The organism is Pseudomonas sp. NPDC088429 (assembly GCF_044753305.1).
Lineage (GTDB): Bacteria > Pseudomonadota > Gammaproteobacteria > Pseudomonadales > Pseudomonadaceae > Aquipseudomonas > Aquipseudomonas rustica.
In genome coordinates this window covers 1-57671 of record NZ_JBIVMX010000018.1, presented here as the reverse complement: position 1 = coordinate 57671, position 57671 = coordinate 1, and the positions used below count along the sequence as shown (strand labels likewise).

General features: G+C 59.7%; 49 protein-coding genes. 26 read left to right on the top strand and 23 right to left on the bottom strand.

Annotation, left to right across the window (positions count from 1 at the left end):
• Positions 1-106: 106 nt before the first annotated feature.
• The gene (locus ACIP66_RS12230; protein ID WP_400648344.1) at positions 107-13105 is read right to left on the bottom strand and encodes a non-ribosomal peptide synthetase; all 12999 of its coding nucleotides are present in this window, start codon (positions 13103-13105) and stop codon (positions 107-109) included.
• 371 nt (positions 13106-13476) lie between these two features.
• Between ACIP66_RS12230 and ACIP66_RS12225 the strand changes: the two genes are divergently transcribed.
• On the top strand, positions 13477-14031 hold the full coding sequence (locus ACIP66_RS12225) for an RNA polymerase factor sigma-70 (RefSeq protein ID WP_053122228.1): 555 nt from the start codon (positions 13477-13479) through the stop codon (positions 14029-14031).
• 110 nt (positions 14032-14141) lie between these two features.
• On the opposite strand, the gene ACIP66_RS12220 is transcribed toward ACIP66_RS12225, so the two are convergent.
• From ACIP66_RS12220 to ACIP66_RS12210, 3 genes are all read right to left on the bottom strand, one after another.
• Positions 14142-15155 (bottom strand): GNAT family N-acetyltransferase, encoded by a 1014-nt coding sequence (locus tag ACIP66_RS12220; protein WP_400648341.1) that lies wholly within the window; start codon positions 15153-15155, stop codon positions 14142-14144.
• A gap of 87 nt (positions 15156-15242) precedes the next feature.
• Positions 15243-16040: a substrate-binding periplasmic protein gene (locus ACIP66_RS12215; protein WP_400648338.1), complete on the bottom strand. Its 798-nt coding sequence runs from the start codon at positions 16038-16040 to the stop codon at positions 15243-15245.
• 91 nt (positions 16041-16131) lie between these two features.
• Positions 16132-16755 (bottom strand): TetR/AcrR family transcriptional regulator, encoded by a 624-nt coding sequence (locus tag ACIP66_RS12210; protein WP_053122234.1) that lies wholly within the window; start codon positions 16753-16755, stop codon positions 16132-16134.
• A 185-nt stretch (positions 16756-16940) separates the two neighbouring features.
• On the opposite strand from ACIP66_RS12210, the gene ACIP66_RS12205 reads away from it, so the two are divergent.
• From ACIP66_RS12205 to ACIP66_RS12170, 8 genes are all read left to right on the top strand, one after another.
• Positions 16941-18725, top strand: a complete 1785-nt coding sequence (locus ACIP66_RS12205; protein ID WP_400648336.1) for an acyclic terpene utilization AtuA family protein — start codon at positions 16941-16943, stop codon at positions 18723-18725.
• Between the two features lie 12 nt (positions 18726-18737).
• The gene (locus ACIP66_RS12200) at positions 18738-19607 is read left to right on the top strand and encodes an SDR family oxidoreductase (RefSeq protein WP_400648334.1); all 870 of its coding nucleotides are present in this window, start codon (positions 18738-18740) and stop codon (positions 19605-19607) included.
• A gap of 3 nt (positions 19608-19610) precedes the next feature.
• Positions 19611-21227 carry a geranyl-CoA carboxylase subunit beta gene (gene atuC / locus ACIP66_RS12195; RefSeq protein WP_400648331.1) on the top strand — a complete coding sequence of 539 codons (1617 nt, stop codon included), beginning with the start codon at positions 19611-19613 and terminating at the stop codon, positions 21225-21227.
• A gap of 31 nt (positions 21228-21258) precedes the next feature.
• Positions 21259-22416 (top strand): acyl-CoA dehydrogenase family protein, encoded by a 1158-nt coding sequence (atuD, locus tag ACIP66_RS12190; protein WP_212543687.1) that lies wholly within the window; start codon positions 21259-21261, stop codon positions 22414-22416.
• Entirely contained in the window at positions 22413-23210 is a 798-nt protein-coding gene (locus tag ACIP66_RS12185; protein ID WP_400648328.1) for an enoyl-CoA hydratase/isomerase family protein, read from the top strand. The genes atuD and ACIP66_RS12185 overlap by 4 nt, the downstream gene beginning before the upstream one ends.
• A gap of 109 nt (positions 23211-23319) precedes the next feature.
• Positions 23320-25281 carry an acetyl/propionyl/methylcrotonyl-CoA carboxylase subunit alpha gene (locus ACIP66_RS12180; protein ID WP_400648326.1) on the top strand — a complete coding sequence of 654 codons (1962 nt, stop codon included), beginning with the start codon at positions 23320-23322 and terminating at the stop codon, positions 25279-25281.
• A gap of 70 nt (positions 25282-25351) precedes the next feature.
• The gene (locus ACIP66_RS12175; protein WP_159815673.1) at positions 25352-25894 is read left to right on the top strand and encodes an exonuclease domain-containing protein; all 543 of its coding nucleotides are present in this window, start codon (positions 25352-25354) and stop codon (positions 25892-25894) included.
• Positions 25895-25999: 105 nt separating this feature from the next.
• A complete protein-coding gene (locus tag ACIP66_RS12170) occupies positions 26000-26284 on the top strand; it encodes a pyrimidine/purine nucleoside phosphorylase (RefSeq protein ID WP_400648323.1) in 285 nt (94 codons plus the stop codon).
• A gap of 73 nt (positions 26285-26357) precedes the next feature.
• Here ACIP66_RS12170 and ACIP66_RS12165 read toward each other — a convergent pair whose 3' ends face one another.
• Positions 26358-27164, bottom strand: a complete 807-nt coding sequence (locus ACIP66_RS12165) for an MOSC domain-containing protein (RefSeq protein ID WP_400648321.1) — start codon at positions 27162-27164, stop codon at positions 26358-26360.
• 166 nt (positions 27165-27330) lie between these two features.
• Positions 27331-28266, bottom strand: a complete 936-nt coding sequence (locus tag ACIP66_RS12160) for a chemotaxis protein CheV (protein ID WP_007908676.1) — start codon at positions 28264-28266, stop codon at positions 27331-27333.
• A 456-nt stretch (positions 28267-28722) separates the two neighbouring features.
• On the opposite strand from ACIP66_RS12160, the gene ACIP66_RS12155 reads away from it, so the two are divergent.
• The 3 genes from ACIP66_RS12155 to ACIP66_RS12145 all read left to right on the top strand — a co-directional run bounded on the left by ACIP66_RS12155 (position 28723) and on the right by ACIP66_RS12145 (position 31218).
• The gene (locus ACIP66_RS12155; protein ID WP_400648318.1) at positions 28723-29193 is read left to right on the top strand and encodes a hypothetical protein; all 471 of its coding nucleotides are present in this window, start codon (positions 28723-28725) and stop codon (positions 29191-29193) included.
• A 475-nt stretch (positions 29194-29668) separates the two neighbouring features.
• Complete coding sequence (locus ACIP66_RS12150; protein WP_053122255.1) at positions 29669-30562, top strand: sensor histidine kinase; 894 nt, start codon at positions 29669-29671, stop codon at positions 30560-30562.
• Positions 30559-31218 (top strand): response regulator transcription factor, encoded by a 660-nt coding sequence (locus ACIP66_RS12145; protein WP_053122257.1) that lies wholly within the window; start codon positions 30559-30561, stop codon positions 31216-31218. The genes ACIP66_RS12150 and ACIP66_RS12145 overlap by 4 nt, the downstream gene beginning before the upstream one ends.
• Here the strand turns inward: ACIP66_RS12145 and yegS are convergent.
• Positions 31202-32119, bottom strand: a complete 918-nt coding sequence (yegS, locus tag ACIP66_RS12140; RefSeq protein WP_053122259.1) for a lipid kinase YegS — start codon at positions 32117-32119, stop codon at positions 31202-31204. The genes ACIP66_RS12145 and yegS overlap by 17 nt on opposite strands.
• A 316-nt stretch (positions 32120-32435) precedes the next feature.
• On the opposite strand from yegS, the gene ACIP66_RS12135 reads away from it, so the two are divergent.
• Positions 32436-32744 carry a hypothetical protein gene (locus ACIP66_RS12135; RefSeq protein WP_400648314.1) on the top strand — a complete coding sequence of 103 codons (309 nt, stop codon included), beginning with the start codon at positions 32436-32438 and terminating at the stop codon, positions 32742-32744.
• Positions 32745-32804: 60 nt separating this feature from the next.
• On the opposite strand, the gene glp is transcribed toward ACIP66_RS12135, so the two are convergent.
• Both glp and moaB read right to left on the bottom strand, forming a co-directional pair.
• Positions 32805-34031 (bottom strand): gephyrin-like molybdotransferase Glp, encoded by a 1227-nt coding sequence (gene glp / locus ACIP66_RS12130; protein WP_212543694.1) that lies wholly within the window; start codon positions 34029-34031, stop codon positions 32805-32807.
• Complete coding sequence (gene moaB, locus ACIP66_RS12125) at positions 34015-34554, bottom strand: molybdenum cofactor biosynthesis protein B (protein ID WP_053122265.1); 540 nt, start codon at positions 34552-34554, stop codon at positions 34015-34017. Before moaB ends, glp begins: the two co-directional genes overlap by 17 nt.
• A gap of 81 nt (positions 34555-34635) precedes the next feature.
• On the opposite strand from moaB, the gene mobA reads away from it, so the two are divergent.
• On the top strand, positions 34636-35238 hold the full coding sequence (mobA, locus tag ACIP66_RS12120; protein WP_053122267.1) for a molybdenum cofactor guanylyltransferase MobA: 603 nt from the start codon (positions 34636-34638) through the stop codon (positions 35236-35238).
• A gap of 78 nt (positions 35239-35316) precedes the next feature.
• A complete protein-coding gene (locus ACIP66_RS12115) occupies positions 35317-35538 on the top strand; it encodes a YgdI/YgdR family lipoprotein (protein WP_053122269.1) in 222 nt (73 codons plus the stop codon).
• Between the two features lie 90 nt (positions 35539-35628).
• Here the strand turns inward: ACIP66_RS12115 and ACIP66_RS12110 are convergent, their stop codons facing one another.
• The gene (locus tag ACIP66_RS12110) at positions 35629-36285 is read right to left on the bottom strand and encodes a thiopurine S-methyltransferase (RefSeq protein ID WP_400648310.1); all 657 of its coding nucleotides are present in this window, start codon (positions 36283-36285) and stop codon (positions 35629-35631) included.
• 102 nt (positions 36286-36387) lie between these two features.
• On the opposite strand from ACIP66_RS12110, the gene ACIP66_RS12105 reads away from it, so the two are divergent.
• Positions 36388-37155, top strand: coding sequence for a DODA-type extradiol aromatic ring-opening family dioxygenase (locus tag ACIP66_RS12105; protein ID WP_400648307.1), 768 nt, complete (start codon positions 36388-36390; stop codon positions 37153-37155).
• 159 nt (positions 37156-37314) lie between these two features.
• Here ACIP66_RS12105 and ACIP66_RS12100 read toward each other — a convergent pair whose 3' ends face one another.
• Positions 37315-38988: a DEAD/DEAH box helicase gene (locus tag ACIP66_RS12100; RefSeq protein ID WP_053122275.1), complete on the bottom strand. Its 1674-nt coding sequence runs from the start codon at positions 38986-38988 to the stop codon at positions 37315-37317.
• A 423-nt stretch (positions 38989-39411) separates the two neighbouring features.
• Here ACIP66_RS12100 and ACIP66_RS12095 point away from each other — a divergent pair, with 423 nt between their 5' ends.
• Positions 39412-40203, top strand: a complete 792-nt coding sequence (locus tag ACIP66_RS12095; protein WP_400648304.1) for a crotonase/enoyl-CoA hydratase family protein — start codon at positions 39412-39414, stop codon at positions 40201-40203.
• Positions 40204-40305: 102 nt separating this feature from the next.
• Here ACIP66_RS12095 and ACIP66_RS12090 read toward each other — a convergent pair whose 3' ends face one another.
• Entirely contained in the window at positions 40306-41061 is a 756-nt protein-coding gene (locus ACIP66_RS12090; protein WP_053122388.1) for a spermidine synthase, read from the bottom strand.
• Positions 41062-41211: 150 nt separating this feature from the next.
• Between ACIP66_RS12090 and ACIP66_RS12085 the strand changes: the two genes are divergently transcribed.
• The gene (locus ACIP66_RS12085; RefSeq protein WP_007964815.1) at positions 41212-42558 is read left to right on the top strand and encodes a class II 3-deoxy-7-phosphoheptulonate synthase; all 1347 of its coding nucleotides are present in this window, start codon (positions 41212-41214) and stop codon (positions 42556-42558) included.
• 100 nt (positions 42559-42658) lie between these two features.
• Here ACIP66_RS12085 and ACIP66_RS12080 read toward each other — a convergent pair whose 3' ends face one another.
• Together ACIP66_RS12080 and ACIP66_RS12075 are read right to left on the bottom strand one after the other, a co-directional pair.
• The gene (locus tag ACIP66_RS12080) at positions 42659-43888 is read right to left on the bottom strand and encodes a winged helix-turn-helix domain-containing protein (protein WP_400648301.1); all 1230 of its coding nucleotides are present in this window, start codon (positions 43886-43888) and stop codon (positions 42659-42661) included.
• Positions 43889-43952: 64 nt separating this feature from the next.
• A complete protein-coding gene (locus ACIP66_RS12075) occupies positions 43953-44168 on the bottom strand; it encodes a DUF1127 domain-containing protein (RefSeq protein WP_053122393.1) in 216 nt (71 codons plus the stop codon).
• A gap of 97 nt (positions 44169-44265) precedes the next feature.
• Here ACIP66_RS12075 and ACIP66_RS12070 point away from each other — a divergent pair, with 97 nt between their 5' ends.
• Positions 44266-45120 carry a LysR substrate-binding domain-containing protein gene (locus tag ACIP66_RS12070; protein ID WP_172680137.1) on the top strand — a complete coding sequence of 285 codons (855 nt, stop codon included), beginning with the start codon at positions 44266-44268 and terminating at the stop codon, positions 45118-45120.
• Here the strand turns inward: ACIP66_RS12070 and ACIP66_RS12065 are convergent.
• Complete coding sequence (locus ACIP66_RS12065; RefSeq protein ID WP_400648298.1) at positions 45110-45859, bottom strand: sulfite exporter TauE/SafE family protein; 750 nt, start codon at positions 45857-45859, stop codon at positions 45110-45112. The two genes, ACIP66_RS12070 and ACIP66_RS12065, sit on opposite strands and share 11 nt — an antisense overlap.
• Positions 45860-45970: 111 nt before the next feature.
• Between ACIP66_RS12065 and ACIP66_RS12060 the strand changes: the two genes are divergently transcribed.
• The 3 genes from ACIP66_RS12060 to ACIP66_RS12050 all read left to right on the top strand — a co-directional run bounded on the left by ACIP66_RS12060 (position 45971) and on the right by ACIP66_RS12050 (position 48119).
• Positions 45971-46927: a LysR family transcriptional regulator gene (locus ACIP66_RS12060; RefSeq protein ID WP_400648295.1), complete on the top strand. Its 957-nt coding sequence runs from the start codon at positions 45971-45973 to the stop codon at positions 46925-46927.
• 72 nt (positions 46928-46999) lie between these two features.
• On the top strand, positions 47000-47455 hold the full coding sequence (locus ACIP66_RS12055; RefSeq protein WP_400648292.1) for a MarR family winged helix-turn-helix transcriptional regulator: 456 nt from the start codon (positions 47000-47002) through the stop codon (positions 47453-47455).
• Positions 47456-47699: 244 nt separating this feature from the next.
• Complete coding sequence (locus ACIP66_RS12050; protein WP_400648289.1) at positions 47700-48119, top strand: organic hydroperoxide resistance protein; 420 nt, start codon at positions 47700-47702, stop codon at positions 48117-48119.
• 144 nt (positions 48120-48263) lie between these two features.
• Here the strand turns inward: ACIP66_RS12050 and ACIP66_RS12045 are convergent, their stop codons facing one another.
• Complete coding sequence (locus ACIP66_RS12045; RefSeq protein WP_007908599.1) at positions 48264-48833, bottom strand: elongation factor P; 570 nt, start codon at positions 48831-48833, stop codon at positions 48264-48266.
• Between the two features lie 48 nt (positions 48834-48881).
• Positions 48882-50024 (bottom strand): elongation factor P maturation arginine rhamnosyltransferase EarP, encoded by a 1143-nt coding sequence (gene earP / locus ACIP66_RS12040; RefSeq protein WP_400648286.1) that lies wholly within the window; start codon positions 50022-50024, stop codon positions 48882-48884.
• A gap of 124 nt (positions 50025-50148) precedes the next feature.
• Between earP and ACIP66_RS12035 the strand changes: the two genes are divergently transcribed.
• Both ACIP66_RS12035 and ACIP66_RS12030 read left to right on the top strand, forming a co-directional pair.
• Complete coding sequence (locus ACIP66_RS12035) at positions 50149-50559, top strand: hypothetical protein (RefSeq protein WP_400648283.1); 411 nt, start codon at positions 50149-50151, stop codon at positions 50557-50559.
• 2 nt (positions 50560-50561) lie between these two features.
• Positions 50562-51044 carry a GreA/GreB family elongation factor gene (locus ACIP66_RS12030; protein WP_053122286.1) on the top strand — a complete coding sequence of 161 codons (483 nt, stop codon included), beginning with the start codon at positions 50562-50564 and terminating at the stop codon, positions 51042-51044.
• Between the two features lie 9 nt (positions 51045-51053).
• Here ACIP66_RS12030 and cysB read toward each other — a convergent pair whose 3' ends face one another.
• The 5 genes from cysB to ACIP66_RS12005 form a co-directional block, all read right to left on the bottom strand.
• Complete coding sequence (gene cysB, locus ACIP66_RS12025; protein ID WP_007908591.1) at positions 51054-52028, bottom strand: HTH-type transcriptional regulator CysB; 975 nt, start codon at positions 52026-52028, stop codon at positions 51054-51056.
• Between the two features lie 112 nt (positions 52029-52140).
• Positions 52141-52644 carry a universal stress protein gene (locus ACIP66_RS12020; RefSeq protein ID WP_053122288.1) on the bottom strand — a complete coding sequence of 168 codons (504 nt, stop codon included), beginning with the start codon at positions 52642-52644 and terminating at the stop codon, positions 52141-52143.
• Between the two features lie 98 nt (positions 52645-52742).
• Entirely contained in the window at positions 52743-53648 is a 906-nt protein-coding gene (locus tag ACIP66_RS12015) for a 5'-nucleotidase (protein ID WP_053122291.1), read from the bottom strand.
• Positions 53649-53678: 30 nt separating this feature from the next.
• Positions 53679-54635 carry a putative 2-dehydropantoate 2-reductase gene (locus ACIP66_RS12010; RefSeq protein ID WP_400648278.1) on the bottom strand — a complete coding sequence of 319 codons (957 nt, stop codon included), beginning with the start codon at positions 54633-54635 and terminating at the stop codon, positions 53679-53681.
• Entirely contained in the window at positions 54632-55018 is a 387-nt protein-coding gene (locus ACIP66_RS12005; protein WP_053122294.1) for a co-chaperone YbbN, read from the bottom strand. Before ACIP66_RS12005 ends, ACIP66_RS12010 begins: the two co-directional genes overlap by 4 nt.
• Here ACIP66_RS12005 and ACIP66_RS12000 point away from each other — a divergent pair.
• Both ACIP66_RS12000 and ACIP66_RS11995 read left to right on the top strand, forming a co-directional pair.
• Positions 55017-55460 carry a PilZ domain-containing protein gene (locus ACIP66_RS12000; protein ID WP_053122296.1) on the top strand — a complete coding sequence of 148 codons (444 nt, stop codon included), beginning with the start codon at positions 55017-55019 and terminating at the stop codon, positions 55458-55460. The genes ACIP66_RS12005 and ACIP66_RS12000 overlap by 2 nt on opposite strands.
• 130 nt (positions 55461-55590) lie before the next feature.
• Complete coding sequence (locus tag ACIP66_RS11995; RefSeq protein WP_053122298.1) at positions 55591-56667, top strand: 3-deoxy-7-phosphoheptulonate synthase; 1077 nt, start codon at positions 55591-55593, stop codon at positions 56665-56667.
• Positions 56668-56727: 60 nt separating this feature from the next.
• Here the strand turns inward: ACIP66_RS11995 and ACIP66_RS11990 are convergent, their stop codons facing one another.
• Positions 56728-57009, bottom strand: coding sequence for a GNAT family N-acetyltransferase (locus ACIP66_RS11990; RefSeq protein ID WP_003226804.1), 282 nt, complete (start codon positions 57007-57009; stop codon positions 56728-56730).
• Between the last annotated feature and the right edge of the window lie 662 nt (positions 57010-57671).

Here is a 57671-nt window from a genome sequence, read left to right as displayed (position 1 = left end):
GAAGTCGCTGACGCCGGAAAGCAAAAAGATCGCAGCCTGCGGCAGCTCCTACAAGGAAACGCGATGTTCTCTGTAGGAGCTGCCGCAGGCTGCGATCTTTTGATCTTTACAGTCCCTCCAGCTCCGCCATCAGATCATTCAACCGATCCACCTTCTCCTCGGTAATGTCACTCGCCGCCAGCCCGTCAATGTACTCGCCCAACTCCTCCACCGTGCTGCACTCGAACATCGCCCGCAGCGGCACATCTCGTTGCAAGGACTTCTGCACCCGCGAGGCGATCTGCGTGGCCAGCAACGAATGCCCGCCCAGCTCGAAAAAGTTATCGCGCACACCGACCTGCTCGACCTTCAACACCTCGGCCCAAATGTCCGCCAGCGTCTGCTCCAGTTCATTGCGCGGCGCCAGATAATCCTGACTCTGCAACTGACCGATCTCCAGCGCCGGCAAGGCTTTGCGATCAAGTTTGCCGTTGGCATTCAGCGGCAGTTGATCGAGCCATAACCAGTGCAACGGCACCATGTATTCCGGCAGTTCGGCGCGCAGACGCTGCTTGATCCGCTCAAGGCGTTCGCTCGAATTCAACGCGGAGTCTGCTGCGACGAGATAACCGACCAAGTGCTTGCCGTTGACGCCCTCCTGCACACCGACCGCGCCATCGCGCACTTCCGGCTGTTCATGCAGACGCGCTTCGATCTCACCCAGCTCAATCCGGTAACCACGAATTTTCACCTGATGGTCGACGCGGCCAACGTACTCCAACACACCATCGCTACGCCGCCGCGCCAGGTCACCGGTGCGATACAGACGCTCGCCCGGCGCACCGAACGGGTTTGGCACAAACACCGGCGCCGTGCGCAGCGGATCGCTGACATAGCCGCGACCGACCCCCGTGCCCGCCACACACAACTCACCCACCACACCCAACGGCACCAGTTCCAGCGCGCCATCGAGCAGATACAGCAAGTTGTTGTCGGTCGGCGTGCCGATCGGCAAATAACTGCCGCGCGTCGAGGCCATGTCGACCCGGAAGAACGCCACGTCGTCGGAACATTCCGCCGGGCCATACGCGTTGACCAGACCAATCTGCGGATAACGCAGCAACCACTGATGCGCCAGCTCCGGCGGCATCGCCTCACCGGTCGGCAACATCCAGCGCAAGCCATCGAGACTCAGGCGATCCGCGGCGAGCATGCCCTGAATCAGCGACGGCACGCTCTCCAGCACGGTGATGCCTTGCGCTTGCACATGCTTCAGCAGACCTTGCGGATCGTGGGCAATCGTATTCGGCACAATGTCCACTCGCGCGCCGAACAGCGGCGCGGCAAGGAACTGCCAGACCGAAATATCGAAGCTCTGCGAAGCGGTTTGCGCGATCACATCGGCCTCGCTCAGATTCAAGTACGGCACCTTGCTCAACTGGTTATTGAGCATGCCGCGCTGCTCGACCATCACGCCTTTCGGCAGGCCGGTGGAGCCCGAGGTGTAGATCACGTAAGCGAGGTTGTCCGGGGCGCTGTAAATGCCAGGATTCGTCGCCGACAACGCCAAGGCCTGCACTTCTTCCCAAACCAGAAGCCGTGGACGATTGGCGCAGCTCAATTCATCCAGCAAGGTCTGCGCCTGTTCGCGACAGGCCTCACTGCACACCAGCAGCGGCGTGCGGCTCAGCTCGATGATGCGTTGCAAACGCTGACTCGGCAGACCCGGATCCAGCGGCAGATAACCCGCGCCCGCCTTGAAGCTGCCAATGATCATGCCGAGCAGGTCGAGATTGCGTTCGGCGAGCAACGCCACCGGTTGATCCGTCTGCACACCCGCCGCGACCAGTGCATGGCCGAGACGGTTGGCGTTGTGGTTCAGCTCGGCATAGCTCTGTTGCTGATCAAGGCACGTCGCGGCGATGCGTTGCGGATGCGCGGCAACCTGCGTTTCGAACAGCGCCACATAGCTCTGCTCCAGCGGATAATCGTGGGCACTCTGGTTGCAACCACGCAGCAGGAAATCCTGCTCCTCAGCGCCCAACAGCGGCAGATCAGCCATGTCGCCATGGAAGCCCTCGACCAGCGCCAGCAGCAGACGCTTGAACTCGCCGAGCATGCGCTCGATGGTCGATTTGTCGAAATAACGCTGGTCATACGACAGGTGCAGACCAAGGTCATCGCCCGGGTAGCACACCGCCGTCAACGGGAAGTTAGTGTGGGTTCGTCCGGAGTCCGAGGTCGCGTTCAGGCTCTGCGCGCGATCCAGCACCGAGACTTCCACCGGGGCATTTTCGAAGACGAACAGGCTGTCGAACAGCGGCTGGCCTTTCGGCAATTCGCTTTGTTCCTGAATGTTCACCAGCGGCAGGTATTCGTACTCGCGCAGTTGCATGTTGCTGTCGAGCAAAGCGCTGAGCCACTGACGCACGCTGCTGCGTTCATCGTCTGCCGGCATCTGCACCCGCAGCGCGATGCTGTTGATGAACAGACCGACGGTGCGTTGCATCTCCGGCATGTCCACCGGCCGCCCGGCCACGGTCACGCCGAAGAGCACGTCGCGATCACCACTCAGGCGTCGCAGCACCAAGGCCCACGCCGCTTGGGCGAAGGTGTTGATGGTCAACTGATGCGCCTGCGCCAATTCACGCAGACGCGCACCGTCCTCGACATTCAGGCGGGTGTAGCGGTCGCCGACGATCATGCCGCCGCTTTCACCGGCATGTTCACGCAGGAACGGACGGTCGCTCGGGATCGGCGTGGTGCGCTCGAACCCTTGGAGATTCTGCTGCCACCACTGCCGCGCTTCGGCCAGGCTCTGGCGTTGCAACCAGCCGATGTAATCGCGATAACGCGGCGGCACGGCGAGTTGTACTTCGCGACCTTCACCCAGAGCGGTGTAGATCTCGAAGAAATCGTTCATCAGCAACGAGCGGCACCAGGCATCGATAAGGATGTGGTGATTGCTCATCATGAACCAGTAACGCGCCGCGCCGACCTTGATCAGGCGCAGGTGGAACGGTGCCTGATTGAGCAAATCGAAACCGGCCTCGCGCTCGCTTTTCAGCAGCGCTTGCAGCTTTGCTTCCTGCTCGGTGTCGGCGATGGCGCTCCAGTCCAGATATTCGATTGGCGTGCGACCCGGCGTGTGAATCACTTGCAGCATGTCTTCGCCAACGTTCCAGCAGAACGAGGCGCGCAACGCTTCGTGACGGGCGATCACCGCTTGCCACGCCTGGGCAAAACGCTCAGCGTCGAGTTCGCTGTTGATGCGGTAGCGATCCTGCATGTAGTAAAGACCGGTGCCCGGTTCGAGCAAGGTGTGCAGCAACATGCCTTCCTGCATCGGCGTCAACGGATAGACGTCTTCGATGTGCGCGGCCGGCACCGGCAAGGCATCGAGTTGCGCCTGAGTCAGTTTGGCCAGCGGGAAGTCCGACGGCGTCAGGCCCCCGGCTTCGTCTTGCAGGCAATGACCGATCAGGCTTTGCAGCTCACCGAGATAGGCATCGGCCAGATCGTGGATGGTTTGCGCGTCGTAACGCTCGGCGCTGAACGTCCAGCGCAAGAGCAATTCACCGCCATACACCTGACTGTCGACGCTCAATTCATTCGGCAATGGCGCCTGCGGATCGTGGGCAGCGCCAACCGGCTCATCCAGCGGACGGAACAGTGCATCGCTGGCGAAGCTCTGGTCGAACTGGCCGAGGTAGTTGAAGGTGACCGGTGCATGCGGCAGCGCCTCCATGCTGCGCTGAGTGAAATCATCGGCCAGATAGCGCAGCACGCCATAGCCCAGACCTTTGTGCGGTATCGCGCGCAGTTGCTCTTTGATTGCCTTGATCGAAGCGCCCTGCCCTGCGGCCTCTTCGATGTTGTGCGGCGTCAGGCGCAGCGGGTAAGCACTGGTAAACCAGCCGACGGTGCGAGTCAGGTCGATCTCGTCGAACAGGGTTTCGCGACCGTGGCCTTCCAGTTGAATCAGCGCCGATGGCTGACCGCTCCAGCGGCACAGCACGCGGGCCAGTGCCGTCAGCAGCAGATCGTTGACCTGCGTGCGATAAGCGCTAGGCGCCTGTTGCAGCAGCTGTTTGGTGTGCTCGGCATCGAGGCGCACGCTGACGGTTTGTGCATGACGATTCTGCTGGCCGCCCTGCGGGTTTTCGCAAGGCAGATCGGCGTTCTGACCGGCCAACTGGGTTTGCCACCAGTTGAGTTCTTCGCGCAGGGATTCGCTGCCGGCGTAGGCCTGCAAACGGGCGGTCCAGTCTTTGAAGGCACTGGTTTTTGCTGGCAGTTTCACCGCATGCTCGGCGTCGAGTTGGCGGTACACGGTTTGCAAATCGTCGAGCAACACGCGCCACGACACGCCATCGACCACCAAGTGATGGATGGCGATAAACAGGCGTTGCTGAGCCTCAGGGCCGTCTACCAGCAAGGCGCGAACCAGCGGGCCGTTCTCCAGATCAAGACTGCGCTGGGCATCGGCGAACAGCGCTTCGCACTTGTCCATCGACGCCACGCGCACTTGCCACAACACCGCCGCATCCCGCACCGGTTGGTGCGTCGCTTGCCACTGGCCGTTGGACTCGGTGAAGCGCAGACGCAGGGCATCATGCTGCTCGATCATCGCCAGCAGCGCTTGCTCCAGATGATGCGGTTGCAGCGCCACGGTTGGCTCCAGCAACAGCGCCTGATTCCAGTGCTGACGCTCCGGAATTTCCGTGTCGAAGAACCAATGCTGAATCGGCGTCAGACGCGATTCACCGGCCACCAGGCCTTGCTCCGCTGTCACTTGTTCGCTGCGACTGGCCACGGCGGCGAGGGTTCGCACGGTTTGATGCTGGAACAGATCACGCGGGCTGAAATGAATGCCTTGCTGACGCGCGCGGCTGACCACTTGAATCGACAGAATCGAGTCGCCACCGAGTTCGAAGAAATTGTCGTTGAGGCCGACCTGTTCGACGTTGAGCACTGCGCACCAGATCTGCGCCAGGGTCTGTTCCAATTCGTTGCTCGGCGCCACGTAATCCTGGCGATTGAGCTCCGGATCCGGCGCCGGCAAAGCACGACGATCGAGTTTGCCGTTGGCGGTCAGCGGCATGCTCGCCAGCAGAATCAGGTGCGTCGGCACCATGTAATCCGGCAGTTGTGTCTTGAGGTGCGACTTGAGGGCTTCGCGCAGTTCAGCCTGTCTGGCTTCGCTTAGCTCGGCGACTTCAGTCACCAGATAGCCCACCAGTTGTTTGCCGCTTGGCGCATCAAGGGCGAGCACCACGGCTTCGCGGATCGAAGCGTGATCAAGCAGACTGTTTTCGATTTCGCCCAGCTCGATGCGGAAACCACGAATTTTTACCTGATGGTCGATCCGCCCAAGGTATTCAACCAAGCCATCGCCACGCTGGCGCACCAGGTCGCCGGTGCGGTACATGCGTCCGCCGTCAGCGGCAAACGGATCCGCGACAAAACGCTCAGCAGTGATGCCCGGACGATCGTGATACGCCTGCGCCAGACCCGCGCCGCCGACGAACAATTCACCGGTCGCGCCCTGTGGCACCAGCGCCAGATCGGCGTCAAGAATGTACGCAACACGCGCGCCAATCACGCTGCCGATCGGCACACTGCCCGCACCCTCTTCCAGCACCTCCGGCGCCAGACTGGCCAGTGGCATGACCACGGTTTCCGTCGGGCCGTAGGCGTTGAAAAACATCGCCGGTTTGAACGCCGCACGGATGCGTTGCAGATGTTCGCCGGTCAGCGCTTCACCGCCGGTGATGATCATCCGCACCGGCAGGATCTCGTTTTGCGTCGAAAGGAACTGCGCCAACTGGCTGCCGTAGCTCGGGGTGAAACCGAGCACGTTGATTTTATGCGTGCGGATCAAACCGCAGATTTCTTCCGCGTCCCACTGACCTTGCGCACGCAACACCACTTGCGCGCCGCTGAGCAGCGGCACCAACAAACGCTCAGTCGCCGCATCGAAGTTGATCGAATAGAAGTGCAGTTCGCAGTCGTCCGGGCGCATGCCAAACCGCTCGATCACGGCCTGACAGTGCATGGCGATTTCGCCGTGGGAAACCACCACGCCTTTCGGCTTACCGGTCGAACCCGAGGTGTAAATCAGGTAGGCCTGATGCTGCGGCAGGCTGATAAACGGCAGTTCACTGGCCGGGTAATCGGCGAGCGCCGCGCTGTCGTCTTCCAGGCTCCAACGCGCCACGCTCGACGGTAGCTCGCCGAGCGCGTTAAACATCGCGCGATCACTGAGCAGCAGCCCAATGCGGCTGTCTTCAATCATGTAATGCAGACGGTCGAGCGGGTATTCCGGATCCAGCGGCACATACGCACCGCCCGCCTTGAGAATCGCTAGCAGGCCAATGACCATTTCCAGCGAACGCTCCAGTGCCAGACCGACGCGCACTTGCGGGCCGACGCCACGCTCGCGCAGGGCCCAGGCCAGACGATTGGCGCGCGCGTCGAGTTCGGCGTAGCTCAAAGTCTGCCCGGCGAAAGTCAGGGCCGCTGCGTCCTTGCGCGCCAGTGCCTGTTCGGCGAAGAGGTGATGAATACACTGGTCGAGACGATGCTCGCCCGGCTCGATGCCGAGGCTGTCGAGCAGTTGCTGTTGCTCGGGCGCGTCAAGCAGCGGCAATTCACTGAGGCGCTGTTGCGGATCGGCGATCAGCGCTTCGAGCAAATTGCGCCAATGTTTGGCCATGCGCGCGATGGTCGGTTCGTCGAACAAATCGGTGCTGTACGTCAGGCAGCAACCGAGACGATGGTCGAGGTCGGTGACTTCCAGGTTGAGGTCGAACTTGGTCGCCCGCGCATCGTTGGCCAGATATTCGACGGTCATGCCAGCGAGCATGCGGCTCTGCTGAAATTCCCAGCGCTGCACGTTGCACATCACCTGGAACAGCGGGTTGTACGCGGCACTGCGCGGCGGCTGCAAGGCTTCGACCAGATGATCGAACGGCAGATCCTGGTGCGACTGGCCTTCGATCACGGTGTGGCGAACCTGCTCGAACAATTCGCCGACCGACATCATGCCGTCGAGCTGGCAGCGCAGCACTTGAGTGTTGAGAAACGCACCGATCAGCCCCTCACTTTCCGGACGGATGCGGTTGGCCACTGGCGCGCCGATGCGCAGATCGGTCTGCCCGCTGTAGCGGTAAAGCAGCGTGGCGAGCGCGGCGGTCATGGTCATGAACAGGGTCAGACCGTTTTGCGCGTTGAACGCACGAACCCGCGTCGCGAGGTCGTCGCTGAGGTCAAAACGGAACAGCTCGCCCTGGTGGCTTTGCACCGGCGGGCGCGGGCGGTCGCCGGGCAATTCCAGCAGCGGATGTTCGCGACCGAGTTGCGCCGTCCAGTAATCGAGTTGGCGTTGACGCTCGCCGGATTCCAGCCAGTTGCGCTGCCAGACGCTGTAGTCGAGGTACTGCACCGGCAGCGGCTCCAGCGGCGAATCGCGGTCGTCGACAAACGCTTCGTACAGTGCGCTGAGTTCGCGGGCGAAGATGTCCATCGCCCAGCCTTCGGTGACGATGTGGTGCAGGGTCAGCACGAAGTAGTGCTCGTGCTCGGCGGTCTTCACCAGACAGGCGCGCAGCAGCGGGCCAGTTTCCAGATCGAACGGCAGATGCGCTTCTTCATCGGCGAATTGCTGAACCTGTTGCTCGCGCTGATCGGCGGCAATTTTCGAGAAATCCTTCCAGCCCATGCGCACGCCGGTCTCGGCATGCACCTGTTGACGGGCGATGCCATCGACGCTCGGGAACGTCGTGCGCAGGGTTTCGTGGCGCAGGATCAGCGCTTGCAACGCAGCCTCGAAACGCTCGACGTGCAACACGCCACGCAGGCGCGCCATGCCACCGACGTTGTACGCCGGGCTGTCCGGTTCCATCTGCCAGAGGAACCACATGCGCTGTTGCGAGTACGACAGCGGCACCGGTTTGCTGCGGTCGACCTTGGCGATTGGCGGCTGCTTGTTGGTGCGGCCACTGACCTGAATCAAGCGAATCTGTTCAGCGAAATCACCGAGTTCGCTGTGCTCGAACAACGCGCGCAGCGGCAGCTCGACGTCACAGGCCTGACGGGTGCGCGAGATGATTTGCGTGGCCAGCAGCGAGTGGCCGCCGAGGGCAAAGAAGTCGTCGCGCAGACCGACCTGGCTGAGGCCAAGGACTTCGCGCCAGATCGCGGCGATTTGCTGTTCCAGCTCGGTCACCGGTTCGACGTGTTCACGCACTTGCCATTGCGGCTCGGGCAAGGCGCGGCGGTCGAGTTTGCCGCTAGGGCTGAGCGGCATTGCGTCGAGGCGCATCAGTTGCGCCGGCACCATGTATTCCGGCAGTTCGGCGGCGAGTGCGGTTTTCAGACGAGCGATTTGTTCGTCGTGATGTTCACTGGCATCGGTCGCGGTGAAGTAGCCGATCAGTTGCGCGCCGGCAGCGGTTTCGCGCACCAGCACCACGGCTTGGGCGACGCCGTCCTGGGCGAGTAACCGCGCTTCGATTTCTTCCGGTTCGACACGGAAGCCACGCAGTTTGACCTGCTGATCGAGACGGCCGAGGTATTCGATCACGCCGTCAGACGTCCAGCGCGCGCGGTCGCCGGTGCGGTACAAACGGGCGCCCTGCTCGCCCAATGGATCAACCACAAAGCGTTCAGCGGTCAACGATGGACGACCGAGGTAACCGCGAGCCAGACCAATGCCGCTGATGCACAACTCACCCGGCACACCGGCCGGTACGGGATTGAGATCAGCGTCGAGCACGCGGCAAATCACGTTGCCCAGCGGTCGGCCAATCGGCGAACGCTCGCCATCGGCGGTGGTGCAATGCCAGTGCGTGACGTTGATCGCAGTTTCAGTCGGGCCGTAACGGTTGTGCAATTGCACCGCCGGCAGTTGCGCCAACACGCGATTGCGCAGTTCAGCGGGCAGCGCTTCACCACCGGAAAAAACGCGGCGCAGGCTGGTGCATTCGGCGCTCAGCGGTTCGTCGATGAACAGCGAAAGCAGCGGCGGTACAAAGTGCAGCGTGGTCACGCCGTGTTCTTGCACCAATTGCGCGATGCGATGCGGATCGCGGTGTTCGCCAGGGCCGGCAATCAGCAGGCGCGCGCCAGTGATCAACGGCCAGAAGCATTCCCACACCGAGACGTCGAAACTGATCGGCGCCTTTTGCATCAGCACATCGGTTTCATTCAACGCGTAAGCGCTCTGCATCCATTGCAGACGTTCGGCCAGTGCCGCATGCGTATTGCCGACGCCTTTCGGCTGGCCGGTGGAGCCCGAGGTGTAAATCACGTAGGCGAGGTTGTCGCCGTGCAAGTGCAGACCCGGTGCCTGGCTCGGCCAGTTTTCCAGGTGCAGGGCGTCCATGGCGATCACGCTGACGCCGTCGCTGGCCGGTAACCGGCCGAGTAATTCGGTTTGAGTCAGGAGCAATTCGACGCCGCTGTCGCTGAGCATGTAAGCCAGGCGATCAGCTGGGTAATCCGGATCCAGCGGCACGTAAGCGCCGCCGGCCTTGATGATCGCCAACAGGCCGATCAACAGTTGCGGCGAACGCTCGGCGGCGATGGCCACGCAAACGTCCGGGCCGACACCTTTGTCGCGCAGATAGTGCGCGAGGCGGTTGGCTTGCGTGTGCAGTTCGGCAAAATCGAGGCTACCGCCCTCCCACACCAGCGCGGTGCGTTGCGGGATTTGCCGCGCTTGTTCGGCGAGCAGTTCGGGCAGCCATTGTTGTGCCGGAACGCACGGCGCGACGCTCCAGTTTTTCTGCTGATCGTGCTCGCCGACGGTGAGCAGTTGCAGGTCGCCGATGGCTTGTTCTGGACGCTCGCAGACGTCGCGCAGCAGGTTGCTGAAATGCTCGGCCAGTCGCGCGATGGTCGCGGCGTCGAACAGTTCGTCGGCGTAGTCGAAGGACAACGTCAGGCGACCATTACGGTCTTCTTCGCTGTGCAATTGCAGGTCGAACTTGGCTTCGCGGCTGTGCCACGGCAACTCTTCGGCGAGCAAACCCGGCAGGCGTTTGAGCGCACTGAGGTCGCGCTGCTGGTGGTTGAACATGATCTGGAACAGACCTTGTTCGCGGGCCTGCGGGAAAGCTTCGAGCAGTTGTTCGAACGGCAGATCCTGATTCGCCTGTACGCCGAGTGTGGCCTGGCGGGTTTGCGCCAGCAGCTCAACGAATGGCAGGCGCGAATCAAGTTCTGCACGCAGCACTTGGGTGTTGATGAAGAAGCCGATCAGGCCTTGAGTTTCCAGGCGCGGACGGTTGGCGTTGGGTACGCCGATGCGAAGATCACGCTGACCGCTGTAGCGATGCAGCAAACTCTGCAATGCCGAGAGCAACAGCATAAACGGTGTCGATTGATGCGCTTGCGCTGTGTTGCGAATCGCCTCGCTGAGGCTGACGTCCAGACGCACGGTGTGACGTGCAGCGCTGTGTTTGTGTTGCGCCGAGCGCGGATGATCGGTGGTCAGCTCCAGCACTGGATGCTCGTCGCCCAACTGCGCTTTCCAGTAAGCCAGTTGCCGCTCGCCCTCGCCTTGCGCCAGCCATTGGCGCTGCCAACTGCCGTAGTCAGCGTATTGGGTTGGCAGCGGCGCGAGGTTGGCCGTGGCGCCTTGCGAGGCAGCGGCGTACAGGCGCGAGAACTCGTCGATCAACACGTTCAGCGACCAACCGTCAGCGATGATGTGGTGCATCGTCACCAGCAATTGGTGATCTTCATCGTCGAGACGGATCAACGTCACCCACAGCAGCGGGCCTTTCTCCAGATCGAACTGAGTGCGGGCTTCGTCGTCGCGGATCTGCTGCGCGCGGGCTTCGCGTTCATCGGCTGGCAGGTCGCTGATGTCGATCAATTGCAGGTTGAAATCGGCAGCGGCATCGACTTGTTGCAGAGCAACGCCGTCACGTTCGAAGAAACGCGTGCGCAGGGATTCGTGGCGCTCGATCAATTGCTGGAAGCTGGCGCGCAGTGCGTCTTCATCGAGTTCGCCACGCAAGCGCAGGCCGCCGGGAATGTTGTAGGCGCTGCTGTGCGGGTCGAGTTGCCAGGTGATCCACAAGCGGTTTTGCGCCAGCGATTGCGGCATCGGCTCGGAACGTGACAGCGCGGTGATTTCACCTTGCGCGCTGCCACCGTCCTGTTGTTGCTGGGCGACTACGGCGGCAAACGCGGAGAGGGTCGGCGCTTCGAACAGCAGGCGAAGGCTCAGCTCCAGACTGAGTACTTCGCGAACACGGGCGATCACTTGCGTGGCAGCGATCGAGTTGCCGCCGAGCAGGAAGAAGTGATCGTCGGCGTTGACCTGTTTGACGTTGAGTTGCTCAGCCCAGATTTTGCCGATCAGCGTTTCAAGTTCGGAGGCGCTGGCTATCGATTCTTGAGTTTCAGTGGCGCTCGACGGGAACACCGCGTAGCTGTCGAGGCTGCCATCGGCCAGACGATTGCGGCACGCCGAGCGCTGCAATTTGCCGCTGGAGGTTTTCGGCAGTGCGCCGGGATTGAGTAACACGACCACGCTCGGCGCTTCTTGATACGCCTCGGCCACGGCTTGGCGGATGGCTTTGATCAACGCTTCCGGCGGCAGGATTTTCTGCACGCTGCGGCTGATTTCTGCAGCGATGCCAATACCCTCTTCGCCATTCTGATTGACCGCGAATGCAGCGACGCGGCCCTTGCGCACCACTTCAACTTCGCGCTCAACGGTTTGCTCGATGTCCTGCGGATAGAGGTTGTGGCCGCGCACGATGAGCATGTCTTTCAGGCGACCGGTGATGAACAGTTCACCGTTGCGGATAAAACCCAAGTCGCCAGTGCGCAGCCAGGTGCGGCCAGCGTGCTGCACGAAGGTTTTGGCGCTGGCTTCGGGGTTGCGCCAGTAACCGAGGGCAATGCTCGGGCCGGTCGCCCAGACTTCGCCGACGGCATTGTCGGCGAGTTCTACGAGCGTATTGGGCTCAACGATCAGCACCGCGTGCTCAGGCTGGCTGATACCGCAACTCATGATCGGGGAACCATCCCCCGGCTCGGCACGATTTTGCGCCAGCGCTTGATCGTCCACGCGCAGTGCAGGAATGCCGGTGCCGCGTGGGGTGCCGGCGACGAACAGCGTGGCCTCGGCCAGACCGTACGAGGCCATGAAACTGTTATCGCTGAAACCGCTCGCGGCGAACTTGTCGGCGAAGCGTTCCAGGGTGTCGAGGCGGATCGGTTCGGAACCGGAATAGGCCACGCGCCAGCGGCTCAGGTCGAGACGCTCCAGCGCCGATTCGCTGGCCCGTTCGCTGCACAAGCGATAGGCAAAATCCGGCCCGCCGCTGATGGTGCCGCCGTATTGGCTGATCGCTTCGAGCCAGCGAAGGGGCCGACCGAGGAAGTACGCCGGCGACATCAGAATGCACGGCACGCCGCTAAAGATCGGTTGCAGCAGACCGCCGATCAACCCCATGTCGTGATACAGCGGCAGCCAACTGACGATCACATCATCCGGGTTCACATCGATGCCGAAACCGTGGCGGATCAACAGTTCGTTGGCGACCAGATTACCGTGGCTGACCTGCACGCCTTTGGGTAACGCGGTCGAGCCGGAGGTGTATTGCAGGAAGGCGATGTGCTCTGGCGGCAGGTTCGGTTCAAGCCAATTTTCGGCCAGCGCATTGTCGAGTGTGTCGACGCACAACAGCGGCGGCGCGCCTTCGATCTGCTGCAAGGCGTCGCGCAGGTCGGCGCTGGTCAGCAGCAGACGCGGTTCGGCGTCGGCGATGATCGACAGCAAACGTTCCTGATGGTGACGGCGCGCCGATTCCGGCGGATACGCCGGCACTGCGATCACGCCCGCGTACAGGCAACCAAAAAACGCCGCGACGTAATCCGGGCCGCTGGGGAACAACAACACCGCGCGATCACCAAATCCCGCCTCAGCCTGCAATGCGGCAGCAATCGTGCGCGCGCGTTGATCGAGTTCGCGATAGCTGAGCACCACAGCCTGTTCTTCGTTTTCGGCAAGAAAACGCAAGGCCAGTTGATCCGGCGTCAGGGCCGCGCGGCGCTGGAGGGCTTGGACCAGAGTGCTGGGGATGTCGAACGCGTCGGTCATGAGGTTTCCTGCCTGAAGTCGGCTTGCTGAGTGGAATCGGGTTGCTGCGTCACGCCCTCAAGGGCATGCAGGGCGCGGTCTGTGCCGACCGCGCAAGGCTGCGGAATGCTGTCTGGTCGGGGTTCGGTACCCGGAACCATTCACCAATGAGAACGGATGACGTCTTGAAATAATTAGTCGGCAGGCTGGATCGCCAACGGGGCTGGCATGCGGCGGCGTGTCGCAGTTCTCACAACGCACCAATTTGTATCATTAGTTCTCTTTCTCAATTGACAATCATTATCATTCAACATAATTTGTCGCTCGATGTGTAGGACGGCCCCGTCCCCCCAAGGCGTCCCACTAACCTATTTGGCAGCAAGGTGATTTCCATGACGGAACCAGTATCCACAAGCAGGTGCGATTCACCGCTACTTCAGGCATTCGTCGACAATCGACTGATTCTGGTCAAGATTGCAGCCCGCATTACCGGCTGCCGGTCACGTGCCGAAGACGTGGTGCAGGATGCGTTTTTCCGACTGCAATCGGCGCCACCGATCACGTCGTCGATCAAGGCGCAACTGAGTTATCTGTTCCAGATCGTGCGCAACCTGGCCATCGATCACTACCGCAAACAGGCGCTGGAGCAGAAATACTCAGGCCCTGAAGAGGAAGGGCTGAACGTGGTCATTCAAGGTGCTTCGCCGGAAACCTCGCACATCAACTTCTCCACCTTGGAGCACATCGCCGACGCACTGACCGAGCTGCCCAGCCGCACTCGCTACGCGTTCGAGATGTACCGTTTGCACGGCGTGCCGCAAAAGGACATCGCCAAGGAACTCGGTGTTTCGCCGACCCTGGTCAACTTCATGATTCGCGATGCGCTGGTGCACTGCCGCAAGGTGTCGAGCAGTCGTCGGGATGTGGTGATTGCGGGGCGTCGCTGAGACCGGGTCGACAGATAGAAAAAGATCGCAGCCTTCGGCAGCTCCTACAGGGGAACGCATTCCAAATGTAGGAGCTGCCGAAGGCTGCGATCTTTTGCTTTCAGATCACCTCAAGCCAACTTGCACCGATCAAAAAACCGCTCACGCCCCAGAATCATCAGCGCCGCACGCTTATGCGGGAAGTCGAATTCCTTCTCGCAGTGGAAGCACTGGTTCTGCATGTGGCCAATCATCTTCGCGTTATCGGCACGCGGTTCGGCGACCACGCGCTGGGTGCGCGGATCGTCCAGAAACAGGTAATGCACCAGCGCCGATAACCAGCTCGCGACTTTGTGCGGGCCACGGTGATCCTCCTCCCCCACCAGCATGTGAATGCCCCGGTCGTAATCGTCGGCATCGTAGAACGGCGCGATACGATCTTCCTTGGCCCAATAGGCTTCGAAATAGGCGAACGGCTGATCATCGAAACAGCCGATCAGGGTCAGCGTGTGCGGGTCGGCGTCAATTTTGCTCAGGTATTCGCGGTGCTTTTCGATGCTGCCTTCTTCCTGCCAGAAACTGGCGACACGCGGGCTGTTCTGCCAACGGTTGAAGCGCGGCAGATCCTCTTCGATTTCCACCGTGCGCAGGGAAATCCACGCGCCCAGCCGCGCATCGAAACGCCGATAAACTTCACCGCGCGGTTTCACCGGCCGCAACGGGTGACGCTTGCCAGCGCTGATGACCATTTGCTGCGGATAGTTGCCGGTCAGCGACGTGCCAAGCCACGGTTGCGGCAGTTGCCAGAACAGCGTGCGCTCGCAGCGATATTCGCCGGCCACCTCGGTGCTCACCAGCAAACCGCTGAGCAAGGCTTCGGTCGGCGGTTGATCGAGTTGCCAGGTCAATTGCCGGCACTCAGGGTCGCGGGCGAACAACCAATAACAGGCTGCCCACAGCGCTTGCCCCGGCGGCAAGGCGAAACGCTCATCGATCTGGATCGGCCCTTTGGCCTCGCGATCGAGGCGCAGGCGAATCAATGGTTGCCCGTCCAGGCTCAGGCTCAGACGGCTTTCGGTGGCATCGGCTACCAGTTGGCTGCCCGAAGGCAAAGACAAGGCAGTCAGGTCATTCAGATTGGACATGGGTCGGGCTCACGATAATCGTCGACAGTTCAACGATGGGACGTGATCCGGCAGGGGAAATTTAGGCTTGGCAGAGAAATCAGTGCCTCAGTGATGCGGCACTGGCACCACGGCAATCTTGTACGGATCGAAGATTTTCAGCATCTCGCCGTTGTCGCGCAGGCCTTGCAGCAGCTTGCCGAACGCCTCGCCGGTGATCGGCGCGGCAGGACGCAGAATCGCATAGTGGTGGTAAACCTGATCAGTGCGCTGCGACACCAGCAACTCGTCGCGAACCTTCTCGTTGCGCAGCAGGTAATCGCTCAGATAGGAGCGCGTCACCAGAGCAATGTCGGCGCGCCCGCGCAGCACCATCAGCAGGTTGCTGTCGTGGGAATAGGTCAACGTTGCATTGAAATTCTGCGCGAGGAATTTCGGGTCGGCGTTGAAGTTGGCGAACTCATAGTGATAGCCGCTGAACAACGCCAGACGCTTGCCTTTAAGGTCAGCGAAATAGTTCTGCTGGCGACCGTCTTCACGTTGCGCGACGAAAATCTCGGCGTCTTCAAGGCCCATGTCGACGTCAGTGTGAGGGATTTCCTTCCAGCCCCAATCAGGGTTCTCGAAGATCGCCATGTCGATCCGGCCTTGTTTGAAATCACCGAAACGTCGCGGGATCGAAGTCGGCACGAGGACGAATTGATAGTCTTTTTGCAGGCGGTTCAGCGATTCGACCAATTGTGGCAGCAGACCGGTGTCGGCACCGTTTTCCGGGCGGATGGTGTACGGCGGAAAGTGCGCGGCGCCCACCCGAACCAGTTGCGCTGCTTGCGCAGGCAACAACCAGAATGCCGCCAGCGCTGCGAGCATCACGCCCGACGCCGTCCGAATTGGCGAAGACTTCAAAACACCCCACTCCCCGAAAAATACCGATCAATGCATTCAAGCTAGGCGGTTTCGCCCAGTTAGCCAGTTTCACCGCCTGATAGAAAACGTCTCAGCGCTCTTCAAGCACCAGAATCAGCGCCTCATCCGCCAGTTGGTCGAGGCTCAGACTGCCGCCGGCACGGAACCAGGTGGTCGTCCAGGACAACGCACCGGTGAGAAAACGTCGAGTGACAAACACGTCGCCGCGAATAAACCCGGCCTCTTTGGCTTCGCCGAGCACCTCTAGCCAGAGGTCTTCGTAGACATCGCGCAACGCCAGCACTTTGGCCTGGCCGTCTTCGGACAACGAACGCCATTCATACACCAGCACCGCCATCGCTTCGCCGCTGCCGCCCATGATCGACTGCAATTCGCAGCGGATCAGCGCCAGCACCCGCTCACGCACATTGTTCGCGTCGGCGAGCGCGGCGCGCATCAGTGCGGTGTTGTAACGGATGGTTTCTTCCATCACCGCCCGGAGAATTTCGTCCTTGCTTTTAAAGTGATGAAAAATGCTTCCCGACTGAATCCCCACCGCACCGGCCAGATCGCGCACCGTGGTGCGTTCGTAGCCTTTATTACGGAACAGGTGAGCCGCCACTTGCAGCAGTTTGCCGCGCGCGCTGTCCGGGTCGGTCAACTGGCCGTCGTCGACCAATTCGCGCATGACCCTCAGGGCTTTTTGCTCGTCCACCCGTTCTCTCCTACAGTCGATCAGTCTGTTGCCCCCTGAAACCGCAGGGTTGCGCGCAATTTAAGCCGCCAACGGCAACCAAGCAAGCGCTTGGGCAGAAGATAGTGTTTCGCTGTTTACAAACCAAGCGCTTGCTTGGTAGCCTCCAGACACTTCTGTCGCAGGTTGCTGAGTCGGAGATAAAAATGCCCACCACCGTTCGCATCGGATGCGCCAGTGCATTCTGGGGAGACACCTCGACCGCCGCCGCGCAGTTAGTCGACGGCGGCAAACTGGATTATCTGGTCTTCGACTATCTGGCCGAAATCACCATGTCGATCATGGCCGGCGCGCGCATGAAAGACCCGCAGGCCGGGTTCGCCAGCGACTTCATCGAAGTCCTCACGCCGCTGCTGCCACAACTGGCCGAGCAGAATATCCGCGTCATCAGCAACGCTGGCGGGGTCAACCCGCAAGCCTGCGCCGCTGCCCTGCAAGCGGCCTGCGACAAGGCCGGCATCCCACTGAAAATCGCCGTGTTGCTCGGCGATGACCTGCAACCACAATTCAAACAACTCAGCGGCATCACTGAAATGTTCAGCGGCGCCCCGTTGCCGCCAATGTGCGTCTCGACCAATGCCTACCTCGGTGCGCCGGGCATTGTCGAAGCGTTGCGACTGGGCGCCGATATCGTCATCACCGGCCGCGTGGTCGACAGCGCCGTGGTCAGCGCCGCGCTGGTGCACGAATTCGGCTGGTCGTGGCACGACTACGACAAACTCGCCCAAGCCGCACTGGCCGGGCACATCATCGAATGTGGCGCGCAATGCACCGGCGGTAATTTCACCGACTGGCGCGACGTGCCGGATTACGAGCACATCGGTTTTCCAATCGTCGAAGTCAGCGCCGACAGCCAATTTATCGTCAGCAAACCGGAAGGCTCCGGCGGACTGGTTACACCGCTGACCGTCGGCGAGCAAATGCTTTATGAAATCGGTGATCCGCAGGCGTATCTGTTGCCCGACGTGGTCTGCGACTTCACCGAGGTCAAACTTCAGCAGCAAGGCAAAAACGCGGTACACGTTCACGGCGCCAAAGGCCTGCCGCCGACGGATAAATACAAGGTCAGCGCCACCTGGCCGGACGGCTTTCGCTGCACCGCCAGTTGCCTGATCGCCGGTATCGATGCCGTTGAAAAAGCGCAGCGCGTCAGTCAGGCAATCATCGACAAGACCGCGGAAATGTTCAGCCAGCGCGGCTGGGCGCCCTATAGCGAAACCCACATCGAACTGCTCGGCAGCGAAGCCACTTACGGCGCGCACGGGCAACGTCGCGACAGCCGCGAAGTGGTGATCAAACTCGCCGTGCGGCACCCGAGCAAACAGGCGCTGATTCTGTTCTCCCGAGAAATCGCCCAGGCCGCGACCGGCATGGCGCCCGGGCTGACCGGTATCGTTGGCGGACGGCCAACCGTGTACCCGCTGATCCGTTTGTTCTCATTCCTGATCGATAAAAACGCCTGCACCTTGCAGATCGATCTGGCCGGTGAACGCCATCCTTGCGCCCTGCCCTCATTGGTCGCGCTCGACAGCGAAGACTTGCCCATTGCCCAGCAACCGCCGAAACCACAGGGCCGCGCCGATGCCAGCGTGGCACTGGTGAAACTGGCCGTGGCGCGCTCCGGTGACAAGGGCAACCACAGCAACATCGGCGTGCTGCCGCGCAAACCCGAATACCTGCCGTGGATCGCCGAAGCGTTGACCCCGGCAGTGATCGTCGACTGGATGAGCCACGTGCTCGACCCAATCCACGGCCGCGTCGAACGCTGGTATCTGCCCGGCACCCACAGCCTCAACTTTCTTTTGGAAAACGCCCTCGGCGGTGGCGGCGTGGCCAGTCTGCGCATCGACCCGCAAGGCAAGGCCTTCGCCCAGCAATTATTGGAAATCCAGATCCCGGTGCCGCAGAGCATCGCCGAACAGCTCGACTAGAGGATGGTGTGCATGGCTTACGCGTCGATTTTCAATGCCGAACTGTTCAGCGGCCAGACCATCATCGTCACCGGTGGCGGCAGCGGCATCGGCCGTTGCACCGCGCATGAACTGGCAGCGCTCGGCGCCAACGTGCTGCTGGTCGGGCGCAAACCGGAAAAACTGCAAAAAGTCGCCGCCGAAATTGCCGAGGACGGCGGCCGCGCGCATTGGCAGGCCTGCGATATTCGTGATGAAGAAGCGGTAAAACAACTGGTCAAGGAACTGATCGCCGAGCACGGGCCGATTCGTGGTCTGGTCAACAACGCTGGCGGCCAATACCCGTCGCCGCTGGCTTCGATCAATCAGAAAGGTTTCGAAACCGTGCTGCGTACCAATCTGGTTGGCGGTTTTCTGATGGCGCGGGAAGTGTTCAATCAGTCGATGAGCAAACACGGCGGCAGCATCGTCAACATGCTCGCCGACATGTGGGGCGGCATGCCCGGCATGGGCCACTCGGGCGCGGCGCGTTCGGGCATGGACAACTTCACCAAAACCGCCGCGTTTGAATGGGGTTATGCCGGGGTGCGGGTCAATGCGGTGGCGCCGGGCTGGATCGCCTCCAGCGGCATGGACACTTACGAAGGCGCGTTCAAAGCGGTGATTCCGACCCTGCGCGAGCATGTGCCGCTCAAGCGCATCGGCACCGAATCGGAAGTCAGCGCGGCGATTGTATTTTTGCTCAGTCCGGCGGCGGCATTTATTAGCGGCAGCACATTGAAAATTGATGGCGCGGCCAGCCTCGGCAGCCGTGCCTGGCCGTTGCACAAAGCGACTCATAGCGAGTCGTTCAATGGCTTCCATCGCGCCTACCTTCCAGACGTGCTGAAGGACAAGGAGTAAGCCATGCCGCAGATCCAGTCCCAACTCGATCCGCACAGCGAGGCCTTTGCCCGTAACCGTGCGGCAATGCTCGTGGCCATCGAGCAAGTGCAGCAACTCGAACAAAACCTGCTGAACAAAGCCGCCGAAGCCAAAGCCAAATTCGACAAGCGCGGACAGTTACTGCCGCGCGAACGCCTGAATCTGTTGCTCGATCCCGGCGCGCCGTTTCTCGAACTGGCCAGTCTCGCCGGCTACAAGTTGCATGACGACAAGGACGGCAGCTCGGCCGGTGGCGGACTGATCGCCGGCATCGGTTACGTTTGTGGCATCCGCGCAATGGTGGTCGCCAACAACAGTGCGATCAAGGGCGGCACGATCTCACCGAGCGGTTTGAAAAAATCCCTGCGCCTGCAACAGATCGCTCAGGAAAACAAACTGCCGGTGATTACCCTCGCCGAAAGCGGCGGTGCCAACCTCAATTACGCGGCGGATATTTTTGTCGAAGGTGCGCGCAGTTTTGCCAACCAGGCGCGGATGTCGGCGATGGGTTTGCCACAGATCACCGTGGTGCACGGCTCAGCCACGGCGGGCGGCGCTTATCAGCCGGGGCTGTCGGATTACGTGGTGGTGGTGCGCGGCAAGGCCAAGCTGTTTTTGGCCGGCCCGCCGTTGCTCAAAGCGGCCACGGGGGAAGTCGCCACCGATGAAGAACTCGGCGGCGCCGAGATGCACGCGCAAGTCGCCGGCACGGCTGAATACCTGGCGGAAAACGATGCCGACGGCGTGCGTCAGGTGCGTGAAATTCTGCGAATGCTGCCGTGGAATGAACAACTGCCATGGCTGCCGGAGCCGCAATACAAAGAGCCGCTCTACCCGATCGACGAACTCCTCGGGCTAATCCCGGACGATGCGAAAAAACCTTACGACGTGCGCGAAATCATCGCGCGTATCGCCGACGAATCCTGCTTTCTCGAATTCAAGGGCGAGTTCGATCAGCAAACCCTTTGCGGGCAATTGAAGATTCAGGGGCGCGCCTGCGGTTTCATCGGCAACAACGGTCCGATCACGCCGAACGGTGCGAGCAAAGCGGCGCAGTTCATTCAGTTGTGCGATCAGAGCCAGACGCCGTTGCTGTTTTTTCATAACACCACCGGCTTCATGGTCGGCACCGAATCGGAACAGCAAGGCGTGATCAAACACGGCTCGAAACTGATTCAAGCGGTGGCCAACGCGCGGGTGCCTAAACTGACCATCGTCGTCGGCGGCTCCTACGGTGCCGGTAACTATGCGATGTGCGGACGCGGTCTCGATCCGCGCTTTATCTTTGCCTGGCCGAACAGCCGCACCGCTGTAATGGGCGGCGCGCAGGCCGGTAAAGTTCTGCGCATCGTTACCGAAGCCAAACAGCTCAAGGACGGTTTGACGCCGGATCCGAAAATGCTCGATATGCTCGAACAGGTCACCGCGCAGAAACTCGACAGCCAATCCACCGCGCTCTACGGCAGCGCCAACCTGTGGGATGACGGGCTGATCGATCCACGCGACACGCGCACGCTGCTCGGCTATTTGCTCGACATCTGCCACGAAGCCGACATTCGCACGTTGCAACCCAACAGCTTCGGCGTCAGCCGGTTCTGACCGCCACGGATCTTACGGAGAACAATAAAAAATGATCTTCACCCCGGAACACGAAGCCCTGCGCCGTACCGTCCGCCAGTTCGTCGAGCACGAGATCAATCCGCACGTCGATGAATGGGAAAAGGCCGGGCGCTTTCCCATCCACGAGATTTTCCGCAAGGCCGGCGACCTCGGTTTGCTCGGTATTTCCAAACCGGAAAAATTCGGCGGCATGGGTCTCGATTACAGCTATTCGATTGTCGCTGCTGAAGAGTTCGGCACCATTCATTGCGGCGGCATTCCGATGTCGATCGGCGTGCAGACCGACATGTGTACCCCGGCCCTCGCCCGTTTCGGCTCCGATGAATTGCGCGAAGAGTTTCTGCGGCCGGCAATCACCGGCGAGCAGGTTGGCTGCATCGGCGTTTCCGAGGTCGGCGCTGGCTCCGACGTTGCCGGGCTGAAAACCACCGCGCGCAAGGACGGCGACGACTACGTGATCAATGGCAGCAAGATGTGGATCACCAACTCGCCGAGTGCTGATTTCATCTGCCTGCTGGCGAATACTTCCGACGATAAACCGCACATCAACAAGTCGCTGATCATGGTGCCGATGACCACCCCGGGCATCAGTCTCAGTTCGCACCTCGACAAGCTCGGCATGCGCAGCTCGGAAACTGCGCAGGTGTTTTTCGACGATGTGCGCGTGCCGCAGCGCAACCGCATCGGCCATGAAGGCGCCGGGTTCATGATGCAGATGCTGCAGTTTCAGGAAGAACGTCTGTTCGGTGCGGCGAACATGATCAAGGGCCTGGAATATTGCGTCGACAGCACCATCGAGTACTGCAAGGAGCGCAAAACTTTCGGCAATGCGCTGATCGACAACCAGGTGATCCACTTCCGCCTCGCCGAACTGCAAACCGAAATCGAATGCCTGCGCGCGCTGGTCTATCAAGCCACCGAGCAGTACGTGAAAGGCCAGGACGTCACGCGCCTGGCGTCGATGGCCAAGCTTAAGGCCGGGCGTCTGGGCCGCGAAGTCAGTGACAGCTGCCTGCAATATTGGGGCGGCATGGGCTTCATGTGGGACAACCCGGTGGCCCGCGCTTATCGCGATGTGCGGCTGGTGTCGATTGGCGGCGGCGCCGACGAAATCATGCTGGGGATCATCTGCAAACTGATGGGCATCCTGCCGGGGAAAAAGAAATGAGCAGCCTGCCAGAATGCCAGACGCTGTTGCTGGAACTGCATGGCGGCGTGCTGCACATCACCCTCAATCGCCCGGACAGCCGCAATGCGATGAGCCTGCAAATGGTCAGCGAATTGCGTGCGGTGCTGGCGTCGGTACGCGAGGATCGCAGTGTTCGCGCTCTGGTGCTCAGCGGCGCCGGCGGGCATTTCTGTGCCGGGGGCGATATCAAGGACATGGCCAGTGCCCGTGCTCAAGGTGCCGATGCTTACCGTGAATTGAATCGTGCGTTCGGGGCTTTGCTGGAAGAAGCGCAGCACGCGCCGCAAGTGTTGATCACGGTGCTGCAAGGCGCAGTGCTCGGCGGCGGTTTTGGGCTGGCGTGTGTCAGTGACATTGCGATTGCCGATCATCAGGCGCAATTCGGTTTGCCGGAAACCAGCCTTGGTCTGCTGCCGGCGCAGATCGCGCCGTTTGTGGTGCAGCGCATTGGCCTGACCGAGGCGCGGCGACTGGCGCTGACCGCCGCACGTTTCGACGGGCATCAGGCACGCCGTTTGGGGTTGGTGCATTTTGTCGAGCAAGATGCGCAGGCGCTGGCGGAGCGACTGGATGAGGTGCTGCAGCATGTGCTGTGTTGTGCGCCGGAGGCGAATGCGCTGACCAAGAAATTGTTGTTGGCGAGTGCCGGGCAGCCATCGGCTGAGTTGCTTGATGAAGCGGCGCAGTGGTTTAGCGAAGCGGTGACGGGAGAAGAAGGGATCGAGGGCACCATGGCTTTTGTGCAGAAGCGTAAACCGCGGTGGGCTACCTAAAGCATCGCGAGCAGGCTCACTCCTACAGTTGGAATGCGTTCCCCTGTAGGAGTGAGCCTGCTCGCGATGAGGCCTCCACATCCACCGCCAAAACCTCAGGAAACCCACCATGCCCACCCTCAGCAAAATCCTGATCGCCAACCGCGGTGAAATCGCCTGCCGCATCCAGCGCACCGCCCAAGCCCTTGGCTACCGAACCGTCGCCGTCTACAGCGACGCCGACGCCGACGCCCTACACGTGCAAATCGCCGATCAAGCCGTGCACATCGGTCCCGCCGCCGTGCAGCAGTCCTACTTGAACATCCCGGCGATCATCGACGCCGCTCGCCGCAGCGGTGCCGACGCCATCCATCCCGGTTACGGCTTTCTCTCGGAAAACGCCGAGTTCGCCCGCGCCTGCGAACAGGCTGGCCTGACGTTCATCGGCCCGAGCGTCGCAGCCATCGAATTGATGGGCAGCAAACGCCGCTCGAAAATCGCCATGCTCGACGCCGGTGTACCGTGCATCGCCGGCTACCAAGGCGCCGAGCAGGACGACGTGACCCTGCTGAGCGAAGCCGAGCGCATCGGCTATCCATTGATGATCAAGGCCAGCGCCGGTGGCGGCGGTCGCGGCATGCGTCTGCTGCACGATGGCTCTGATTTACCGGCGCAACTGCGTACCGCGCGTTCGGAAGCGTTGAACGGTTTTGGCAGCGACGAATTGATTCTTGAACAGGCGTTGATCGAACCACGGCACGTCGAAGTGCAACTGTTCGGCGACCAACACGGCAACCTGATCTACCTCGGCGAGCGCGATTGCTCGGTGCAGCGCCGCCATCAGAAAGTCATCGAAGAAGCGCCCTGCCCGGTGATGACCGCCGAGTTGCGTCACGCCATGGGTGAAGCGGCTCTCAAGGCTGGACGTGCGGTGAATTATGTCGGCGCTGGCACCGTGGAATTCCTGCTCGATGCACGCGGGCAGTTCTACTTTTTGGAAATGAACACTCGCTTGCAGGTCGAGCATCCGGTGACAGAACTAATCACCGGGCTGGATCTGGTCGCCTGGCAATTATGGGTCGCCGAAGGTCAGCCTTTACCGCTGACTCAGGATCAGGTGCAACTCAATGGCCACGCGATGGAAGTGCGCCTTTACGCAGAGGACCCTGCGCAGGATTTTTTGCCGCAAACCGGTTGTGTAGAGGCGTGGGAGCCAGCGCTGCAACACGGCGCGCGCATCGATCATGGTCTGCGCGAAGGGCAATTGATCAGCCCGTTCTACGACCCGATGCTCGGTAAACTGATCGCCCACGGCGCTACTCGCGAGGAGGCTCGGCGCAAACTCCTGCGCGCAGTGGAGGACTCGGTGTTGCTGGGTGTGCAAAGCAATCAGCGGTTGCTGGTCAGCCTGCTGCAACATCCGCAGTTCATCAGCGGTGAGTTCAGCACGGCATTTATCGCGCAGCATTTCAGCGATCACGCGTGCCTGAACAGCTACGCGCCGAGTGCCGAAGACCTGGCCATCGCTGCAGTGTTGTTCTATCAAACCAGCGCCCTCAGTCACCGCGCGCCGCTGTCCGGCTGGCGTAATAACGCCAGTGTGCCGCTGCATTTTCGCCTCGGTCTTGATGAGCAAAACTGGACGCTGCAACTGCTCGCTGAGCCGCAAGGTGCGTTCAAAGTGCAAGTCGCCGAACGCACACTGGCATTGAAACTCATCGATCAAGACGCCCACTCGATAACGCTGGAAGTCGACGGATTGCGCCAACGCCACGCCTGTCGTCTCGATGGCGAACAACTCTGGCTGTTCACTCACCCCGGCAGCCTGCGCCTGGAGGATCGAACTCACGCGGTGATCGGCAGTCAGACCAGCGTCAGTTCCGGCACCTTGAAAGCGCCCATGGACGGCGCCATCGTCGACGTATTGGTCAGCGAAGGCAGCCCGGTCAGCAAAGGTCAGCTGCTGCTGGTACTGGAGGCAATGAAAATGGAGCACCCGCTCAAGGCCGGCATCGACGGCGTGCTCAAGCGGGTGCAGGTCAAAGTCGGCGATCAGGTAAAAAATCGTCAGGTTCTGTTGCAGGTGGAGTAGTCAGCCGAGCGCAAACGCAGGGTTTGGCTACGCTCTGAATAATCAGAACGCACAAATCAGGAACCCTGCGATGCCCCACTGGCTGGTCATAGATCTGGAAGCCACCACCGATGAGGGTGGCTGGCCGGTCACCGAGATGGAAATTATCGAGATCGGCGCGACGCTGGTCGATCGTGCCGGGCGCGAACAGGATCACTTCCAGCGCTTCGTCAAACCGACTCGACGGCCGTTGCTGACGCCGTTCTGTCGCGAGCTGACGCACATCACCCAGGCCAATATCGATACGGCGCAACCGCTGACTGAGGTCTGGCCGGCGTTCGAACGCTGGCTCGCGCAGCATCAATCACGTCTTGAAGGCTGGGCCAGTTGGGGCGATTACGACCGCAAGCAACTGCTCCAGGAATGGCAGCGCCTGCAGATCGACAGCGGCCTGAGTCGAGTGCCGCACATGAACCTCAAACAACGCTTCGCCAAGGCCCGACGCCTGGAGCGGCCGCTGGGGCTCAACGGCGCGCTGCAACTGGCCGGCATGCAGTTCAGCGGTCAGCAACACCGGGCGCTGGAAGATGCGCGCAACACCGCACGATTGTTGCCGCTGGTTTTGCCACTCTAGGGCCAATTCGAGAACTGGCTGGACAGGCGCCGGGCAGGTGACGGCGCCCAAAGCCTTGTGCATACTGGCCGCCTCAATTTTTTAGCCCTTTTCGAGGAATCGCCCATGTTTAAAGTCAACGAGTACTTCGACGGCACCGTCAAGTCGATCGCCTTTGGCACCGCTGAAGGTCCGGCGACCATTGGCGTCATGGCCCCGGGCGAATACGAATTCGGCACCAGCCAGCGTGAAATCATGCACGTGGTCTCCGGCGCACTGATCGTGAAACTGCCCGACAGCAGCGACTGGGAAACCTTCGCCGCCGGCAGCCAGTTCAACGTTCCGGCGAACAGCAAATTCCAGCTGAAAGTCGCGGTTGATACCGCTTATCTGTGCGAGTACCGCGGCTAAGTCGTCGGTTTTCACAGCGCCAATAAAAATGCCCGGGTCCAAGGACTCGGGCATTTTTCGTTTCAGGGGCGGCTTATTCGAGGATTTCCACCGGCATTCCGACCTCGAGACGACCGTTGCTGTCATTCACCAGGTTCTGACCGAACATCGCGCCATCGGCTTCGGCGCGGTATTTCTGCAAGGTCGCCAGCGGTTCACGATCGGCACTGCGCTCGCCAGTCTGCGGGTCGATGGTGGTAAGGATGCAGCGCGCGCACGGCTTGACCACGCGGAACTCGACGTCACCGATACGAATACGTTTCCAGCCATCCTCGGCGTACGCTTCGCTGCCTTCGATCACCAGATTCGGGCGAAAACGCAGCATCTCTAACGGCCGCCCGACCCGTTGCGACAGATCTTGCAGCGACGCCTCGCCAATCAGCAACAGCGGAAACCCGTCGGCGAACGCGACCTGATCATCATCCTTGCCGACACCTGACGGCGTGGTGCGCGCACGATCCAGCGGCACTTGCACCAGACGCGTAGGTTTGCCGATGAACTCGCTGACCCAACGCGCCGCCTTATCACCGGCATCCGGCACGCGCAGAGTGTCACGCCAGATAGTCACGCCGCGCAGTTCGGCGTCGCTGCCAGGCAAAGCGATTTCGATGGAAGACTGTTGCGGCGCGCTCAGGGTCAGACCGCCCCGGGCATTCCACAGCGCCGACAACTGGCTCATTTTTGCTTCGGCACGCTGGGTCAGGAAGCGGCCGCTGGCTTCGTCCACGAGCATCCAGCGTCGGTCACCATCGAGCCCCAGCTTGTCGAGGTCGACGCTTTGCAGCGCATCGACTTTGCCGGATTTCAACGGGTAACGATAAAGCGCGCTCAGACGCAGCATGGCCAGCTCCCTGGAGGATAAAAACGCCACCCTATACGAGCTTGGTCAGGGAATCAAAGAGCAAACTGTAGGAGTGAGCCTGCTCGCGATAGCGGTGTGTCAGATAATGATTTGGGGCTGACAAACCGCTATCGCGAGCAGGCTCACTCCTACAAAGGGTGTGGGGTCAGGCAGGGACTTCGTCGAGCATCAGGCGCTGGCGCACCACGTCGACCAGTTTGTCCGGCTGGAATTTCGAGAGGAAGTTGTCGCAGCCAACCTTCTTCACCATCGAATCGTTGAAGCTGCCCGACAGCGACGTGTGCAGTACCACGTACAGCCCACGCAGACGCGGGTCGTTGCGGATTTCGGTGGTCAGACGGTAACCGTCCATTTCCGGCATTTCCGCGTCGGTGAAGATCATCAGCAACTTGTCAGTCATGTTCACGCCGGTATCAGCCCAGGCCTTGAGCATGTTCAACGCCTTCAAACCATCGCTGGCGATGTGCATCTTCACGCCCAACTGGCCGAGGGTGTCACGCAGTTGCGAGAGCGCCACGTTGGAATCGTCGACCAGCAGCACTTCGCGACCACGGGCACGTTCGAGCACCGGGTCTTCGAGCTTTTCCCGCGAGACCTTGGCGTTGTACGGGACGATTTCGGCGAGGACTTTCTCGACGTCGATAATTTCCACCAACTGATCGTCGACCTTGCTGATCGCGGTCAGGTAATGCTGGCGGCCAGCGCTGGTCGGCGGCGGCAGAATGGCTTCCCAGTTCATGTTGACGATGCGATCCACACCGCCCACAAGGAAGGCCTGCACCGAGCGGTTGTATTCAGTGACGATGATGGTGCTGTTCGGGCCCGGCACCAACGGCCGCATGCCAATCGCCTGGGACAGATCGATCACTGGCAACGTCTGCCCGCGCAGGTTGACCACACCGCACACGAACGGGTGACGCTGCGGCATCAGGGTCAGCTTCGGCAGTTGCAGGACTTCCTGAACCTTGAACACGTTGATCGCAAACAATTGGCGTCCAGCCAGACGAAACATGAGAATTTCCAGGCGATTCTCACCCACCAGTTGCGTGCGTTGGTCTACCGTGTCGAGAATGCCGGCCATCAATGACTCCTGGGCTTGTTCAGATGAATTCACTAACAGGCTTTATCGGCTGTTAATGACGAATCTTGATTGCTGCGAAATTAGCCATCAAAATGCCACAACCGGCCATTGATGTCACATTAACATCATGCTTTACTGGCTCGGTTGTTTTCATCTGCTACAGTCTTTGCGGCGCGACCTCGGTTTGCACGGTAGGTTCCCGCGCCTAAGGGATTCCCCTAGTATCAATCAGGCCCAACCTGATATTCGCGATATCCAATAGCCATTAATGTGACGCCATTCTCATTGCATGAACGGAGTCAGGCTATTGTGTGCGATCGCAACTCAGTGGCAACCCATCCCCTGGAAATCCTCAGCCTGTGCACCTGCGGCACGTCTGGGCGCGATCTGCCGACGATTCACGATCGTCGCCACACACGGCACTCCCCCATCAGACATGACGCTGTGGAGGTAAGCATGCCAATCGACCGTAAAGACTGGGCGCAACGCTTCCCCGAATTTCTGCTCGAGGCTGAGACGCTGCTGGCCAAGTCGGAAGAATGCCTGAGCCATCTGCAACTGATCAGCAATGACAAGGATGCCATCGCGTGCATGCAGGGCACCTTGCTCAAGCTTGCCGGCAGAGCTGAGGCACTGGCGCTGGAAGCGATTTCCGAGTTTTCCCTGCACATCTACAGCCTGCTCAATCTGACCCAGGATCACGTCGACCTGCACGAACAAGCGCTGAGCGCCTTGAAAAATTGCTTCACGCTGATGGCCTGGCAACTGGAGCTGGTCGATGTGAAGACTGGGCAACTGAGCCTTGATGGCAGCGAACAGGCCTCATTAATCGAAGCGTTCGCCTTTCATGTCGGGCAAAGCCAGTTCCGGATGCCTTTGCCGGGCAAACGTTTGCCATCTCTGTCGTTCTCTGAGCGACAGGCCTGATCTGGCGTCAGGCTTGAGCACTACTCATTTAATGTCGTTATTGAATAGTTCATACCTGCCAGCGACATATCGAACTAAATAAATACACCTGATGCGACGGATAATTTTCAGCCCGCCTCAGGGTTTTCCTGTGTGTTAAGAATCGTGATTTGGTCAATTTGATTATCTGTCGAATAACATACTTCGACTTTTTTCCATTATGGAACATACGTCCATAATGGCGTCTTTCCTGACTCATTGGACATATAGAGTAGGCGCGACCAACGGTATCTTAAGTGGTACTATGCCGCCCATTAGTTGCTTTCAAATTAATGGCAAAGTGATTTCATTGATCGGCATTCAGAGAAGTTGGCGGTAAACTACCGTTCACTGCAGCCTGTTGAAATCATTCACATAATTGACAGCATTTCCAGACAGAGACCCGCCAGCCACCGGCCGGTCTACCCGCAGCGAACATCCATTGGCTCCATCCGTTATGTACGCCAGCATAAAGACCCTCACAACATGGCCACCCTCCCGGGAAAATGCCCGCCGGTTCACACTCATCCTGTGTGTCGCCGCTGCGCTGGGCAGCCTTCTGACCTACGGTTTTTCCAAGCCGTTGGGCCTGGGTCTGTTGTTGCTCGACATCGCAGCTACGGCGTGCGTCTGGGTGCAATATCGCCTGTCACGCAAATCGATCAAGTTCCAGCCACAGGAACTCGCCGATCGCCTGCTGGAAGTCCAGGAAAACGAACGCCATCGCCTCAGCCGCGAGCTGCACGATGACATCGGCCAATTGCTGACCGCCGCCAAATTGCAAAGCGACTGGCTGAAACGCCGTATGCCGGAGGAATTGCAGGAGCAATGCACCGTTCTCTGCGACACCCTCGAAGAAACCCTCAACAAAGTCCGCGACGTATCGGCCATCCTCAACCCACGGCAACTGACCAGCCTTGGCCTTGAAGCGAGCCTGCGCGCGCACCTGCTCAAGACATTGACCAACACCGACGTGCACTGGAGCCTCGACTGCCAGCAGCGCTTGAACGGTATTCCGGAAGAAATGGCCGTCGCCGCGTTTCGTATTGCGCAGGAGGCAGTGACCAACATCCTGCGTCACGCCCAGGCGAAAAACCTGCTGATTCGCGTGCAGCGCTTGCCGAAAGGTCTGACCCTGCTGATCAGCGATGATGGCCAGGGCTTCGCGCCGGCCGTCAATCCGGGGCGTGAAGGACAACGTGGCATGGCCGGCATGGCCGAACGGATCGAACAACTGGGTGGCACCCTGAGCGTGATCAGCGAACCGGGCAAAGGCACTCAAATCGAAGCACTTTTCCCCTGGGCGCCGCGCGCACTCGAGCGGGCCAGTACGAATAAGGTTATGCGTTGACTTGTAACTTACTTCTAGTGGATGACCACTCGCTGATCAGGGCCGGCGTGCGCGCTCTGGTTATGGATATTCCCGGTTACGCGGTAATCGGCGAGGCCAATGACGGCTCGCAGTTGCTTGAAATGGTCGAGCTGCTGAACCCCGATATTGTCTTGCTGGATATTTCCATGAAGGAAACCGGCGGCCTCGAAGCGTTGCAGCGACTCAAACGCGTGCGCCCGCAAAGCAAAGTGCTGATCCTGTCGATGCACACCGACCCCGCATTGATCATGCAGGCGCTGGAATCCGGCGCTTACGGTTATCTGCTCAAGGACACCACCGGCACCGAGCTTGAACACGCGTTGGACGCGCTGCGCAATAACGAGCGTTATCTAAGTCCGGCGATCGCCCACACGGTGATCAATCAGGCCCTGGTCCGCAATCAGAAAGGCCAGCCGGACACCACCGATTCGCACAACCTGACGGCACGCCAACTGGAAATCCTCCGACTGATCGTGCGCGGCAAGTCGACCCGGGAAATCGCCAACGGCCTGGGCCTGAGCATCAAAACCGTCGAGACCCACCGCGCGCAGATCATGAAGCGTCTGCAGATCTACGATGTGGCGGGCCTGGTGCTGTTCGCCGTGCGCGAACAGATCATCAGTCTGGACGACTGATCGGCGTTGTAGCGCTCAACAGCGGAGAGTCCTCAGGCAAATGCACCTGCAATGCCGCAGGGCGCGCTTCGAAGCGCAGGCTATCGCCTTCCAGTGGCTCACCATCCAGATTGATGTAAAGCCCTTCAGACACCTTGATTTCGACCCACGGCAAACGTGTCCGCACGAACATGTTGTCGAGGCCGAAGCCATCAGTGAGCAGATTCTTCAAGGTACCCACCAACTCCTGTGGCGCCGGCAGAATGCTGATATCCAACAGCCCATCATCGGCCAGTGCCTGCGGACACAGCACGTGCCCACCGCCCGCCTGACGACCATTGCCGATGCCCAGCGCCAGCAGCTCGCCACGCCAGTGGAAATCCGGCCCCTGCAACTCGCCATAGGCAGCATGCAGCTCACTGAAGCGCGACAGACCGGTGAACAGATAAGCCGCGCCACCGAGTACTTTCTTCAAGTCTTCAGAAGTATTGGCCGTGACCTGGCTACCAAAACCGCCCGTGGCCATATTGAGGAAAATCTGCCCGCCAACCTGGCCCAGATCGATGTCGCGCGCAGGCACATCGAGCAACTCAAGAGCCTCTGCCGGCTCCAGCGGAACGCCCGCCGCACGGGAAAAATCGTTCGCAGTACCCAGCGGCAACAGCACCAGGCTGGCTTCGCCCGGATGCGCCGCCAGCGCCTGGGCGATATCACGCAAGGTGCCATCGCCACCACCAGCGATAATCTGTTTATAGCCAGCCGCCAGCGCCTCTTCGACCAGACGCTCGGCATCGCCGCCCTCCCAGGTCAGGCGCACGGCCAGCTCCCAGCCTTGTTCGCGTTTACTTTCGACGGCGGCACGAACCGCCTCGTTGAGTGCCTGCTTGCCATGCAGAATCAACAGCGCCCTGCGTTCACTCATTGCAATCACTCCGTGAATGGATTCGGTATGAGACATCTTGACCACTGGCGCACGGAAAAAAGCCGCAAGAACCGTAATTAATTCAGGCGTCTCGGCGCACGCGTCCTACAGGGCTGGGATTTTTCTTACAAGATGTGATGAATTGGCTGCATTGACCAACTCCAGCCATTGGTAGATCGTGCGTCGGCGGTATCAATCTTCAATCTGAAAACACACAAGGATGTGCATGTAATGAGTGGATACACCTCTAGGGCTTTCGATACTTTCATTGACACCGTTAGCGACCCGCGTCCATTTCCAGCAGGCGTCAACATCAATGCATAGTCATGAAGCCAGACTGCCAGTGAGCCCGGTTGCTCCACTCGCGCAAAGTCGCACCAGCCACACCACTGACTTCCACAGCGGCGCCAAACCCACTGGAGAAACGAACATGGAACCTCGCGTCACCGAGCTGGAAACCCACCTCAAATACATCCGCAGGGACATGGATGAAGTCAGGGGCGATGTCAGAATCATCAAGCATCGCCTCGCCTACGCGGCAGGCGCAACAGCCGTCGTGATGGGTTTGCTGGGATGGATAGCCAACAGTCGTTTTGACCAGATCATTTCGCTCATGGCTCACTGACGCCTGAGCGGGCCCGCAGGTGCCGGCGACACGCGCCAGCACCTGCGGATACCGAGGCAGTTAACCCAGAAGCTCACTCAGGGGAATGAAGACAGCTTCGTCGCCCTCAACCAGCGTCCGGCCCTCAAGCACCTCGACCAGACCGTCAGCCCAGGCCGCACTGCGCAAAACGCCGGAGCTTTGATTGCGATAGATGATTGCCCGGCCCTGTTCCAGCCGTCCGCGCAAGTACTCACGACGGTTGCCAGCCACTGGCCAGTTGAACCCGGCCGGCACGCGGAACTTGAGTGGTTCAACGTCTTGCACGCCTTGGCGCCGCAACAGATATGGTCGGGTTAACAGGGCGAAGGTCACCAGCGTCGAGGCAGGGTTACCCGGCAGGCCGATTACCGGTACGTTGCGAAAATGGCCGAAGGTCAGCGGTTTCCCGGGTTTGATCGCCAGCTTCCACAAGGCAAGCTCGCCTTCTTCCCTCAATGCGATGCCAAGAAAATCCGCCTCACCGACCGAAACACCACCAGTGGAGAGAATCAGATCGACATCCTGCAATTCGCCCAAACGCTCTCGGGTCGTCGCCAGATTGTCCGGAAGAATCCCGGCATCGATCACTTCGCAGCCCAGCCGCTGCAACCAGCTGCACAGCACCACACGGTTACTGTTGTAAATCTGCCCCGGCCCCAATGCCTGACCGGGCTCAATCAGTTCATCGCCGGTCGACAGCACGGCTACGCGCACCTTGCGCACGACATTCAGGCCGGCGCGGCCCAATGAAGCGGACAAGCCCTGCTCGATCGGCCCCAGGCGAGTGCCGGCCGACAGGACGAGTTCACCCACCGTGGTTTCCTGGCCCTGCGGACGAATGTTCTGCCCGACTTTCATGGCTTCGGAAAAACCTACGCGGCCGTCTGCCATGACTTCGGCGTTTTCCTGCATCTCGACACAATCGGCTCCGGCCGGCACAGGTGCGCCGGTGAAGATTCGAGCACAGGTTCCACGCTGCAAAGGTTCAGGCGCTTGCCCGGCGAATATTTTCTGGCTGACCGGCAACGGCTCGCCCGTCCAGTCGGCCAGATTCAGCGCGTAACCGTCCATCGCACTGTTCGGCCACGGCGGCAGATCCAGCGTCGAAACCAAGTCCTCGGCCAGCACGCGCCCCTGAACCTCAGCGAGCGGCAAATACTCACGCTCGACGATTGGCGAGGCCTCGGCCATTTCCAGCAGCCGCGCCAATGCCACTTCGACAGGCATCAGCGCAGCGGTCTTGCCCGGCTTACCCACGGGATTCACAAGGCGCCGCCTGTTTCAGATGCGGGACGAAATTGCATGGACGGTGACGGGAATCCAGTTGCTCGGCGAGAATCCCGTCCCAACCGGTGCGTACCGCATTGGTCGAACCCGGCAGGCAGCACACCAGCGTGCCATTGGCCAGACCGGCCAGTGCGCGGGATTGCACGGTTGAGGTGCCGATATCGGCCACCGAGATCTGACGGAACAATTCGCCAAAGCCATCGACCTGTTTGTCGAGCAGGCAGGCCACCGCTTCCGGCGTACTGTCACGGCCGGTGAAGCCGGTGCCGCCAGTGATCAACACGACCTGCACGACATCGTCGGCGATCCAGTTGGCGACTTGCGCACGAATTTTATACAGATCATCTTTGAGCAGAACCCGCTCGGCCAGGTTGTGGCCGGCCGCCAACAGGCGATCGACAAAGACTTGACCTGAGGTATCGGTTTCCAGTGTTCGGGTATCGCTGACAGTCAGCACGGCAATATTGAGCGGTGCGAAAGGTACATCAGCCTTGGCTTTCATAGGCTCGTCCAGTTGTAGGAGAAACAGCCCGGTGTTATATCACAGCGCCCCCTTTTTACGCCGCCCCTACGGAGAGCCAAAATGACCGCAAATACGCCATTGCCCCCTTGTTCCGTGCTGCTGCTGGCAGGCGGACGCGGCCAGCGCATGGGCGGTCAGGACAAAGGTTTGATCGAGTGGCACGGCGAACCGCTGATTGCGCATCTGCAGCGCAAAGTACGAGCGCTGACGGACGACTTGATCATCTCCTGCAACCGCAATCGCGAACGCTATGAAACCTATGCCGATCAATTGGTGGTGGATGACGAAGGTGACTTCCCCGGGCCACTCGCCGGTATTCGTGCAGGCTTGAAAGCGGCGCGCCATTCGCACTTGCTGGTGTTGCCGTGCGATGTTCCGCGAATCGACGAAGCACTGCTGCAAAGCATGCGCGAAACCGCCAATCACAATCCTGACAAACCTTTAATGTTGTGGCACGACGAGCACTGGGAACCGTTGTTGTGCGTGATTCCCGTGAGCCTGCTGCCAGCCTTCGAAACCGCCTGGAACAGCGGTGAACGCAGCCCCGGCCGGGTGATGCGCAGCCTCGGCGCCACTGCATTGGAATGCCCGGACAATGACCCGCGACTGGCCAACCTCAACACCCCCGAACTGTTAAAGGCGCATAACACTGTGTCAGACTGACACTATTCAAGGAACTCTCACGCCTTGTATACGTCTCAAGCTCAGTAACCAAAAGAATTCCCATTCGGAGACACACCCATGACTCAACGGACCATCGCCTCTCTCATGCTCGCACTGGGCCTGGCCACCCTCGCCGGTTGCTCGTCGCCTACAGTGATCACGCTGAATGACGGTCGCGAAATCCAGGCCGTCGACACGCCGAAATACGATGATGATTCGGGTTTCTACGAGTTCCAGCAGCTGGACGGCAAAGAAACTCGCATCAACAAGGATCAGGTTCGCACCGTTAAAGAACTGTAAGGTTCTTCGAAGCGACGTCTGACCCAGCCGGTTTGCCTGGCTAAAAAAATGCCCCGATACGTCGGGGCATTTTTTATGCGCGCAAGAAACTTACCGAGCGGTGATCCGATAGACCCGCTCCTCAAGCCGCGTCGCACCTGCCTGCACAAACTTGCCGCTGTCACTCAGCACATCCTGCGATTCCAGTACCTGCATCTGCCACGCACCGCCGAACATGTGTTGCACTTGAGCATCGTCTACGGAGAACGGCGGTCCGGAAATTTGCGATTGATCGTAATCCAGCGTAATCAACAGCCCCTTCAAACCCACCGGCAGGATGTTTTGCAAAAGCTCGGCATAACGCTCGCGCATTGGCGGCGGCAAGGCGATCACTGCTGCACGGTCGTACAGCGCGGAACAATCGGCAACGTCCGCAGCGCTCAGCGCGAAAACATCACCGCACCACAACTCGATTGTGCCAGCGCGGTAAACCTTGAAGACGCCGTGCTCGCTGATCTGTGGCTGCAGTTGTTGCTCGCTGAAAAAGTCTTCAACGGCTTTCTCCGACAGTTCAATACCGAGAACCCGATGCCCGCGCGCAGCCAGCCACAGCAAATCCAGACTTTTCCCACACAAAGGCACCAACACCCGCGTTTGTGCCGCGAGGTTCAGATCCGGCCAGAAACGTTGTAGATAAGGATTCACTTGCGGTAAATGAAAGCCGATCTGGTTCGAAGCCCACTTCTTGTGCCAAAACTCAGGCTGCATGCATCCCCCTAAAAATTCGATCAAAAAGCGTTAAAACTTATATTAGATTTAGACCAATGAAGTGACTGAAGATGGGCCATCTTACCGTTCAGGAGCCCGCACATGTTTCCCAGTCTGTATATCTCACACGGCTCACCGATGCTTGCATTGGAGCCAGGCGCCAGCGGCCCGGCCCTCGCGCGATTGGCCGCCGAACTGCCGACACCGAAAGCCATCGTGATCGTCTCTGCGCACTGGGAGAGCCACGAACTGTTGGTCAGCAGCAATCCGCAACCGAATACCTGGCATGACTTTGGCGGGTTTCCCCGTGCGCTGTTTGAAGTGCAATACCCGGCGCCGGGCGATCCGCAACTGGCTGGAGAAGTGGCGCAGTTGCTGACGGCTAACAACCTGCCGACGCGTCTCGACCCGGAGCGCCCTTTCGATCATGGCGTGTGGGTGCCGTTGTCGCTGATGTATCCGCAGGCGAATATTCCGGTGGTGCAGGTTTCGCTGCCAAGTCGGGCAGGCCCGGCGCTTCAGACCCGTGTGGGTCGAGCCTTGGCCGGTTTACGCGAGCAAGGGATTCTGTTGATCGGTTCTGGCAGCATCACCCACAACCTGCGCGAACTGGACTGGCAAGCCGGGCCGGAAAGCGTTGAGCCATGGGCGCGGGATTTCCGTGATTGGGTGATCGACAAGCTACAGGCCGATGATGAGGCGGCGCTGCATGATTACCGTCAGCAGGCACCGAATGCCGTGCGCAACCATCCGAGTGATGAGCATTTGTTGCCGCTGTATTTTGCGCGGGGTGCGGGGGGTGAGTTTAGCGTGGCGCACAAGGGGTTCACGATGGGTGCGCTGGGGATGGATATTTACCGCTTCGGTTAAAGCCAAAGATCGCAGCCTTCGGCAGCTCCTACAAGGGGAACGCATTCCAAATGTAGGAGCTGCCGAAGGCTGCGATCTTTTGATCCTGAAAAACAGGCAAAAAAAATCCCCGAACCAGTCGGGGATTTTTTATGTGCGATCAATCAGCCCAAGGGCGGATTAATCTTCGCGGTAGCGACGCAGCTTCAACTGCTTACCGGCAACGCGAGTGTCCTTCAGTTTGGTCAGGAGTTTGTCCAGACCATCTTCCGGCAGCTCGACGAGGCTGAAGCTGTCACGCACCTGGATGCGACCGATCGCTTCACGGGCCAGACCGCCTTCGTTGAGGATGGCGCCCAGCAGGTTTTTCGCAGCGATACCGTCACGCGCACCCAGCGCGGTACGGCAACGAGCACGGCCTTCGCCCAAAGGCATTGGCGCGCGACGCTCGCGGTCACCACGATCAGGACGATCGCCAGTGCGCTCAGGACGGTCGCCACGCGGTGCATTGTTCGGCACCAGTGGACGTTCCTTCTCGATTGCAGCCAGGTTCAGCGCTTGACCGTTGGTGGCTTTGCGCAGCAGCGCAGCAGCCAGAGCACGCGGGGTGCAGCCGATGTCTGCGGTCAGACGATCGAGCAACTCACCGTGAGTCGACTCGGCATCAGCCACCAGCGGCGACAGGCTGTTGGTCAGTTTCTTGATGCGCGCATCGAGAACGGCTTGAGCGTCCGGCAGGCGAACTTCTGCAACCTTCTGACCGGTTACACGCTCGATCACTTGCAGCATGCGGCGCTCACGTGGAGTCACCAGCAGCAGTGCACGACCTTCGCGACCGGCACGGCCAGTACGGCCGATACGGTGAACGTAGGACTCTGGATCGTACGGCATGTCAACGTTGAACACGTGAGTGATGCGCGGAACGTCCAGACCACGAGCAGCAACGTCGGTCGCAACAACGATGTCCAGACGGCCATCTTTCAGCGAGTCGATAACGCGCTCACGCTGGTTCTGGGCGATGTCACCGTTCAACGCGGCGGCTTTGTAGCCTTTGGCGTCGAGGGCGCTGGCCAGATCCAGGGTCGCTTGCTTGGTGCGCACGAACATGATCAGAGCGTCGAAGTCTTCCACTTCCAGCAAGCTGAGAACAGCCGAAGTCTTCTGGTCAGCGTGAACCAACAGGTGAGCCTGTTCGATCGCGGTAACGGTCTGGGTCTTGGTCTGGATCTTCACGTGTTGCGGATCGCGCAGATGGCGTTCGGCAATGGCACGGATCGACTGCGGCAAGGTGGCCGAGAACAGTACAGTCTGACGGGTCGGTGGCAGAGCCTTGAAGATAACTTCGAGGTCGTCCATGAAACCCAGTTTGAGCATTTCGTCCGCTTCGTCGAGAACCAGGTGGTTCACGGTCGACAGGACTTTTTCGTCACGACGCAGGTGGTCGCACAGACGGCCCGGGGTGGCGACAACGATCTGTGCGCCATTACGGATTGCTTTCAGTTGCGGGCCCATCGGCGCGCCGCCGTAAACGGCCACAACAGTAACGCCTGGCATTTGCTTGGCGTAGGTTTCGAAAGCGGTTGCTACTTGCAGCGCCAACTCACGGGTTGGCGCCAGGATCAGGGCTTGCGGCTCGCGCTTGGCAGGATCGATGCGGTGCAGGATCGGCAGGGCGAATGCGGCGGTTTTACCCGTACCGGTTTGCGCCTGACCAATCATGTCTTGACCGGCCATGATGATCGGGATCGATTGCTGCTGAATAGCCGAAGGTTCTTCGTAGCCAGTCGCGATGACGGCTGCAAGAATGTTCGGATTAAGATTAAAAGCGGCGAAGCCGCCGGTTTCCTGGGTCATGGGTCTGCCTCTAAGTGCATCCGCAAAGACCCATGCTCCAAAGCTGCGCATGCCGTGTTGAGACTCAAGAGTCGCCCTGGCTGCTTTGTCGGCGGGGATTTGCGAAAACGAATGAATGAAAAAAAGAATCGTCCGGGAAGAGCCCGCAGTGCGGACGTGCAGCCGAAGCTGACTTCGGGGAATTGCGCTACCTAAACGCGGCCCGGTTAAAGGCCGGCGCGCACTATACCGGAAATTGCCCAAAAAGGGAGCTTTTTTTATCGGCAAAATGCGTGTGTCACCGCTGTGTAACGGGGTTTTGCGGATAATCGTTCCAAGGTCTATTTTTCAAAGGCCCGGCCCTGCGGGCGATGACGCTTAAACGATTCACTGACGTGCGGCATTCCGTCGCTGCACCCGCCCTTCCCGCCCGAGGATCTACCGATGAATCAGCCCTGCGCCGGCCGCGTCAGCCGAGAACGTCGTGGTCACGTCCACCTGATCGGCCTGGATCGAGCGGCCAAGCGCAATGCTTTCGACCTCCACCTGCTCAACGACTTGAGCCTGGCCTATGGCGAATTCGAAGCCGACAGCGAGGCGCGGGTGGCGGTGGTGTTCGGCCATGGCGAACACTTTACCGCCGGTCTGGATCTGGTGAATGCCAGCTCAGCATTGGCCGAAGGTTGGCAAGTTCCGACCGGCGGTTGCGATCCGTGGGGTGTTTTCGTCGGGCCACGGGTGAGCAAACCGGTGATTGTCGCGACGCAGGGTTACTGCCTGACCATCGGGATCGAGCTCATGTTGGCGGCGGATATCAATCTTTGCGCGAGCAACACCCGCTTCGCGCAAATGGAAGTGCAGCGTGGGATTTTTCCTTTTGGTGGCGCGACTTTGCGTTTTCAACAGATTGCCGGCTGGGGCAATGCGATGCGCTGGCTGCTGACCGGCGATGAGTTTGATGCGCACGATGCGTTGCGCTTGGGGTTGGTGCAGGAAGTGATGGCCAGTGAGGATTTGTTGCCTCGGGCGATTGAATTGGCGGAGCGGATCGCGCGACAGGCGCCATTGGGGGTGCAGGCGACATTGATGTCGGCGCGGCAGGCGCGATATGAGGGTGAGACGGCGGCGACGCAGGGCTTGCCGGCGCTGGTGAAGAAGCTGCTTGCAAGTGAGGATGCCAAGGAAGGCGTGCGGTCTTTAGTGGAACGGCGGCCTGGAATATTCAAAGGAATTTAACCCCCGTAGGAGCTGCCGAAGGCTGCGATCTTTTGATCTTGATCCCATGAAAAACAAGATCAAAAGATCGCAGCCTTCGGCAGCTCCTACAGGGGTTTCGGATCAAGTGGCCGGGCGAATCGCGTTGATCAACGACTGCAACGAATACCCCAACCGCGGCGCCAGCGCTTCGGCCCGCGCAGTCAACGCCTGCATGTCCAGCTCCTGATCAAGATCCGCCGGCACCAGCAGAATCACATTACCCTCCTTTACCGGCAGCTCCCAGTAATGCCGGTGATAGAGCCCGCGCAACAGCGCCGCGCCCAATGGCTGGCCATCATCGGTGGCCCACTGATTGATCACCAGCCAGCCGCCCGGATTCAAACGCTTCTGGCAGTCACCGAGAAAACCCCAGGCCAGATGCCCGACACCCGGGCCGACGTCGGTGTAGAGGTCGACGAAAATCAAATCCGCTGGCTCCGCCGTCGGCAGCAATTCCAGCGCATCGCCAACACGAATGTACAGACGCGGGTCATCATCCAGCCCAAGGTATTCGATCGCCAGACGCGGAACGTCCGGGCGCAACTCGATGGCTTCAACATCTTCCAGCGGCAGAAACTTGAGGCAGGCCTGGGTCAATGTCCCCGCACCCAACCCGAGAAACAGCGCGCTGTCCGGTTGCTCATGGCACAACGCGCCGATCAGCATCGCGCGGGTGTAGTCGTACTCCAGCCAGCTCGGGTCAGCGGTGAACACGCAGCTCTGCTCGATCGCATCGCCGAATTCGAGAAAGCGGTAATCGGCCACTTCCAGCACGCGAATCACGCCGAACTCATCCTGTACTTCGGCGAGCAGATGCTCGACGCGCTCCTCAGTCATTTCGTCTCCTGATGGTCACCGGGCGCGGTGACGCGATGGCACCGCTGTGGCGCCGTGGCAAAGCGGCGATTGTCGGCGAAGGGGCGGGAGCAGGTCACGCACTAATTGCTGCTAACATGGCCGCCCGTGCGTAGAACCTTAGAGACCGTGATGAGCCAACCGTGGAGCCCTGACAGCTGGCGCGCCCTGCCGATCCAGCAACAACCCCAATACCCCGACGCCGCGCACCTGCGCCAGGTCGAGCAAACCCTGGCCAGTTATCCACCGCTGGTGTTTGCCGGCGAGGCACGCGAGCTGCGTCGACAGTTTGCTGAAGTAACTCAGGGCCGCGCGTTCTTGCTCCAGGGTGGCGATTGCGCCGAAAGCTTCGCCGAATTCTCTGCGGCAAAGATTCGCGACACCTTTAAAGTGTTGCTGCAAATGGCGATCGTCATGACCTTCGCCGCCGGTTGCCCGGTGGTCAAAGTCGGGCGCATGGCCGGTCAGTTCGCCAAGCCGCGCTCGGCCAACGACGAGACCATCGATGGCGTGACGCTGCCGGCTTATCGCGGCGACATCGTCAACGGCATCGGTTTCGATGAGAAGAGCCGCGTACCGGATCCGGAGCGTCTGCTGCAGTCCTATCACCAGTCCACCGCGACGCTGAACCTGTTGCGCGCCTTCGCTCAGGGCGGTTTTGCCGACCTGCACCAAGTGCACAAGTGGAACCTCGATTTCATCGCCAACTCAGCGCTGGCCGAGAAGTACAGCCATCTCGCCGACCGCATCGATGAAACCCTGGCGTTCATGCGCGCCTGCGGCATGGACAGCTCGCCGCAACTGCGCGAAACCAGTTTCTTCACTGCCCACGAAGCGTTGCTGCTGAACTACGAAGAAGCCTTCGTGCGCCGCGACAGCCTGACCAACGATTACTACGATTGCTCGGCGCACATGCTGTGGATCGGCGACCGCACCCGTCAGCTCGACGGCGCTCACGTCGAATTCTTGCGTGGCGTGAACAACCCGATCGGCGTGAAAGTCGGCCCGAGCATGAACCCGGATGATCTGATCCGCCTGATCGACGTGCTCAACCCGGACAACGATCCGGGCCGCCTCAACCTGATCGCGCGGATGGGCGCGAACAAGGTCGGCGATCACCTGCCGGCGCTGATCCGCGCGGTGCAGCGTGAAGGCAAGCAGGTGCTGTGGAGCTCCGACCCGATGCACGGCAACACCATCAAGGCCAGCAGCGGCTACAAGACCCGCGACTTCGCGCAGATTCTTGGTGAAGTTAAACAGTTCTTCCAGGTGCATGAGGCGGAAGGGACTTATGCCGGCGGCATTCACATCGAGATGACCGGGCAGAATGTCACCGAATGCATTGGTGGTGCGCGGCCGATTACGGAAGACGGTTTGTCGGATCGCTATCACACGCATTGTGATCCACGGATGAATGCCGATCAGTCGCTGGAGTTGGCATTTTTGATTGCTGAAACCCTCAAACAAGTTCGCCGCTAAACCGCCTGGCCACCGCCCCTGTAGGAGCTGCCGAAGGCTGCGATCTTTTGATGTTGTTTTTTTAAGATCAAGATCAAAAGATCGCAGCCTTCGGCAGCTCCTACAGGGGGCCGTCGATTTTGGCCAATGCCACCCGCAACCGCAGCGCACTCTCGCGCTGACAATTGAGCTGCACCCGCTCCAGCCCCAACCAATTCGCCATGCGCTGCAAATTCATCGCCAGCGCCAACATCCCCTCTTCATCCAACCCCGGCTCTTCCTCGTGCACCGCATGCACCGCCAACCGCCCCGCCGCGCGCTCAGCGCGTAAATCAACCCGCGCGGCAATCCGTTCATTGTGCAAAAACGGCAACACGTAATAGCCGTAAACCCGCTTGTCCTGCGGCGTGTAAATCTCCAGCCGATAGCGGAAATCAAACAATCGCTCCGTCCTGCTGCGCTCCCAGATCAACGAATCGAATGGCGACAACAGCGCACTCGCCGTCACTTTGCGCGGGATTTTCGGCTCCGGCAGGCAATAAGCGATCTGCCGCCAACCGGCCACTTCGCACATCTGCAATTGCCCCGCCTCGACCAGTTCCGCCAGTCGTGGTCGCGCATCCGCTGGATTCAAGCGGAAGTAATCACGCAGGTCTTTCTCAGTGCCGACACCCATCGCCTGCACCGCATGCAACAGCAATCCCCGTTGCGCCTCGGCTTCATCCGGCAATGCCTGCTGCAAGATCGAAGAAGGAATTACCCGCTCCGGCAAATCATACAAACGCTCAAAACCACGTCGCCCCGCCACCGTCACTTCACCAGCAGCAAACAACCACTCCAGCGCATGCTTTTCCGCGCTCCAGTCCCACCATGGCCCGGCCTTGTCTTCGCGGGTCGACAGACTGCCGGCGCCCACCGCGCCCTGCTCTTGCACCGAACTCAACACGCGACGCACCACGTCCTGCTGCTCGCGACCAAACTTCGCCAGTTGCTGATAAATATCCTCGCCGCGCCTAGCCCGCTGCATGCGCCAAGCCATCAACGGATACATCGACAGCGGCAGCAACGATGCTTCATGGCCCCAAAATTCAAACAACGTGCGACGTCGCCCCGAACTCCAGGCAGCCTGGTCGAGCAAGTCAGAAGAATAGGAACCGAGACGGGAAAACAGCGGCAGGTAGTGCGAGCGCACCACGGCGTTGACGGAGTCGATTTGCAGCAGGCCCAGCCGTTCGATCAGCCGGTTGACGTGAGCGGCTTTGACGGTCGGCGGCTGGCGCCCGTTGAACCCTTGGGCAGCCAGCGCCAGTCGTCGCGCCTGTTTGAGGGAAAAGGACAGTGTCGCGGGCATGAGCATCTCCTTGTCTGCTCGCAACCTACCTCACCTGAAAGTGGTTTGTGTAGCGGCGCCCTCATCATTTATGCATCGGGTCGTCCCAGAATGGCCGCACGGTTTCGTGTTCGACGTCGGCACGGCTAACCCCGATGTCCTTCAACGCTTCGTCGCTCAGACTGGCGAGCAACTCACGTTCGCGGTGCAAATCGTACCAGCGGCTAAACTTGTGCAGCAGATCGGAAACGATGTGACCGCTGAATTTTTCTTCGCCTGCAAACTCTCTTTGACCTTTCATCGTGTTGCCCTCCGTTGTGGATGGCTCAAGTCTCTGCCTGGCGCTAAGATCAATCCAACGAATGTTTCTGATGGCATGCATCACGGAGATTCATCAATTGTCCGCCTACCCCAGTATCGATACCGATGTCCTGCGTACCTTCGTCGCGATTGCCGATCAGGGCGGTTTCACCCGCGCCGGCGAAATGGTCAACCGCACGCAATCGGCGGTGAGCATGCAGATGAAGCGTCTGGAAGAAGATGTGTTGCAGCGCCAGTTGTTCGAGCGTGATGGACGTCAGGTGCGCCTCACGGCTGAGGGCCAGGTGCTGCTGGGTTACGCGCGACGCATCCTCAAATTGCACAGTGAAGTGTTCAACACACTGCGCGAGCCGCACATGGTCGGCACCGTGCGCATCGGTACGCCGGATGATTACGTGATGCGTTTTCTGCCGGGGATTCTGTCGCGATTCGCACAGTTCTATCCGCTGATTCAGATCGAAGTGCATTGCGAGTCGACCAAACAATTGCTGCAGCGCACCGATCTGGACTTGTCGATCGTCACCCGCGAGCCGGGCAACGAGATCGGCCAACTGCTGCGCAAGGAGCGTTTCGTCTGGGCCGAGGCGCAGAACTTCAGTGCCCACGAACAAACGCCGCTGCCGCTGGCGATGTTCAACAGTGATTGTTTCTGCCGCTTGTGGGCGTGCAATGCGCTGGACGCGATGGGCCGCGACTACCGCATCGCCTACAACAGCACCAGCCTGTCGGCGCTGATGGCGGTGGTGAGCGCGGGTCTGGCGATCACCGCGCAACTGGAAAGCCTGATCACCCCGGACATGCGCATTCTCGGCGCCGACCAAGACCTGCCGTTGCTGCCGGAGGCGAGCATCATGCTGGTGCGCAACCTGAACAATCCGTCGCCGATCACCGAGTGCCTGGCCGAGCACATCGTCGAAGGCTTCAAACTTTAAACGCGAGCATCACCGCACACAGCACCAGAAAACCGCAGAACAGCCCACGCAGGAGTTTTTCCGGCATCGCGTGGGCGACCTTCACGCCCCAACTGATGCTGGCAAGACCACCGATGGCCAGCGGCAGGCCGATCATCCAGTCCACTTCGTGATGCACCGCGTACGTCACCAGCGTTACGCCGGTGCTCGGCAAGGCCAGCGCCAGCGATAAGCCCTGAGCAACCACTTGCGTGGTGCCGAACAGACTGGTCAACACCGGCGTCGCCACCACCGCCCCGCCAACCCCGAACAAACCGCCCATGGTGCCGGACGCCGCGCCGAGCACACCAAGCCACGGCCATGAGTAGCGCATCTCGGACGTCGCGGCAGGTTGGCGGCCGAACATCTTCAACAGGTTGTAAACCGACAACACCACCAGAAAAGCGACGAAGCCGATGCGCATGGTTTGCGCGTCGATACCGACAGCCCAGATCGAGCCGATCCAGGCAAAGCAGAAACCCATCATCGCCAGCGGCAGTGCGTGTCGCAACTCAATGCGATTGCGCTGGTGATAACGCCACAGCGCCAGCATCACGTTCGGCACCACCATCACTAGCGCCGTGCCTTGGGCGATCTGTTGATCAAGGCCAAACCAAACACCGAGCAGCGGAATCGCAATCAGGCCACCACCGATGCCGAAGATGCCACCGAGGGTGCCGAGTGCGGCGCCGAACAACAGGTACAACAAAAACTCCATCACAGCCGAATTCCTCTTACGTCAGGCGAATCATCCTACGCAGTCGCGGCTGGCGGGGAAACGCACAGCAACGCACAATGGCTATGCCGATTTCGCACAAGCATTGAGTTCGCCATGAATCCCAATCAACTCACCGACCAGCTCGGATTGTTTCTGGATGTGCTGGAGAGCGGCAGTTTTTCTGCCGTCTCGCGTCGTCATCCGTTGACGCCATCAGCCATTGCGCGACGGATCGACAGCCTGGAAAGCGCCGTGGGCAGCCAGTTGTTTGTCCGTAGCACTCACGCGGTACTCGCCACGCCGGCCGGGCTGGCGTTCGCCGAACGCGCACGTCGAATCGTAGCCGAGCTGCAACTGGCTCGCGCCGAAGCCGTGTCTTTGAGCAACGCGCCGGAAGGTTTGATTCGGATTGATGCGCCGGCGGCGTTTGGTCGACGGCATCTGGCGCCAGTGATTGCCGACTTTCTGGTGTTGTACCCAGGGCTCGATGTGCAGTTGCACCTGATCGACAGTTTTGTCGACATGGGCGGTTCCAATCTCGGCAAGGTCGATCTGGTGCTGCGCGCCGGGCAACTGGCGGATACCCGGTTGGTCGCCACGCCGCTGGCGAGCATGGTGCGCATCGCTTGTGCGAGTCCCGACTATCTCAAGCGCCGCGGCGTGCCGAGCACTCCAGCGCAATTGAGCGAACATGACGGCCTCGACTGGGAAGGCCTCGCCCCGCCGTTCGCCTGGCGTTTCGAGCAGGAAGGGCAGATGCAGTTGCATCGCCCGGCGCGGATCCGCATGAGCGCCAACAATGCCGAAGCCTTGGTGTGCGGGGCACTGGCCGGGTTGGGCATTGCGCATCTGCCCACGTGGCTGGCCAGTGAATACTTGCTCCGCGGCGAATTATTGCCACTGTTTTGCGCCGACGGTCTGCCGAAACCGGAAACCACCGGCATCTACGCGTTGCGCATGGAGCAACAAACCCACTCACGCAGCCGCTTGCTTCTGGAATACCTGAAAACGCGCTTCAGCCCGATACCGCCATGGGATCTGGCGCTGCAACGGGATCTCGGCCGGCACTAGCGCTGGAAAATTATCTGGCGCATTAAACACTCGAGCGCTAGATTCGTGACCATCAACGATCAAGGCGTAGACATGACTTCCGAACGCGACACCTGCGACGACCTGCTACTCGACAATCAGGCCTGCTTCGCCCTGCATTCCACCTCGCTGATGATGACCAAGGTGTACAAACCTTTGTTGCAAGTGCTGGGGCTGACCTATCCGCAGTACCTGGCGATGATGGTGTTGTGGGAAAAGGATGGTTTGACGGTCGGGGAAATCAGCACAAAGTTGCTCACCGATCCGGGGTCGCTGACGCCACTGCTTAAACGGCTGGAGGGTGAAGGGTTATTGAGCCGTACGCGTAGCCGAGAGGATGAGCGCGTTGTGATTGTCGAATTGACCGCCAAGGGGCGTGAGCTCAAAGAGAGCGCCCAAACCGTTCCGCAATGCATTCTCGGCGCCAGCGGTTTCTCCATCGAACGCCTGCAAAACCTGCAAGCAGAGCTACAAGCACTGCGCAGTCACCTGCAAAACAGCCTCACCTGAATCCACCCTCTCCCCCTGTAGGAGCTGCGGCACGCTGCGATCTTTTGACCTTGGCTTTTTCAAGATCAAAAGATCGCAGCGTGCCGCAGCTCCTACAAGTGTTTCAGCAAACAATCGCCAATCAACACGAATCATTTTTTGAAATTTATCTTGCGCGCTAAATATTCGTGCGATACATTCACTTCGCACTTACTTAGCGCACAAACAATTAGCGCAACACATCACACCCTACGAGGCTCTCACCATGCAAACTCTCTACACCGCAATCGCAACCTCCACTGGCGGCCGTGATGGTCGCGCGATCTCCAGCGACAACATCCTCGACGTTAAACTCGCCACCCCGAAAGAACTCGGCGGTACTGGCGGCGCGGCGACCAACCCTGAGCAACTGTTTGCCGCCGGCTACTCGGCCTGCTTCATCGGCGCACTGAAATTTGTCGCCAACCAGACCAAACGCAAGATCCCGGATGACGCGTCGATCACCGCCCACGTCGGCATTGGTCAGATCCCCGGCGGTTTTGGTCTGGACATCGATCTGCACATCAGCCTGCCCGGCCTGGAACAAGCCGACGCGCAATCGCTGGTCGACGCGGCGCACCAGGTCTGCCCGTACTCCAACGCCACGCGTGGCAATGTCGACGTACGCCTGCACGTCACTGTGTAAACAAAGCAAAAGATCGCAGCCTGCGGCAGCTCCTACACCGATCCCTGTAGGAGCTGCCGCAGGCTGCGATCTTTAGATCTTTCTTTCAGGCACAAAAAAGCCCGACTCAATGGTCGGGCTTTTTCTTTTCGCAAAAACCGGTGCTTATTTAGCACGGCCTTTGTAGGAACCGCCTTCGCGGGTGTCGATTTCGATCTTGTCACCGATTTCGATGAAGTCAGCAACTTGCAGCTCAGTACCGTTAGCCAGTTTGGCTGGCTTCATGACTTTGCCGGAAGTGTCGCCACGAGCCGAACCTTCGGTGTAGTCAACTACGCGCACGATGGTGGTCGGCAGCTCTACGGAAACCAGACGCTCTTCGAAGAAGATCGCTTCGCAAACATCGGTCATGCCTTCTTCAACGAAAGGCAGAACGGCTTCGATGTCTTCAGCGTTCAGCTCGTACATGGTGTAGTCAGTGGTGTCCATGAACGTGTAGGTGTCGCCGCTGATGAAGGACAGGGTCGCTTCTTTGCGGTCGAGGATTACGTCGTCCAGTTTGTCGTCAGCGCTGTAAACGATCTCGGTCTTGTAACCGGTCAGCAGGTTTTTCAGCTTGGTCTTCATGATCGCGCTGTTACGGCCCGACTTGGTGAATTCAGCTTTCTGAACCAGCCAAGGATCGTTTTCGAGACGGATCACGGTACCGGGTTTCAGTTCTTTACCAGTTTTCATTGCGAATATCCGAATTTGGATGGGATTTACAAAAATCTAGGCCGCGTATCATATCCAATTTAGGTAAAACTGTACCAGCGCTGCGGCAAGATCGGCCTGCAAGCCTTGTTCCAGACACCATTTTTGCGCATTTTCCTGCAGTTCTGGCCAGTGTTTGCGGCTTGCCAGCCAGTGTTCACCGATCGGCCGACCGGCACTCCACGCCCGCCACAGACCGTTCATCGCCTCAGCAGCGGCCGGCGACAAGCCTTTTGTGTAAAGCGCGAGGAAGGCGTCGAGCTTGTCCAGATGGATGTCTTCGTCCTGCTGATAGATGTGCCAGAGCATCGGCCGCCCCGCCCATTGCGCACGCACGAACGAATCTTCGCCACGCACTGCGTTGAAATCGCAGCACCACAGCAGATGATCGTATTGATCCTGTCGGACGAACGGCAGCACTTGCACGGTCAACGACTGGCGCACATGAATCGCGCCGACACTCAGCGTTTCCACGTCCAGCCACTGGGCGACATCACCCAGCACGCGCCCTTCTGGCACTAGCAGATGCGTCGGTTGGCTGTCCGCCGCCAACACATCAAGCCAACTGGCCAGCCCTGCGTTTTCGTAAGCAAACAGTGAGATCAGTTGCGCACCCTCGGCGCGATCAATCCCCAGACCTTGCAGGAATGTTCGCTGCGCCTGGGCGTCCTGCTGAAATTGCCTACGACGCTCCAGCAATCCGCGCTCACGCAACAATCCGCCCGTCCCCGGCTGGAATCCGGGAAAAAAGAAGAACTTCTGCACGGTTTTGTATTTGACCGACGGCAGCCCGTGGCAACCGATCACCCAGTCTTCGGCGCTCAGATAGTCGAGGTTCATCCACAGCGGCGGCTTCTCGCGCTCGGCCATGGCGTCCATGTAATCACTCGGCAGCTGACAGGCAAACGCAGCGATCACCACATCGGCCGCCTCGGTGTGCAGCCACTCGCTCGGCCAGTGCCGCACCTCGACGCCTTGCTGAAATTGCTGCGCGACGTTGATATCAATCTCGGGACAGATACGCTCAAACGCACGCAGATCATCGACCCACAAGCGCACTGGCAAAGCATGCTCAGCGACCAATTGCCGAGCCAGACGCCAGGTCACGCCGATGTCGCCATAGTTGTCGACCACGGTGCAGAAAATATCCCAGCGGGGTTTCAGTTCCGACATTCAAGACTCCCGTTGGCAAAAGCTGCAATTGTCCGCATAAATCACCTCGCGCAGAAGAGCCGACGGCGATTAATCTTCGTGCGACAATCGCCGCTCGCCCGCAATCATCCGCCAGGAGGCAGCCATGCCCTACCGCCCAAACCCGCGTCGCCCCTTGCCTGTTCAGCTTAGTGCGCTGCGCCTGACCGGCAGCATTGCCTTGGGCATGTGGCTAGGCTTTCTCGCCATCGCGCTGACTTGCTGGGTGCTTTCCCGTTTTCTGTTCGCTGAACAATTGGCACCGGTCGCTCAAGCCGTTCAGCAAGTCGCCAAACCACCAGCGGCGATTCCGGTTCAGCCGGACATTCCGCCGCAAAGCCAACTGTTCCAGCAGTACGAAGAAAACCTGCGCAAAAATGAACAGCAGGCTCGTCTGGATCAGGCGCGCAACAGCAGCCGCAATCAGTCGAACCCCAACTGTCAGTTCTGGCTGCAGCAGGATCAGACAGCTCCAAGCGAAAAATCCCGCACCAACGTTTTGCAATTCTGCGATTGACCATGAACAAGCACACCGTCCACCAACTGATTCTCGACAAGCTGCGCATCGACCTCGACATCGCCGAACGTGCGGCGCAAACCGCCTACGAAACCGCGACTCACGAAGAGAACATCGCCGAAAACAAGTACGACACGTTGGGACTGGAGGCGTCGTATCTGGCGGCGGGTCAGGCGAAACGGGTCGAAGAAATTCGGCAGTCACTGGCGCTGTGCCAGAACCTGACGCTGCGTGCCTACGATGAAAACCGCGGCATCGAAGTCGGCGCCCTGCTCGGTCTGGAGGATGAAAAGGGTCGCGAGCAATGGCTGTTTCTGGCGCCGGATGCGGCAGGCCTGAAAGTCGACGTGGTCGGTCAGCCGATTACCGTCATCACCCCGCGCTCGCCGCTGGGCAAAAGTCTGCTGGGCAAGTGCGAAGGTGATGAGGTGGAGATTCTGGTGGCAGGCACCCGGCAACAGTTTGCTGTCACCGAGGTGCTCTGATTCAACGGATCAGTGAACCGGCAGTTCGACGCCGTCGAACAGTTCTTCCAGTTCCTGCTTGTTGTGGCACTGAATGGCTTTGGCCATCACTTCGCGGGTCAGGTGCGGCGCAAACTTCTCGATGAAGTCGCACATGAAACCACGCAGGAAGGTGCCGCGACGGAAACCGATCTTGGTGATGCTCGACTCAAACAGCTCGCTGGCGTCCAGCACTACCAGGTCGTTGTCGAGTTTGGTGTCGACTGCCATTTTCGCGACGATGCCCACGCCCAGACCCAGACGTACGTAGGTTTTGATCACGTCGGCGTCGGCGGCGGTAAACACCACTTTCGGCGTCAGGCCGCGATGGCTGAAGGCTTCGTCGAGTTTCGAACGGCCGGTGAACCCGAACACGTAAGTCACGATCGGGTATTCGGCCAGTGCTTCCAGAGTCAGCTTCGGCAGCTTGGTCAGCGGGTGGCCTTGCGGCACGACCACGCAGCGGTTCCAGCGGTAGCACGGCATCATCACCAGATCGCCGAACAGTTCCAGCGCTTCGGTGGCAATCGCGAAATCGACGGTGCCGTCAGCGGCCATTTCAGCGATCTGCATCGGCGAACCCTGGTGCATGTGCAATGCGACGTCAGGGTATTGCTTGATGAAATTGCTGATCACCGGCGGCAAGGCATAACGCGCCTGGGTGTGCGTGGTGGCGATCGACAGGGTGCCCTTCTTCTCGTTGGAGAATTCCTGAGCGATCTGCTTGATGCTTTCGACCTTGCGCAGAATCTCACCGGCGGTGGTGATGATGCGCTCGCCGGCCGGGGTGACGCGGGTCAGGTGCTTGCCGCTACGGGCAAACACTTCAACGCCGAGTTCGTCTTCCAGCAGACGGATTTGTTTACTGATGCCCGGTTGCGAGGTGTAAAGGCTTTGGGCTGTAGCGGAAACGTTGAGGTCGTGGTGCGCCACTTCCCAGATGTAGCGCAATTGTTGAAGCTTCATATGTATCCCTCAAAGCAGGTAGACGCCACGGGCATCAGCGACGGTATATAACTATATTAATGGTTTGAAGAATAAATCTAGAACTTTTTTGTCAAAGTGCCATTATTCTGCTTCAGCGATCCTCACTGCGCCGACGCTCAACCAGCGGCACCAGATAAACCGGCACCTTCGATAACTGCAGAACCCGCGCCGCCGTTCGCCCTAACGGCGTTTCCGCGCCCACCCCGTGGCTATGACTGCCAACGATCAGCAAGTCGACAGAGAGCTTCTGCACCTGGTCGAGAATCACCTGTGACGGATCACCCTGCAGCACGCGCACTGCGCGAATGCGCTGCAAGTCTTGTTCGCCTTCATCGCCCAATTCTTCACGAAAGCTTTCCAGCACCCGCTGCTCGATATTGGCGATGACTGTTTTCAGACCTTGGCTATGAAATTCGTTCAATGCCTGCTCATCGAGATAGCTCTGCAACACCGATTCGGCGAACAGCCCCATCGGCTCCACCGCGTGCACCACGTACAGGTCAGCATTGAACGTTCGCGCCAACGCCAGGGCATGCTGCATCACTAACGGTGCGTACAGACCGAGGTCAGTGGCATACAGCATCGAACGAATCATATGACCTCCTCGCAAGCCAACATGGCGGAGATTTGATTCAGCTTAGCAGTGCCTTGGCGACTACGACGTGCGGCGCAACGTCTTGAACCGTTTGGGCTTTAGACCGCTGGTTCGTTGCTGATGCCGTGGGGGACATGGCCGGTGGCAACCACTTCGCGGGCCGCCTCGCAATGCCCGGCCTGATCGTCGAAAAACACGTCAGCGGCGAACGCTTCGAGGAACGCCGATTTGGTCAGACCGCCGAGGAACAGCGATTCGTCGAGACGAATATCCCACTCGCGCAACGTGCGAATGACCCGCTCGTGCGCCGGTGCCGAACGCGCGGTGACCAGCGCCGTGCGGATCGGACAATCGTCATCGGGGAATTCGCGCTGGAGCAGATTGAGTGCGGCCAGAAATCCTTTGAACGGGCCACCACGCAACGGTTCGCGGGCCGATTCACGCTCCTTGGCCTGAAACGCTTCCAGCCCGCCGGACTGATACACACGCTCCGACTCGTCGGAAAAAATCACCGCGTCACCATCGAAGGCGATGCGCAATTCGTCGCTGGCGGCACGGCTGGCACCACCGGACAGAATGGTTGCGGCGGCGAAACCAGCGTCCAGCGCCGCACGCACATCCTCGGCGTGGGTCGACAGAAAAAGATCACAACCAAAGGCTTTCAGGTACGGATAAGGACTGCGCCCGCCGACAAACGCCGCGCGGGAAATCGCCAGCCCGTAATGGTGAATCGAGTTGAACACGCGCAGGCCAGTGTCGGCGCTGTTGCGCGACACCAGAATCACCTCGACCCGCGCGCGGCCGAGGCGACTGTTGAGTGCCAGGAGTTTTTCCACCAGCGGGAAGGCATCGCCGGGCGCGAGAATCTCGTCTTCGTGTTCGATCTGATATTGCCGATAGGCTTCGACGCCGCTCGACAGGTAGACCTTGTGGCTCTCGCTCAGGTCGAACAAGGCCCGCGACGAAATCGCCAGCACCAGTTTGTCATCGATGTTTTTGGCCATGCGTTTCCCCGCCCCTTACAAAAAACCGACCTAAACGTTGCGTCGGTCGATAAAGCTTAAATTGCGGTACAGCGCTTCGATACGCGGCAAGTCACAGCCTGCCGCTTTCGCTGCCGCCAGTGGTCGAGCGTAGATCGCTTCGAGTTCCAGCGGACGCTTGTGTAAAAAATCGTGGTACATGCTCGGCCAGTAGTCGGGCATTTTCTCGGTCATCATCAACAGAAAATCGGCGTAACCGGGCGGCATGTCGTGGCCGCAGGCTTTGGCGCCCTCAACCACTTCGGCCATCAATGCCTGGATGTGCGCGCGGCTGTCGGCATCTGCCATCAACGGCGTGGTGCCCGCGCCGAGCAACACCGAGAGACCGTTGTAAGGGATATTCCAGACCAGTTTCTGCCAGCGCGCCTGGTGCAGATTGGGCATCGCTTGCGAATCAAGACCGGCGGTACGGAACAGATCCGCGCCCTCCTCAACGATCGCCATGCGCGCGACATCATCACTCGCCGAGCCGCTGTGATAACCGACGTTGACCGCGCCGAGCGCCTGATGCGTCACCAGACCCGGCCCCTCGCGATGCACGCAGATCAGGCACAGACCACCGAGCAGATGCAGCGAATCAGGCAACAGCGCACGTAAACTGTCTTCGACATCCAGACCGTTTTGCAGCAACAGCACTTTCGCATCCGGCTTGGCGGCTTGAATGATTGCCGGCGCCAGATCAGCGTTGCTGGTGGTTTTTGCGCCCACCAGCAGCCAGTCACACTTAGGCATGTCTTCGGCTGACGAATAGGCTTGCGCCGGGTTCAACGTCATCTGGCCATGCACCGCGCTGTTCACCTGCAAACCGCGCTCGGCGACTGCCGAGAATTCGCTGCGCAACAAAAAGTGCACATCGAAACCGGCCCGCGCCAGCATCACACCGTAAAATCCCCCGATTGCGCCGGTACCAATAATCCCGATCACCGGCTTATTCACTGCCGCCATCATGGCAACTCCTCTGCAATTCGACCCAGCGCCTGCGCCAATGCTTCGTTGAGTGCATCGGCGGTCAGGCGTGCGTGCACAGCCCCAAAGAACTCGCCGTCGCGCACTACAAACAGCGCCGGCAAATGAAAGACCTGATAACGCTCGACCAAGCCACCGTTGTCGCCAGCGTCAATCCAGCACAAGCGATCGGCCGCCAGCGCCATCCCCGGCAATACTTCGCGGGCATAGCGGCAACTCGCGCAGCCGACACTGGTGAAAATCACCAGGGAAACGCCGCTCATCGCCAGCAGCCGTTGGTCGGCGTCGAAATCGGTCAGTTCGGATTCGACCACTATACTGGGGGAAACAATGTCAAATGGCCGACACAGGGAGTCTGTGCTCATGGGACGTTTCATTCCTCATCCGGACGAGGTGCCGGTTGAATTAACCTTGCTCAAGCCTGAATGTATTTCCAGGCAACAGCTGCACACTATCAGCCTCGGCGGCATCGCTTGCAATTACCACCGTGCCTGGCGCCATGGCACGGCGCTGCAAGTGCGCATGCCGACGCTCAACACCGACATCTGTTATCCGGGCTACGTGGCGTGGTGTTTGCGGCGTAAAAAAGGTTATCTGGTGGGCATCGCATTTACCGATGAGCAGACGCTGTTCAGCGCACGAATGGGTGAGCAGGTGTGTCAGATCGAGCGCTACTGCCGCATGAACGAAACCCACGATGATCTGCAGGAAATTCAGGCTGTGGCCCTGCAATGGGTCGAGCAACACGCCGATGAGTTCTCCCACGACAGCGTGCGCAAGGCTTTTGCGCAGCCAGCGCTGGACTAAAGCACCTTTTGCCCATTGTCGAGCAGGCGCTTTACGCGCTAAGGTTCCGCTCCCCGACGCGCTTAAATCTGCTGTGCTCCGCCGCGCGGGGATCGCTGGCGGCCGGCACCCGTGACCTGACGAGTAAACGATGGCTGATTTACCGATCAACGACCTAAACGTCGCCTCTAACGAGACCCTGATCACTCCTGATCAGCTCAAGCGTGATATCCCTCTGAGCGACGCCGCCCTGCGCACCGTCACCAAGGGCCGCGAAGTCATTCGCAACATTCTTGATGGCACCGACCACCGTCTGTTCGTAGTGATCGGCCCGTGCTCGATCCACGACATCAAGGCTGCCCACGAATACGCCGATCGCCTGAAGGTGCTGGCGGAGGAAGTTTCCGACACCCTGTATCTGGTCATGCGTGTGTATTTCGAGAAGCCGCGCACCACCGTCGGCTGGAAAGGTCTGATCAACGATCCGTACCTGGACGACTCGTTCAAGATTCAGGACGGCCTGCACATCGGTCGCCAATTGCTGCTGGATCTGGCCGAAAAAGGCCTGCCAACCGCCACCGAAGCCCTCGACCCGATCTCCCCGCAGTATCTGCAGGATCTGATCAGCTGGTCGGCCATCGGCGCGCGCACCACCGAATCGCAGACTCACCGTGAAATGGCTTCCGGCCTGTCCTCGGCGGTCGGCTTCAAGAACGGCACCGACGGCGGCCTGACCGTGGCGATCAACGCCTTGCAGTCGGTCTCCAGCCCGCACCGTTTCCTCGGTATCAACCAGGAAGGTGGCGTGTCGATCGTCACCACCAAAGGCAACGCCTACGGTCACGTCGTGCTGCGCGGTGGCAACGGCAAGCCGAACTACGATTCGGTCAGCGTTGCCCTGTGCGAGCAGGCGCTGAACAAAGCCAAGATCAAGCCGAACGTGATGGTCGATTGCAGCCACGCCAACTCCAACAAGGATCCGGCCCTGCAACCGCTGGTGATGGAAAACGTCGCCAACCAGATCCTCGAAGGCAACCAGTCGATCATCGGCCTGATGGTCGAAAGTCACCTGAACTGGGGCTGCCAGGCGATTCCGAAAGACCTCGCCGATCTGCAATACGGCGTGTCGATCACCGATGCCTGCATCGACTGGTCGGCCACCGAGACCACCCTGCGCAGCATGCACGCCAAGCTAAAAGACGTGCTGCCGAAACGTCAGCGCAACTGATCGAGGTTTCGCAGGCATAAAAAAACGCCGGGCAATGCCCGGCGTTTTTGTGTGTACGGTTCAGATCTTCGCGGCGCGGCGCTGGTGGCGCTCCATATAGCGCTCGACGTAGGAGCACGACGGAATCACCGTGTAGCCCATTTCTTCAGCGTACTGCAGCGCGCTTTCGGTCAGCGCTGCCGCTATGCCTCGGCCACGCAGGGCGTTGGGCACGAACGTACGATAGATATCCAGGGTCTGTTTCCCCAGATCCATATAGGTCAGATAGGCACGATGACCGTCCACATTGGTCTCGAACTGATGACCAGCCTGGTCATGGTGGATGGACAACGCCTCGCTCATCACTACTCCTCGCGGGTCTTGAATTCTGACCCCTACCTTACCGATGTTTTTCCGGCGAAGGAACATCTACGCCACCCCGTGCCTGTTGGACACCGAGAAGAGCCACACCGATCTCGCGCAACCGAGCACCTGATAAATAGTAGGCACCATTGGCAAAAATGCTCAAGGTGCGCTCGTCATCAAGCCAGTTGACGGGGGTTGCTCCGATGGACGCAGGGGTGGCGTGGGAGAAGATCTTCCCGGGCCGCTCACCTGAACATTGCCGGATGTTGAGACTTAAGACGTGCAGCCTTTTTTAAAGTCACCTCACGAAACATAAAGATAGGTGATGCACCACGCAAAATCGCAATGAAAGTATGGACGAATTGATATAGACAGACTTTAGCCAAGACTGCAAAAACAACCATCACAACGGGAACTTTTTCCCATTAACTCGCTCAGCGCGGGGCTTGCAGCTGTTTATTTTTTAAACAGCGCAGTTAAAAGTTGCTCGAAAAAGAATCAACGCCTACAATTTTTTTTGCATCTTGCGCTACGTCAGTTTACTTACTACAAGTAATGGGTAGTATGTACGCCGGCTATTTCCTCAATCGGAGGAGACAGTCACTTAATTGAAAGTCCTTGAAGGGGAACACGATGAACAACGTTCTGAACTTCTCTGC

Bases quoted from the DNA above. Each gene is read 5' to 3' on its own strand.
- ACIP66_RS12230 (WP_400648344.1), bottom strand. From the start codon at position 13,105: ATGACCGACGCGTTCGACATCCCCAGCACTCTGGTCCAAGCCCTCCAG.
- ACIP66_RS12225 (WP_053122228.1), top strand. From the start codon at position 13,477: ATGACGGAACCAGTATCCACAAGCAGGTGCGATTCACCGCTACTTCAG.
- ACIP66_RS12220 (WP_400648341.1), bottom strand. From the start codon at position 15,155: ATGTCCAATCTGAATGACCTGACTGCCTTGTCTTTGCCTTCGGGCAGC.
- ACIP66_RS12205 (WP_400648336.1), top strand. From the start codon at position 16,941: ATGCCCACCACCGTTCGCATCGGATGCGCCAGTGCATTCTGGGGAGAC.
- ACIP66_RS12200 (WP_400648334.1), top strand. From the start codon at position 18,738: ATGGCTTACGCGTCGATTTTCAATGCCGAACTGTTCAGCGGCCAGACC.
- atuC (WP_400648331.1), top strand. From the start codon at position 19,611: ATGCCGCAGATCCAGTCCCAACTCGATCCGCACAGCGAGGCCTTTGCC.
- atuD (WP_212543687.1), top strand. From the start codon at position 21,259: ATGATCTTCACCCCGGAACACGAAGCCCTGCGCCGTACCGTCCGCCAG.
- ACIP66_RS12185 (WP_400648328.1), top strand. From the start codon at position 22,413: ATGAGCAGCCTGCCAGAATGCCAGACGCTGTTGCTGGAACTGCATGGC.
- ACIP66_RS12180 (WP_400648326.1), top strand. From the start codon at position 23,320: ATGCCCACCCTCAGCAAAATCCTGATCGCCAACCGCGGTGAAATCGCC.
- ACIP66_RS12175 (WP_159815673.1), top strand. From the start codon at position 25,352: ATGCCCCACTGGCTGGTCATAGATCTGGAAGCCACCACCGATGAGGGT.
- ACIP66_RS12170 (WP_400648323.1), top strand. From the start codon at position 26,000: ATGTTTAAAGTCAACGAGTACTTCGACGGCACCGTCAAGTCGATCGCC.
- ACIP66_RS12165 (WP_400648321.1), bottom strand. From the start codon at position 27,164: ATGCTGCGTCTGAGCGCGCTTTATCGTTACCCGTTGAAATCCGGCAAA.
- ACIP66_RS12160 (WP_007908676.1), bottom strand. From the start codon at position 28,266: ATGGCCGGCATTCTCGACACGGTAGACCAACGCACGCAACTGGTGGGT.
- ACIP66_RS12155 (WP_400648318.1), top strand. From the start codon at position 28,723: ATGCCAATCGACCGTAAAGACTGGGCGCAACGCTTCCCCGAATTTCTG.
- ACIP66_RS12150 (WP_053122255.1), top strand. From the start codon at position 29,669: ATGTACGCCAGCATAAAGACCCTCACAACATGGCCACCCTCCCGGGAA.
- yegS (WP_053122259.1), bottom strand. From the start codon at position 32,119: ATGAGTGAACGCAGGGCGCTGTTGATTCTGCATGGCAAGCAGGCACTC.
- ACIP66_RS12135 (WP_400648314.1), top strand. From the start codon at position 32,436: ATGCATAGTCATGAAGCCAGACTGCCAGTGAGCCCGGTTGCTCCACTC.
- moaB (WP_053122265.1), bottom strand. From the start codon at position 34,554: ATGAAAGCCAAGGCTGATGTACCTTTCGCACCGCTCAATATTGCCGTG.
- mobA (WP_053122267.1), top strand. From the start codon at position 34,636: ATGACCGCAAATACGCCATTGCCCCCTTGTTCCGTGCTGCTGCTGGCA.
- ACIP66_RS12115 (WP_053122269.1), top strand. From the start codon at position 35,317: ATGACTCAACGGACCATCGCCTCTCTCATGCTCGCACTGGGCCTGGCC.
- ACIP66_RS12110 (WP_400648310.1), bottom strand. From the start codon at position 36,285: ATGCAGCCTGAGTTTTGGCACAAGAAGTGGGCTTCGAACCAGATCGGC.
- ACIP66_RS12105 (WP_400648307.1), top strand. From the start codon at position 36,388: ATGTTTCCCAGTCTGTATATCTCACACGGCTCACCGATGCTTGCATTG.
- ACIP66_RS12100 (WP_053122275.1), bottom strand. From the start codon at position 38,988: ATGACCCAGGAAACCGGCGGCTTCGCCGCTTTTAATCTTAATCCGAAC.
- ACIP66_RS12095 (WP_400648304.1), top strand. From the start codon at position 39,412: ATGAATCAGCCCTGCGCCGGCCGCGTCAGCCGAGAACGTCGTGGTCAC.
- ACIP66_RS12090 (WP_053122388.1), bottom strand. From the start codon at position 41,061: ATGACTGAGGAGCGCGTCGAGCATCTGCTCGCCGAAGTACAGGATGAG.
- ACIP66_RS12085 (WP_007964815.1), top strand. From the start codon at position 41,212: ATGAGCCAACCGTGGAGCCCTGACAGCTGGCGCGCCCTGCCGATCCAG.
- ACIP66_RS12080 (WP_400648301.1), bottom strand. From the start codon at position 43,888: ATGCCCGCGACACTGTCCTTTTCCCTCAAACAGGCGCGACGACTGGCG.
- ACIP66_RS12075 (WP_053122393.1), bottom strand. From the start codon at position 44,168: ATGAAAGGTCAAAGAGAGTTTGCAGGCGAAGAAAAATTCAGCGGTCAC.
- ACIP66_RS12060 (WP_400648295.1), top strand. From the start codon at position 45,971: ATGAATCCCAATCAACTCACCGACCAGCTCGGATTGTTTCTGGATGTG.
- ACIP66_RS12055 (WP_400648292.1), top strand. From the start codon at position 47,000: ATGACTTCCGAACGCGACACCTGCGACGACCTGCTACTCGACAATCAG.
- ACIP66_RS12050 (WP_400648289.1), top strand. From the start codon at position 47,700: ATGCAAACTCTCTACACCGCAATCGCAACCTCCACTGGCGGCCGTGAT.
- ACIP66_RS12045 (WP_007908599.1), bottom strand. From the start codon at position 48,833: ATGAAAACTGGTAAAGAACTGAAACCCGGTACCGTGATCCGTCTCGAA.
- earP (WP_400648286.1), bottom strand. From the start codon at position 50,024: ATGTCGGAACTGAAACCCCGCTGGGATATTTTCTGCACCGTGGTCGAC.
- ACIP66_RS12035 (WP_400648283.1), top strand. From the start codon at position 50,149: ATGCCCTACCGCCCAAACCCGCGTCGCCCCTTGCCTGTTCAGCTTAGT.
- ACIP66_RS12030 (WP_053122286.1), top strand. From the start codon at position 50,562: ATGAACAAGCACACCGTCCACCAACTGATTCTCGACAAGCTGCGCATC.
- cysB (WP_007908591.1), bottom strand. From the start codon at position 52,028: ATGAAGCTTCAACAATTGCGCTACATCTGGGAAGTGGCGCACCACGAC.
- ACIP66_RS12020 (WP_053122288.1), bottom strand. From the start codon at position 52,644: ATGATTCGTTCGATGCTGTATGCCACTGACCTCGGTCTGTACGCACCG.
- ACIP66_RS12015 (WP_053122291.1), bottom strand. From the start codon at position 53,648: ATGGCCAAAAACATCGATGACAAACTGGTGCTGGCGATTTCGTCGCGG.
- ACIP66_RS12010 (WP_400648278.1), bottom strand. From the start codon at position 54,635: ATGATGGCGGCAGTGAATAAGCCGGTGATCGGGATTATTGGTACCGGC.
- ACIP66_RS12000 (WP_053122296.1), top strand. From the start codon at position 55,017: ATGGGACGTTTCATTCCTCATCCGGACGAGGTGCCGGTTGAATTAACC.
- ACIP66_RS12005 (WP_053122294.1), bottom strand. From the start codon at position 55,018: ATGAGCACAGACTCCCTGTGTCGGCCATTTGACATTGTTTCCCCCAGT.
- ACIP66_RS11995 (WP_053122298.1), top strand. From the start codon at position 55,591: ATGGCTGATTTACCGATCAACGACCTAAACGTCGCCTCTAACGAGACC.
- ACIP66_RS11990 (WP_003226804.1), bottom strand. From the start codon at position 57,009: ATGAGCGAGGCGTTGTCCATCCACCATGACCAGGCTGGTCATCAGTTC.